The organism is Bacillus sp. 11B20 (assembly GCF_056098985.1).
Window position 1 is genome coordinate 1 of sequence record NZ_JBLZWZ010000004.1, and the last position, 56,071, is coordinate 56,071.

71 protein-coding genes, 1 rRNA gene, 1 pseudogene and 2 other annotated features (1 of these 75 cut by a window edge) are annotated in these 56,071 nt (G+C 42.1%); all 73 genes and pseudogenes read left to right on the forward strand.

Annotation, left to right across the window (positions count from 1 at the left end; all coding sequences use genetic code 11):
• Window positions 1-97 (forward strand): 5S ribosomal RNA (gene rrf, locus ACN6NB_RS00430); the annotation flags it as partial.
• A gap of 177 nt (window positions 98-274) precedes the next feature.
• Complete coding sequence (locus ACN6NB_RS00435) at window positions 275-739, forward strand: CtsR family transcriptional regulator (RefSeq protein ID WP_003217184.1); 465 nt, start codon at window positions 275-277, stop codon at window positions 737-739.
• A gap of 14 nt (window positions 740-753) precedes the next feature.
• Window positions 754-1,311, forward strand: a complete 558-nt coding sequence (locus ACN6NB_RS00440) for a UvrB/UvrC motif-containing protein (RefSeq protein WP_024425862.1) — start codon at window positions 754-756, stop codon at window positions 1,309-1,311.
• 4 nt (window positions 1,312-1,315) lie between these two features.
• Complete coding sequence (locus tag ACN6NB_RS00445) at window positions 1,316-2,407, forward strand: protein arginine kinase (RefSeq protein ID WP_058838237.1); 1,092 nt, start codon at window positions 1,316-1,318, stop codon at window positions 2,405-2,407.
• Complete coding sequence (gene clpC, locus ACN6NB_RS00450; protein ID WP_007496263.1) at window positions 2,404-4,839, forward strand: ATP-dependent protease ATP-binding subunit ClpC; 2,436 nt, start codon at window positions 2,404-2,406, stop codon at window positions 4,837-4,839. The genes ACN6NB_RS00445 and clpC overlap by 4 nt, the downstream gene beginning before the upstream one ends.
• 93 nt (window positions 4,840-4,932) lie before the next feature.
• Window positions 4,933-6,312 (forward strand): DNA repair protein RadA, encoded by a 1,380-nt coding sequence (radA, locus tag ACN6NB_RS00455; RefSeq protein ID WP_025092231.1) that lies wholly within the window; start codon window positions 4,933-4,935, stop codon window positions 6,310-6,312.
• Between the two features lie 2 nt (window positions 6,313-6,314).
• Entirely contained in the window at window positions 6,315-7,394 is a 1,080-nt protein-coding gene (gene disA / locus ACN6NB_RS00460; protein ID WP_024425581.1) for a DNA integrity scanning diadenylate cyclase DisA, read from the forward strand.
• A gap of 153 nt (window positions 7,395-7,547) precedes the next feature.
• Window positions 7,548-8,648, forward strand: coding sequence for a PIN/TRAM domain-containing protein (locus ACN6NB_RS00465; protein ID WP_047203808.1), 1,101 nt, complete (start codon window positions 7,548-7,550; stop codon window positions 8,646-8,648).
• 13 nt (window positions 8,649-8,661) lie between these two features.
• Window positions 8,662-9,351 carry a 2-C-methyl-D-erythritol 4-phosphate cytidylyltransferase gene (gene ispD / locus ACN6NB_RS00470; RefSeq protein ID WP_039175965.1) on the forward strand — a complete coding sequence of 230 codons (690 nt, stop codon included), beginning with the start codon at window positions 8,662-8,664 and terminating at the stop codon, window positions 9,349-9,351.
• A 3-nt stretch (window positions 9,352-9,354) separates the two neighbouring features.
• Window positions 9,355-9,831 carry a 2-C-methyl-D-erythritol 2,4-cyclodiphosphate synthase gene (ispF, locus tag ACN6NB_RS00475; RefSeq protein ID WP_003216928.1) on the forward strand — a complete coding sequence of 159 codons (477 nt, stop codon included), beginning with the start codon at window positions 9,355-9,357 and terminating at the stop codon, window positions 9,829-9,831.
• Between the two features lie 94 nt (window positions 9,832-9,925).
• Window positions 9,926-11,377 carry a glutamate--tRNA ligase gene (gene gltX, locus ACN6NB_RS00480; protein ID WP_039175968.1) on the forward strand — a complete coding sequence of 484 codons (1,452 nt, stop codon included), beginning with the start codon at window positions 9,926-9,928 and terminating at the stop codon, window positions 11,375-11,377.
• Window positions 11,377-11,603: a binding site (T-box leader), on the forward strand. It overlaps the preceding gene by 1 nt.
• A gap of 82 nt (window positions 11,604-11,685) precedes the next feature.
• The gene (gene cysE, locus ACN6NB_RS00485) at window positions 11,686-12,339 is read left to right on the forward strand and encodes a serine O-acetyltransferase (protein ID WP_034283914.1); all 654 of its coding nucleotides are present in this window, start codon (window positions 11,686-11,688) and stop codon (window positions 12,337-12,339) included.
• Window positions 12,336-13,736, forward strand: coding sequence for a cysteine--tRNA ligase (gene cysS, locus ACN6NB_RS00490; RefSeq protein ID WP_034283904.1), 1,401 nt, complete (start codon window positions 12,336-12,338; stop codon window positions 13,734-13,736). The genes cysE and cysS overlap by 4 nt, the downstream gene beginning before the upstream one ends.
• Before the next feature lie 3 nt (window positions 13,737-13,739).
• The gene (locus ACN6NB_RS00495) at window positions 13,740-14,171 is read left to right on the forward strand and encodes a Mini-ribonuclease 3 (protein ID WP_024425587.1); all 432 of its coding nucleotides are present in this window, start codon (window positions 13,740-13,742) and stop codon (window positions 14,169-14,171) included.
• Window positions 14,155-14,904 carry a 23S rRNA (guanosine(2251)-2'-O)-methyltransferase RlmB gene (gene rlmB, locus ACN6NB_RS00500; protein WP_024425588.1) on the forward strand — a complete coding sequence of 250 codons (750 nt, stop codon included), beginning with the start codon at window positions 14,155-14,157 and terminating at the stop codon, window positions 14,902-14,904. Before ACN6NB_RS00495 ends, rlmB begins: the two co-directional genes overlap by 17 nt.
• Window positions 14,905-14,906: 2 nt before the next feature.
• On the forward strand, window positions 14,907-15,419 hold the full coding sequence (rae1, locus tag ACN6NB_RS00505; protein ID WP_024425589.1) for a ribosome-dependent mRNA decay endonuclease Rae1/YacP: 513 nt from the start codon (window positions 14,907-14,909) through the stop codon (window positions 15,417-15,419).
• 63 nt (window positions 15,420-15,482) lie between these two features.
• Entirely contained in the window at window positions 15,483-16,139 is a 657-nt protein-coding gene (gene sigH, locus ACN6NB_RS00510) for an RNA polymerase sporulation sigma factor SigH (RefSeq protein ID WP_008345424.1), read from the forward strand.
• Window positions 16,140-16,215: 76 nt separating this feature from the next.
• Complete coding sequence (gene rpmG, locus ACN6NB_RS00515; protein ID WP_008356502.1) at window positions 16,216-16,365, forward strand: 50S ribosomal protein L33; 150 nt, start codon at window positions 16,216-16,218, stop codon at window positions 16,363-16,365.
• Window positions 16,366-16,399: 34 nt separating this feature from the next.
• Entirely contained in the window at window positions 16,400-16,576 is a 177-nt protein-coding gene (gene secE, locus ACN6NB_RS00520; protein WP_008345422.1) for a preprotein translocase subunit SecE, read from the forward strand.
• 171 nt (window positions 16,577-16,747) lie between these two features.
• Window positions 16,748-17,281, forward strand: coding sequence for a transcription termination/antitermination protein NusG (nusG, locus tag ACN6NB_RS00525; protein WP_003217197.1), 534 nt, complete (start codon window positions 16,748-16,750; stop codon window positions 17,279-17,281).
• A 171-nt stretch (window positions 17,282-17,452) separates the two neighbouring features.
• Window positions 17,453-17,878, forward strand: a complete 426-nt coding sequence (gene rplK / locus ACN6NB_RS00530) for a 50S ribosomal protein L11 (RefSeq protein ID WP_003216956.1) — start codon at window positions 17,453-17,455, stop codon at window positions 17,876-17,878.
• 99 nt (window positions 17,879-17,977) lie between these two features.
• Window positions 17,978-18,676 (forward strand): 50S ribosomal protein L1, encoded by a 699-nt coding sequence (rplA, locus tag ACN6NB_RS00535; protein ID WP_007496292.1) that lies wholly within the window; start codon window positions 17,978-17,980, stop codon window positions 18,674-18,676.
• A 49-nt stretch (window positions 18,677-18,725) separates the two neighbouring features.
• Window positions 18,726-18,866: a sequence feature (ribosomal protein L10 leader region), on the forward strand.
• Window positions 18,867-18,935: 69 nt separating this feature from the next.
• A complete protein-coding gene (rplJ, locus tag ACN6NB_RS00540; protein WP_024425590.1) occupies window positions 18,936-19,436 on the forward strand; it encodes a 50S ribosomal protein L10 in 501 nt (166 codons plus the stop codon).
• A 48-nt stretch (window positions 19,437-19,484) separates the two neighbouring features.
• On the forward strand, window positions 19,485-19,850 hold the full coding sequence (rplL, locus tag ACN6NB_RS00545; protein WP_008345418.1) for a 50S ribosomal protein L7/L12: 366 nt from the start codon (window positions 19,485-19,487) through the stop codon (window positions 19,848-19,850).
• A 96-nt stretch (window positions 19,851-19,946) separates the two neighbouring features.
• On the forward strand, window positions 19,947-20,552 hold the full coding sequence (locus tag ACN6NB_RS00550; RefSeq protein ID WP_039175972.1) for a class I SAM-dependent methyltransferase: 606 nt from the start codon (window positions 19,947-19,949) through the stop codon (window positions 20,550-20,552).
• Between the two features lie 255 nt (window positions 20,553-20,807).
• A complete protein-coding gene (rpoB, locus tag ACN6NB_RS00555; protein WP_003217223.1) occupies window positions 20,808-24,389 on the forward strand; it encodes a DNA-directed RNA polymerase subunit beta in 3,582 nt (1,193 codons plus the stop codon).
• A 61-nt stretch (window positions 24,390-24,450) separates the two neighbouring features.
• Window positions 24,451-28,050: a DNA-directed RNA polymerase subunit beta' gene (gene rpoC / locus ACN6NB_RS00560; RefSeq protein WP_039175975.1), complete on the forward strand. Its 3,600-nt coding sequence runs from the start codon at window positions 24,451-24,453 to the stop codon at window positions 28,048-28,050.
• Window positions 28,051-28,192: 142 nt separating this feature from the next.
• Window positions 28,193-28,441, forward strand: coding sequence for a 50S ribosomal protein L7ae-like protein (locus ACN6NB_RS00565; protein ID WP_024425593.1), 249 nt, complete (start codon window positions 28,193-28,195; stop codon window positions 28,439-28,441).
• A 113-nt stretch (window positions 28,442-28,554) separates the two neighbouring features.
• Window positions 28,555-28,974 carry a 30S ribosomal protein S12 gene (gene rpsL, locus ACN6NB_RS00570; RefSeq protein ID WP_003216962.1) on the forward strand — a complete coding sequence of 140 codons (420 nt, stop codon included), beginning with the start codon at window positions 28,555-28,557 and terminating at the stop codon, window positions 28,972-28,974.
• Between the two features lie 121 nt (window positions 28,975-29,095).
• Window positions 29,096-29,566 carry a 30S ribosomal protein S7 gene (gene rpsG, locus ACN6NB_RS00575; protein WP_003216884.1) on the forward strand — a complete coding sequence of 157 codons (471 nt, stop codon included), beginning with the start codon at window positions 29,096-29,098 and terminating at the stop codon, window positions 29,564-29,566.
• A gap of 54 nt (window positions 29,567-29,620) precedes the next feature.
• Entirely contained in the window at window positions 29,621-31,699 is a 2,079-nt protein-coding gene (gene fusA / locus ACN6NB_RS00580) for an elongation factor G (RefSeq protein WP_048240166.1), read from the forward strand.
• A 118-nt stretch (window positions 31,700-31,817) separates the two neighbouring features.
• Window positions 31,818-33,008, forward strand: a complete 1,191-nt coding sequence (gene tuf / locus ACN6NB_RS00585; protein WP_034283892.1) for an elongation factor Tu — start codon at window positions 31,818-31,820, stop codon at window positions 33,006-33,008.
• A 110-nt stretch (window positions 33,009-33,118) separates the two neighbouring features.
• Complete coding sequence (locus ACN6NB_RS00590; RefSeq protein ID WP_126682102.1) at window positions 33,119-34,078, forward strand: alpha/beta fold hydrolase; 960 nt, start codon at window positions 33,119-33,121, stop codon at window positions 34,076-34,078.
• Between the two features lie 218 nt (window positions 34,079-34,296).
• Window positions 34,297-34,605 (forward strand): 30S ribosomal protein S10, encoded by a 309-nt coding sequence (gene rpsJ, locus ACN6NB_RS00595; RefSeq protein ID WP_003156464.1) that lies wholly within the window; start codon window positions 34,297-34,299, stop codon window positions 34,603-34,605.
• Window positions 34,606-34,642: 37 nt separating this feature from the next.
• Window positions 34,643-35,272 carry a 50S ribosomal protein L3 gene (gene rplC / locus ACN6NB_RS00600; protein WP_024425597.1) on the forward strand — a complete coding sequence of 210 codons (630 nt, stop codon included), beginning with the start codon at window positions 34,643-34,645 and terminating at the stop codon, window positions 35,270-35,272.
• Between the two features lie 27 nt (window positions 35,273-35,299).
• Window positions 35,300-35,923, forward strand: coding sequence for a 50S ribosomal protein L4 (gene rplD, locus ACN6NB_RS00605; protein WP_007496312.1), 624 nt, complete (start codon window positions 35,300-35,302; stop codon window positions 35,921-35,923).
• Window positions 35,923-36,210, forward strand: a complete 288-nt coding sequence (rplW, locus tag ACN6NB_RS00610) for a 50S ribosomal protein L23 (RefSeq protein WP_003217016.1) — start codon at window positions 35,923-35,925, stop codon at window positions 36,208-36,210. The genes rplD and rplW overlap by 1 nt, the downstream gene beginning before the upstream one ends.
• A 28-nt stretch (window positions 36,211-36,238) precedes the next feature.
• Window positions 36,239-37,072 (forward strand): 50S ribosomal protein L2, encoded by an 834-nt coding sequence (rplB, locus tag ACN6NB_RS00615; RefSeq protein ID WP_024425599.1) that lies wholly within the window; start codon window positions 36,239-36,241, stop codon window positions 37,070-37,072.
• 57 nt (window positions 37,073-37,129) lie between these two features.
• Window positions 37,130-37,408: a 30S ribosomal protein S19 gene (gene rpsS, locus ACN6NB_RS00620; RefSeq protein WP_003216920.1), complete on the forward strand. Its 279-nt coding sequence runs from the start codon at window positions 37,130-37,132 to the stop codon at window positions 37,406-37,408.
• A gap of 17 nt (window positions 37,409-37,425) precedes the next feature.
• Window positions 37,426-37,767: a 50S ribosomal protein L22 gene (rplV, locus tag ACN6NB_RS00625; protein WP_007496316.1), complete on the forward strand. Its 342-nt coding sequence runs from the start codon at window positions 37,426-37,428 to the stop codon at window positions 37,765-37,767.
• 3 nt (window positions 37,768-37,770) lie between these two features.
• Window positions 37,771-38,427: a 30S ribosomal protein S3 gene (rpsC, locus tag ACN6NB_RS00630; protein WP_003217241.1), complete on the forward strand. Its 657-nt coding sequence runs from the start codon at window positions 37,771-37,773 to the stop codon at window positions 38,425-38,427.
• A gap of 1 nt (window position 38,428) precedes the next feature.
• A complete protein-coding gene (gene rplP / locus ACN6NB_RS00635) occupies window positions 38,429-38,863 on the forward strand; it encodes a 50S ribosomal protein L16 (RefSeq protein ID WP_003156478.1) in 435 nt (144 codons plus the stop codon).
• The gene (rpmC, locus tag ACN6NB_RS00640; protein ID WP_003217155.1) at window positions 38,853-39,053 is read left to right on the forward strand and encodes a 50S ribosomal protein L29; all 201 of its coding nucleotides are present in this window, start codon (window positions 38,853-38,855) and stop codon (window positions 39,051-39,053) included. Before rplP ends, rpmC begins: the two co-directional genes overlap by 11 nt.
• Window positions 39,054-39,078: 25 nt before the next feature.
• The gene (rpsQ, locus tag ACN6NB_RS00645; RefSeq protein ID WP_003216906.1) at window positions 39,079-39,342 is read left to right on the forward strand and encodes a 30S ribosomal protein S17; all 264 of its coding nucleotides are present in this window, start codon (window positions 39,079-39,081) and stop codon (window positions 39,340-39,342) included.
• 39 nt (window positions 39,343-39,381) lie between these two features.
• A complete protein-coding gene (rplN, locus tag ACN6NB_RS00650; protein WP_003216882.1) occupies window positions 39,382-39,750 on the forward strand; it encodes a 50S ribosomal protein L14 in 369 nt (122 codons plus the stop codon).
• 35 nt (window positions 39,751-39,785) lie between these two features.
• Entirely contained in the window at window positions 39,786-40,097 is a 312-nt protein-coding gene (rplX, locus tag ACN6NB_RS00655; RefSeq protein WP_008356538.1) for a 50S ribosomal protein L24, read from the forward strand.
• Window positions 40,098-40,122: 25 nt separating this feature from the next.
• The gene (rplE, locus tag ACN6NB_RS00660; RefSeq protein WP_024425600.1) at window positions 40,123-40,662 is read left to right on the forward strand and encodes a 50S ribosomal protein L5; all 540 of its coding nucleotides are present in this window, start codon (window positions 40,123-40,125) and stop codon (window positions 40,660-40,662) included.
• A 22-nt stretch (window positions 40,663-40,684) separates the two neighbouring features.
• Window positions 40,685-40,870 (forward strand): 30S ribosomal protein S14, encoded by a 186-nt coding sequence (gene rpsN / locus ACN6NB_RS00665; RefSeq protein ID WP_008356542.1) that lies wholly within the window; start codon window positions 40,685-40,687, stop codon window positions 40,868-40,870.
• Window positions 40,871-40,901: 31 nt separating this feature from the next.
• The gene (rpsH, locus tag ACN6NB_RS00670) at window positions 40,902-41,300 is read left to right on the forward strand and encodes a 30S ribosomal protein S8 (protein WP_007496327.1); all 399 of its coding nucleotides are present in this window, start codon (window positions 40,902-40,904) and stop codon (window positions 41,298-41,300) included.
• 31 nt (window positions 41,301-41,331) lie between these two features.
• Window positions 41,332-41,868 (forward strand): 50S ribosomal protein L6, encoded by a 537-nt coding sequence (gene rplF, locus ACN6NB_RS00675; protein WP_008345395.1) that lies wholly within the window; start codon window positions 41,332-41,334, stop codon window positions 41,866-41,868.
• A 32-nt stretch (window positions 41,869-41,900) separates the two neighbouring features.
• On the forward strand, window positions 41,901-42,263 hold the full coding sequence (rplR, locus tag ACN6NB_RS00680; protein ID WP_008356544.1) for a 50S ribosomal protein L18: 363 nt from the start codon (window positions 41,901-41,903) through the stop codon (window positions 42,261-42,263).
• A 24-nt stretch (window positions 42,264-42,287) separates the two neighbouring features.
• The gene (gene rpsE / locus ACN6NB_RS00685) at window positions 42,288-42,788 is read left to right on the forward strand and encodes a 30S ribosomal protein S5 (protein WP_007496332.1); all 501 of its coding nucleotides are present in this window, start codon (window positions 42,288-42,290) and stop codon (window positions 42,786-42,788) included.
• A 13-nt stretch (window positions 42,789-42,801) separates the two neighbouring features.
• Window positions 42,802-42,984 carry a 50S ribosomal protein L30 gene (gene rpmD, locus ACN6NB_RS00690; RefSeq protein ID WP_003217067.1) on the forward strand — a complete coding sequence of 61 codons (183 nt, stop codon included), beginning with the start codon at window positions 42,802-42,804 and terminating at the stop codon, window positions 42,982-42,984.
• A gap of 30 nt (window positions 42,985-43,014) precedes the next feature.
• A complete protein-coding gene (rplO, locus tag ACN6NB_RS00695; protein WP_003216888.1) occupies window positions 43,015-43,455 on the forward strand; it encodes a 50S ribosomal protein L15 in 441 nt (146 codons plus the stop codon).
• A gap of 1 nt (window position 43,456) precedes the next feature.
• Entirely contained in the window at window positions 43,457-44,749 is a 1,293-nt protein-coding gene (secY, locus tag ACN6NB_RS00700; protein ID WP_007496334.1) for a preprotein translocase subunit SecY, read from the forward strand.
• A gap of 55 nt (window positions 44,750-44,804) precedes the next feature.
• Window positions 44,805-45,458 carry an adenylate kinase gene (locus ACN6NB_RS00705; protein WP_474253176.1) on the forward strand — a complete coding sequence of 218 codons (654 nt, stop codon included), beginning with the start codon at window positions 44,805-44,807 and terminating at the stop codon, window positions 45,456-45,458.
• Entirely contained in the window at window positions 45,455-46,201 is a 747-nt protein-coding gene (gene map, locus ACN6NB_RS00710; protein WP_003217210.1) for a type I methionyl aminopeptidase, read from the forward strand. Before ACN6NB_RS00705 ends, map begins: the two co-directional genes overlap by 4 nt.
• A gap of 27 nt (window positions 46,202-46,228) precedes the next feature.
• A pseudogene (locus ACN6NB_RS00715) lies at window positions 46,229-46,535 on the forward strand (KOW domain-containing RNA-binding protein).
• Window positions 46,513-46,731, forward strand: coding sequence for a translation initiation factor IF-1 (gene infA / locus ACN6NB_RS00720; RefSeq protein ID WP_003217190.1), 219 nt, complete (start codon window positions 46,513-46,515; stop codon window positions 46,729-46,731). Before ACN6NB_RS00715 ends, infA begins: the two are co-directional and overlap by 23 nt.
• Window positions 46,732-46,762: 31 nt before the next feature.
• A complete protein-coding gene (gene rpmJ / locus ACN6NB_RS00725) occupies window positions 46,763-46,876 on the forward strand; it encodes a 50S ribosomal protein L36 (protein ID WP_003156543.1) in 114 nt (37 codons plus the stop codon).
• A 21-nt stretch (window positions 46,877-46,897) separates the two neighbouring features.
• Entirely contained in the window at window positions 46,898-47,263 is a 366-nt protein-coding gene (gene rpsM, locus ACN6NB_RS00730) for a 30S ribosomal protein S13 (RefSeq protein ID WP_003217023.1), read from the forward strand.
• Between the two features lie 20 nt (window positions 47,264-47,283).
• Window positions 47,284-47,679 carry a 30S ribosomal protein S11 gene (gene rpsK, locus ACN6NB_RS00735; protein ID WP_003217231.1) on the forward strand — a complete coding sequence of 132 codons (396 nt, stop codon included), beginning with the start codon at window positions 47,284-47,286 and terminating at the stop codon, window positions 47,677-47,679.
• A 175-nt stretch (window positions 47,680-47,854) separates the two neighbouring features.
• Window positions 47,855-48,799 (forward strand): DNA-directed RNA polymerase subunit alpha, encoded by a 945-nt coding sequence (locus ACN6NB_RS00740; protein ID WP_003217009.1) that lies wholly within the window; start codon window positions 47,855-47,857, stop codon window positions 48,797-48,799.
• A 75-nt stretch (window positions 48,800-48,874) separates the two neighbouring features.
• Window positions 48,875-49,237: a 50S ribosomal protein L17 gene (gene rplQ / locus ACN6NB_RS00745; protein ID WP_003216944.1), complete on the forward strand. Its 363-nt coding sequence runs from the start codon at window positions 48,875-48,877 to the stop codon at window positions 49,235-49,237.
• A 126-nt stretch (window positions 49,238-49,363) separates the two neighbouring features.
• Complete coding sequence (locus tag ACN6NB_RS00750; RefSeq protein ID WP_008356549.1) at window positions 49,364-50,206, forward strand: energy-coupling factor ABC transporter ATP-binding protein; 843 nt, start codon at window positions 49,364-49,366, stop codon at window positions 50,204-50,206.
• Window positions 50,182-51,051 (forward strand): energy-coupling factor ABC transporter ATP-binding protein, encoded by an 870-nt coding sequence (locus tag ACN6NB_RS00755; RefSeq protein ID WP_039175989.1) that lies wholly within the window; start codon window positions 50,182-50,184, stop codon window positions 51,049-51,051. The genes ACN6NB_RS00750 and ACN6NB_RS00755 overlap by 25 nt, the downstream gene beginning before the upstream one ends.
• Window positions 51,048-51,845: an energy-coupling factor transporter transmembrane component T family protein gene (locus ACN6NB_RS00760; RefSeq protein ID WP_034283880.1), complete on the forward strand. Its 798-nt coding sequence runs from the start codon at window positions 51,048-51,050 to the stop codon at window positions 51,843-51,845. Before ACN6NB_RS00755 ends, ACN6NB_RS00760 begins: the two co-directional genes overlap by 4 nt.
• 11 nt (window positions 51,846-51,856) lie before the next feature.
• Window positions 51,857-52,600 (forward strand): tRNA pseudouridine(38-40) synthase TruA, encoded by a 744-nt coding sequence (gene truA, locus ACN6NB_RS00765; RefSeq protein ID WP_047203795.1) that lies wholly within the window; start codon window positions 51,857-51,859, stop codon window positions 52,598-52,600.
• A 165-nt stretch (window positions 52,601-52,765) separates the two neighbouring features.
• On the forward strand, window positions 52,766-53,203 hold the full coding sequence (rplM, locus tag ACN6NB_RS00770; protein ID WP_003217042.1) for a 50S ribosomal protein L13: 438 nt from the start codon (window positions 52,766-52,768) through the stop codon (window positions 53,201-53,203).
• A 20-nt stretch (window positions 53,204-53,223) separates the two neighbouring features.
• Entirely contained in the window at window positions 53,224-53,616 is a 393-nt protein-coding gene (gene rpsI, locus ACN6NB_RS00775) for a 30S ribosomal protein S9 (protein WP_039175996.1), read from the forward strand.
• A 175-nt stretch (window positions 53,617-53,791) separates the two neighbouring features.
• Window positions 53,792-54,316, forward strand: coding sequence for a GNAT family N-acetyltransferase (locus tag ACN6NB_RS00780; RefSeq protein ID WP_064498595.1), 525 nt, complete (start codon window positions 53,792-53,794; stop codon window positions 54,314-54,316).
• Window positions 54,317-54,430: 114 nt separating this feature from the next.
• Entirely contained in the window at window positions 54,431-54,904 is a 474-nt protein-coding gene (locus ACN6NB_RS00785) for a GNAT family N-acetyltransferase (RefSeq protein ID WP_081258467.1), read from the forward strand.
• Window positions 54,905-55,012: 108 nt separating this feature from the next.
• Window positions 55,013-56,071: the 5' portion of a serine hydrolase gene (locus ACN6NB_RS00790; RefSeq protein WP_239690735.1), read on the forward strand. 21 nt of this gene lie beyond the right edge of the window; the window shows 1,059 of its 1,080 coding nt (coding positions 1-1,059); the start codon lies at window positions 55,013-55,015; its stop codon lies beyond the right edge, outside the window.

Here is a 56,071-nt window from a genome sequence, read left to right on the forward strand (position 1 = left end):
AGGTCACACCCGTTCCCATACCGAACACGGAAGTTAAGCTCTTCAGCGCCGATGGTAGTTGGGGGTTTCCCCCTGTGAGAGTAGGACGCCGCCAAGCTTCTATCAGGATCAGTTCCATTTGGAACTGGTCTTTTTTGTTTTTTTTGGAGGTTTGGCACCATATAAATGTGGAAATAATATTGTTAGTTGAGCGATTATCTTGAAAAATCGACCGAAAAAATTTATAGTAAGATTAAAGTCAAATATAGTCAAAGTCAATGGAGGAGGAGGCGGAGTGGCACAAAATATTTCTGATATCATCGAGCAGTATTTGAAGGAAGTCTTGGATCAGAACGGTCGAGAAATATTAGAAATTAAACGCAATGAAATTGCAGATAAATTTCAATGCGTACCTTCACAAATTAACTATGTTATCAATACACGCTTTACGAGCGAGAGAGGCTATATCGTTGAAAGTAAGCGTGGCGGCGGTGGCTATATCCGCATCATTAAAGTCAAAATGAATGATGAAGTGGACTTATTGAACAACATTATTTCCCAAATATATCATCGTTTATCACAGGCTGCATCTGATCACATCATCATGCGTCTTGTTGAAAATAACATTTTATCTGAAAGAGAAGCTAAGATGATGATTAGTGTCATGGACCGTTCTGTATTGCATATTGATTTACCTGAACGTGATGAACTGCGAGCTCGGATGATGAAAGCGATGTTAAATGCTCTGAAATTAAAGTAAAGCGGGTGGAAAGATTGATTTGTCAAGAATGTAATGAGAGACCAGCCACTTTTCACTTTACGAAAGTTATAAATGGAGAAAAACAAGAAATGCACATATGTGAACAATGTGCAAAAGAAAACAGTGACTCATATGCTATGAGTGGAAACCAAGGTTTCTCGATTCACAACTTATTATCAGGCTTATTAAATATTGATCCTAGCTTCACCACAAGTGCTAACAAGGGCTCATCTATTTTTCAAGAAGCGAAAGAAGTGGATCAATGTCCTAAGTGTGGCTTAACCTTTCAGCAGTTCAGAAAAACAGGCCGATTTGGCTGTGCAGAATGCTATCGCACATTTGATCAGTATCTGAACCCTGTTTTACGGAAAGTCCATAGTGGAAATACAGTCCATAATGGGAAAGTCCCAAAACGAATTGCCGGCAGCCTGCATGTCCGCCGGAAACTTGAGTTAATGCAGCAAGAGCTGAAGCAGCTGATTGAACAGGAAGAGTTCGAAAAAGCAGCGGAAGTTCGAGATCAAATTCGTGCATTAGAGCATGAGCAATCTCAGCAGAGGGAGGGAGATTAACGACATGTCGCTCCAGCATTTTATTCAAGACGCTCTAAGTCAGTGGATGAAACAAAAAGGACCAGAAAGTGACATTGTTCTAAGCAGTCGAATCCGGCTAGCGCGCAATCTAGAGCATGTTCGTTTCCCAACTCAGTTTTCTCAAGAAGAAGCTGAAGCTGTTCTCCAGCAATTCGAGCAAAAGTTTGCTAGCCAGGAAGTGAAGGACATTGGAAACTTTGTTCTGATTCGAATGAATGAAACGCAGCCTTTAGCAAAGAGAGTACTTGTTGAAAAACATTTGATCAGCCCCAATTTAGCTGAATCAAGATTTGGCGGCTGTTTGCTTTCTGAGAATGAAGAAATTAGTGTGATGTTGAATGAAGAAGACCATATTCGAATCCAATGCTTATTCCCAGGTTTTCAGCTAGCCAATGCACTAAAAGCGGCTAATCAGGTAGATGACTGGATTGAAGAGCAAGTGGATTATGCATTTTCTGAAAAGCGAGGATACTTAACAAGCTGTCCGACTAATGTAGGTACAGGTATTAGGGCTTCGGTCATGATGCATTTACCGGCATTAGCGCTCACGAGACAAATGAATCGTATTATTCCCGCCATTAATCAATTAGGACTTGTGGTCAGAGGAATTTATGGTGAGGGCAGCGAAGCAATAGGGAACATCTTTCAAATTTCAAATCAAATGACACTTGGTCAATCAGAAGAAGACATTGTAGATGACTTGAATAGTGTGACCGCTCAGCTCATTGAACAAGAGCGATCTGCACGAAAAGCTTTATATCAAACATCTAAAATTGAACTTGAGGACAGAGTGTACCGGTCCTTGGGAATTTTGGCCAATTGTCGTATGATTGAATCAAAAGAAACAGCAAAGTGTTTGTCAGATGTGCGGCTTGGAATTGATTTAGGTATCATTAAGGGGCTTTCAAGTAATATACTGAATGAACTCATGATTTTGACCCAGCCTGGCTTCCTTCAACAATATTCAGGAGGAGCCTTGGAGCCAAATGAACGAGATATAAAACGAGCAGCGATTATTAGAGAAAGGCTGCGCTTAGAAATGCATAGGAATGGACAGGAGGATGAAACGATATGATGTTTGGAAGATTCACTGAAAGAGCTCAAAAGGTATTAGCACTTGCACAAGAAGAAGCCATTCGCCTAGGCCATAAGAATATTGGTACTGAGCACATTTTACTTGGCCTTGTACGTGAAGGGGAGGGCATCGCTGCCAAAGCGTTAGAAGCACTGGGCCTTGTTTCAGATAAAATCCAAAAAGAAGTCGAAAGCTTGATTGGAAGAGGGCAAGAGGTGTCTCAAGCTATTCCTCATTATACGCCTAGAGCGAAGAAGGTCACTGAGCTTTCAATGGATGAAGCAAGAAAGCTAGGTCATTCCTATGTAGGGACAGAACATATTCTATTAGGTCTTATTCGTGAGGGAGAGGGTGTCGCTGCCCGTGTCTTAAATAACCTCGGAGTGAGCTTAAATAAAGCACGTCAGCAAGTCCTGCAGCTGCTTGGAAGCAATGAAACAGGTGCATCTGCGGCAGGCTCTAATAGCAATGCAAATACACCAACACTTGATAGCTTGGCAAGAGATTTGACTGCTATTGCAAAAGAGGACAGCTTGGACCCAGTCATTGGCCGAAGCAAAGAAATTCAACGTGTCATTGAGGTTCTAAGTAGAAGAACAAAAAATAACCCTGTGCTGATTGGTGAGCCTGGTGTTGGTAAAACAGCCATCGCAGAAGGTCTTGCACAGCAAATTATTCATAACGAAGTGCCTGAAATCCTGCGTGATAAACGAGTGATGACACTGGATATGGGAACCGTTGTAGCTGGAACGAAATATCGTGGTGAATTCGAGGATCGTTTGAAAAAAGTCATGGACGAAATTCGTCAGGCAGGAAATATCATTCTCTTTATCGATGAGCTTCATACACTCATTGGTGCTGGTGGAGCAGAGGGTGCAATTGATGCGTCTAATATTCTAAAACCATCTTTAGCACGTGGTGAGCTTCAATGTATTGGAGCGACAACATTAGATGAGTACCGTAAATACATTGAAAAGGATGCTGCGCTTGAACGACGTTTCCAGCCAATTCAAGTAGATCAGCCTTCTGTTGATGAGAGTATTCAAATCTTAAGAGGACTTAGAGACCGGTATGAAGCACATCACCGTGTGTCTATTACAGATGAAGCGATTGAGGCGGCAGTGAAGCTGTCTGACCGTTATATCTCTGACAGATTCCTTCCAGATAAGGCGATTGATTTAATTGATGAGGCAGGTTCGAAAGTCCGTTTGCGTTCGTTCACAACACCGCCTAACCTAAAAGAACTAGAGCAAAAGCTGGATGAAGTACGCAAGGAAAAGGATGCGGCAGTTCAAAGTCAAGAATTTGAAAAAGCAGCTTCTCTTCGCGATACAGAGCAGCGTTTGCGTGAAAAAGTAGAAGTGACAAAGAAATCATGGAAAGAAAAGCAGGGACAAGAGAATTCAGAGGTATCTGTAGATGATATCGCAATGGTCGTTTCCAGCTGGACGGGAGTGCCTGTTTCAAAAATTGCTCAAACGGAGACAGATAAGCTTCTGAATATGGAACAATTACTCCACTCTCGTGTGATCGGGCAGGATGAAGCAGTTGTTGCTGTAGCGAAAGCTGTGAGACGTGCGCGTGCAGGCCTAAAAGATCCAAAACGTCCAATCGGTTCCTTTATCTTCTTAGGACCAACAGGGGTTGGTAAAACAGAGCTTGCAAGAGCACTCGCCGAGTCTATTTTCGGTGATGAAGAAGCAATGATCCGTATTGATATGTCTGAATACATGGAGAAACACTCTACATCCAGACTTGTTGGGTCACCTCCAGGATATGTCGGTTATGATGAAGGTGGACAGCTGACTGAAAAAGTGAGAAGAAAACCTTATTCTGTCGTTCTATTAGACGAGATTGAAAAGGCTCATCCAGATGTATTTAATATCTTACTGCAAGTATTAGAAGATGGTCGTCTGACGGATTCTAAAGGGCGTACCGTTGACTTTAGAAATACGATTTTGATTATGACATCAAACGTTGGAGCTAGTGAGCTGAAGCGCAATAAATACGTTGGCTTTAACGTGCAGGACGAAAGTCAAAATTACAAGGATATGAAAGGCAAAGTGATGGGCGAGTTGAAACGTGCGTTTAGACCTGAGTTTATCAACCGTATTGATGAAATCATTGTCTTCCACTCGCTTGAGAAGAAACATCTCAAAGAGATCGTGTCTCTCATGTCTGATCAATTGACAAAACGATTAAAAGAACAAGACCTATCAATTGAATTGACGGAAGCAGCAAAAGCGAAGATTGCCGACGAAGGAGTAGATCTTGAGTACGGTGCGCGTCCGTTAAGAAGAGCGATTCAAAAGCATGTAGAAGATCGACTTTCTGAGGAGCTTCTGAAGGGCAATATTGAAAAAGGTCAACATATCGTATTAGATGTGGAAGATGGAGAAATTGTCGTAAAAGCGACGGCTGCTACGAACTAATATAGTAAGAAAAAAGTGTGAGGCATACCAGCAAGGTGTATGCCTCCCTTTACTTATTTTCTGACCAGTATAAGGAGTTGTATTCTTCAATCTATGGCTAAGACAAAATCAAAATTTATATGCCAATCGTGCGGTTATGAGTCAGCCAAATGGATGGGGAAATGTCCAGGCTGCGGCACGTGGAACAGTATGACAGAAGAGGTCGTTCGCAAAGAGCCGGCAAACCGTCGTAGTGCTTTTAATCATTCTGTTCAAACCATTCAAAAACCTTCACCTATATCTGCAATTGAAACATCCGAAGAACCCCGAATTAAAACGAATTTAGAAGAATTTAACCGAGTATTAGGAAGTGGAATTGTCAAAGGCTCTCTTGTTCTCATTGGCGGAGACCCTGGGATTGGGAAGTCCACTTTATTATTACAAGTATCAGCACAGCTCTCAGATAAAAATCAGAATGTGTTGTACATATCTGGTGAGGAGTCCATTAAACAAACGAAGCTAAGAGCGGACCGCCTTGGTATTGAAAGCGCCTCTTTACATGTTTTGGCTGAAACCGATATGGAGTATATAACGTCTGCTATACAGGAGATGAAACCTGCTTTTGTTGTGGTGGATTCGATTCAAACCGTTTATCAAAGCGATATCACGTCAGCTCCCGGCTCTGTATCTCAAGTAAGAGAATGTACAGCACAGCTGATGAAAATTGCCAAGACAAATGGGATTCCTATTTTTATCGTTGGTCACGTGACCAAAGAAGGCTCGATCGCAGGTCCACGCCTTTTAGAGCATATGGTGGATACAGTTCTTTATTTTGAAGGCGAGCGTCATCATACGTTTCGTATCTTACGGGCGGTTAAAAACCGATTTGGTTCAACGAATGAATTGGGGATCTTTGAAATGAGAGAGGAAGGACTCACGGAAGTATTAAACCCATCAGAAATCTTTTTAGAAGAGCGGTCGGCAGGTGTATCTGGTTCGTGTGTTGTTGCCTCAATGGAAGGAACAAGACCCGTACTTGTCGAGATACAGGCATTAATTTCCCCGACAAGCTTTGGGAATCCGCGAAGAATGGCCACTGGCCTTGATCATAATCGAGTATCGCTGCTCATGGCAGTTTTAGAAAAACGCGTGGGGCTGCTGCTGCAAAACCAAGATGCGTATTTAAAGGTCGCAGGCGGTGTGAAGCTTGACGAACCGGCGATTGACTTAGCTATTGCCGTCAGTATTGCATCAAGCTTTAAAGACGCAGCGCCGCATCAAGCGGATTGCTTTATAGGAGAGGTCGGTCTGACGGGAGAAGTCAGAAGAGTATCAAGAATTGAACAGCGAGTGCAGGAAGCTGCGAAACTAGGATTTAAGCGAATGTTTATTCCTCAGGCGAATATAGACGGATGGAAAAAGCCGAGAGGGATTGAGTTAGTTGGTGTAGAAAATGTAGCGGAGGCACTTCGAATTTCACTAGGGGGATCATAGAAATGGAAAAAGAGAAAAAAGGAGCGAGAGAACTCGATCTCTTAGATATTGTACAGTTTGTGGCACCAGGAACACCTCTGCGGGCAGGGATTGAAAACGTCTTGCGAGCCAATACTGGCGGGCTCATTGTTGTTGGTTATAATGACAAAGTAAAGAGTGTGGTAGATGGAGGATTTCACATTAATTCTGCCTTCTCTCCAGCACATTTATATGAATTGGCGAAGATGGACGGGGCTATTATTCTTAGCGATTCTGGTCAAAAAATCTTGTATGCGAATACACAGCTGATGCCAGATGCCACCATCCATTCATCGGAAACAGGCATGAGGCACCGGACGGCTGAACGTGTAGCGAAGCAGACAGGCTGCTTAATCATTGCCATTTCTGAACGGAGGAACGTCATTACCTTATACCAAGGGAATCGTCGTTATACGCTGAAAGATATTGGTTTTATTTTAACAAAGGCGAATCAAGCCATTCAAACACTTGAGAAATATAAAACCATTTTAGATCACGCCATTTCTGCGTTAAGCGCCCTAGAATTTGAAGAGCTTGTGACCTTTGGTGATGTATTATCCGTGCTGCACCGCTACGAAATGGTTCTTAGAATCAAAAATGAAATCAATATGTATATCAAAGAGCTTGGAACAGAAGGACACTTGATCCGTCTACAGGTCAATGAGCTGATTACAGATATGGAGCAGGAAGCGGCTTTATTTATTAAAGATTACGTGAAAGAAAAGATTAAAGATCCGTATGTGCTGCTTAAACAACTTCAAGATATGTCGAGCTTTGAGCTTTTAGATGATTCCATTCTGTACAAGTTACTTGGATATCCAGCTTCTACAAATATTGACGAATATGTGTACACAAGAGGATACAGGTTGCTCCATAAAATCCCTAGACTGCCAATGCCGATCGTTGAAAATGTGGTTGAAGCATTCGGTGTGCTAGATCGAATTATGGAAGCGGATGTACAAGAATTGGATGAAGTAGAAGGAATTGGAGAAGTAAGAGCGAAAAAGATAAAAAAAGGATTAAAAAGGTTACAAGAAAAACATTATATCGACCGTCAGCTTTAAGAAGAGAAATTTTTCTCTATTACGGTTAAAAATGGATGAATATGGGTATATTAATGATGGTTTTGTTTTCTGTTGCTCATGATAGGAAACTTAAACATATATCAATGTCAGATGAAGGTGGATTGACAGATGAAAAATAAAGGAGGTGAAGGTATGTTAAAAAGAATCGTTCAGGCGTTTTTTATCATTTTTGGTGCAGTTGTGGGGATTTTTATCATTCCAGAGTTATTTCTGCTTTTAAATGTAAAGGACATACCTTTCATAACAAATGCTTACTCTTCAGCACTAATAGGAGCCGCTGTATTCTTGATCATCGGCAAATGGTGCACAGGTTATGTGGTAAATTGGGTGAAATGGATCGAGGATTCTCTATTGAAGGCGCCTCTTCCTGATCTTATATCTGGAAGTTTCGGATTAGTATTTGGACTTATTCTAGCATATCTTATTGTAAACGTGATCCCGCTAAACAATATCCCATATCATATTTTTGGTACCATTATTCCGATTTTCCTGGCTTTCTTTTTAGGATACCTTGGGTTTCAGGTAGGCTTTAAGAAGAAGGATGAAATGATGGGGCTGTTCTCCCGTTCTGCAAAGGTCAGCAAGAAAAAAGGAGCAGCTGATGATGAACCTGAAATAGAAGATAAAAAGCTGAAAATTTTAGACACAAGTGTTATCATTGATGGAAGAATCGCAGATATTTGCCAAACTGGATTCTTAGAAGGTGTCATGGTCATTCCTCAATTTGTACTCGAGGAATTACAGCATATTGCAGACTCCTCAGATGTATTAAAGAGAAATAGAGGCCGAAGAGGTCTTGATATTTTAAATCGTATTCAAAAAGAATTGGATATCAAAGTTGAAATTTACGAAGGTGACTTCGAAGACATTCAAGAGGTTGATAGCAAGCTTGTGAAGCTCGCGAAATTAACTTCAGGTGTTGTTGTGACCAATGATTTTAATTTAAATAAAGTATGCGAACTTCAAAAAGTAGCAGTGTTAAACATCAATGATCTAGCCAATGCGGTTAAACCGGTTGTACTGCCTGGGGAAGAAATGAAGGTACAAGTCATCAAAGATGGGAAAGAGCATAACCAAGGTGTTGCTTATTTAGATGACGGTACGATGATTGTGGTCGAAGAAGGACGCAATTACATTGGAAAAGACATCGATGTACTCGTCACAAGTGTGCTGCAGACTGCTGCTGGAAGAATGATTTTTGCGAAGCCAAAACTTCTGGAGAAGGCGCTCTAAAGGGAGAACGAACATGTATTATGAAGTAGTTATTCCGGCTGCGGGGCAGGGGAAACGAATGAAGGCCGGCCGCAATAAGCTTTTTATCGAGCTGAAAAGAATGCCGGTCATCATTCATACATTAAAGGTGTTTGACGCTCATTCACAATGCAAACGCATGATCCTAGCGATCAATGAGGAGGAGCGTCAAGACTTTGAAAGGCTACTCAAGGTACACGCTTTTCAAACGCCTGTTTCACTTGTCACTGGCGGTGAAGAACGTCAGCAAAGTGTATACGAAGGATTAAAGGCTGTGAAAGATGCGGACATCGTGCTTGTTCATGATGGAGCAAGGCCTTTTATTAAGCATACACAGATTGACTTGCTCGTTAAAGCAGCGATTGAAAAAGGCTCCGCAGTTGTAGCGGTACCAGTGAAAGACACAATCAAACGCGTTCAAGAAGGCAAAGTGGAACAAACCATTGAACGTCAGAGCTTGTGGGCGGTCCAGACCCCACAAGCTTTTCGTCATTCTATTTTAAAAGAGGCGCATGAACATGCGGAGCGGACAGGCTTCCTTGGAACAGATGACGCCAGTCTTGTTGAACAATTACATGGCGAGAATGTGTATATTGTCCAAGGAGACTATACCAATATTAAGCTGACAACACCGGATGATTTACTGGTTGCCAAGGCAATTATGGATGCGGAAAGAGGGTACTAGATCATGTTGAGAATAGGACAAGGCTTTGATGTACATCAATTAACAGAGGGGAGACCTCTGATTATCGGGGGGGTCACCATCCCTTATGAAAAGGGACTGCTAGGGCATTCAGACGCTGACGTACTGCTTCACACAGTGGCAGATGCCTGCCTGGGTGCGATTGCTGAAGGAGATATCGGCAGACATTTCCCAGACACAGATCCTGAGTTTAAGGATGCAGATTCTTTTAAATTATTGCAGCATGTGTGGGCACTTGTGAAAGAAAAAGGTTACACACTTGTGAATATTGACTGCACCATCATGGCGCAAAAACCAAAAATGGCACCTTACATTCAACCAATGTGTGAGAAAATCGCAGAAGCACTTGAGGCAGATGTCACACAGGTGAACGTCAAAGCAACAACGACAGAGAAACTCGGATTTACAGGAAGAGGCGAAGGAATTGCCTCTCAGGCAACAGTGCTTCTTCAGAAAAAGTAAAATCCATTTTGATGAGAATGGGTTTTGATGATAAAATACGTTTATAAAAAATTGGTGTCAGACAACATGATGCAGATGAAAGGAAGTTAAACTCATGGGAAATGAAGTGCGTGTTCGTTATGCACCGAGTCCAACTGGTCATTTACATATTGGGAATGCTAGAACGGCTCTTTTCAACTATTTGTTCGCACGCAGCCAAGGCGGCAAATTTATTATTCGAATCGAGGATACGGATCAAAAGCGTAATGTAGAAGGCGGGGAGGAAAGCCAGCTTCGCCACCTGCAATGGCTCGGTATTGATTGGGATGAGAGCATTGATAAAGATGGCGGTTACGGTCCTTACAGACAATCAGAGCGAAATGATATTTACAAAAAATATTATGACGAGCTCTTAGAGAAGGACTTGGCGTATAAGTGCTATTGTACGGCTGAAGAGCTAGAGGCAGAGCGTGAAGCACAAATCGCCCGCAGTGAAATGCCTCGATATTCTGGTAAATGCAGTCATTTATCAAAAGAAGAAGAGGACAAGCTAATTGCTGAAGGAAGAGAGCCAAGCATCCGCTTCCGAGTGCCAAAAGGAGAAATCATCAAATTTGACGACATGGTTAAAGGCGATATTTCGTTTGAAACAGATGGCATCGGTGATTTTGTTATTGTGAAGAAAGATGGCACGCCAACTTATAACTTTGCCGTAGCCGTGGATGATCATTTGATGAAAATGACTCACGTTCTTCGCGGAGAGGATCATATTTCAAATACGCCTAAACAAATTATGGTTTTTAATGCATTTGGCTGGGATGTTCCGCTATTTGGACATATGACGTTGATTGTGAACGAAAACCGCAAGAAATTAAGTAAACGTGATGAATCAATTATTCAATTCATCGAGCAATATAAGAATTTAGGATATTTACCTGAAGCTCTGTTTAACTTCATTGCATTACTTGGATGGTCTCCAGTGGGCGAAGAAGAACTGTTTACAAAAGAGCAATTCATCGACATTTTCGATGTGAATCGACTTTCTAAGTCACCAGCTCTATTTGATATGCATAAACTAAAATGGGTGAACAACCAATACGTGAAAGCACTTGATCTTGATCAGGTTGTGGCACTAACACTTCCGCATCTTCAAAAAGCAGGCAAGGTAAGTGAGCAGCTGACAGAAGAAGAAAACACATGGGTACGCAAGCTTATTTCTCTGTATCACGAACAATTAAGCTACGGAGCAGAAATTGTTGAGTTAACAGAGTTGTTCTTTAAGGAGCAAATTGAGTATAATCAAGAGGCAAAGGAAGTTCTAGCAGAGGAGCAAGTACCAGAAGTGATGGCATCTTTTGCAGGTCAGCTTGAACAGCTTGAGTCTTTCACACCTGATGAAATCAAGGCTGCCATTAAAGCGGTACAAAAAGAAACAGGGCATAAAGGCAAGAAACTATTCATGCCGATTCGTGTGGCTGTCACAGGACAAACGCATGGCCCAGAACTTCCGCAAAGTATTGAATTACTAGGTAAAGAAACGGTATTAAACCGCATTAAACAAATATAAGGAAATCGTTGCGAGGGAGAAGTACAATGTACTCGTCCATCACAGAAAGAGTCTCCACCGGCTGAAAGAGACTTATGGGCAGACGTTGGAAATGCACCCTCAAGACCCTTGAGGAACACGTACGTTAGTATGCAAGGGCGGTATCCTCCGTTATGGGATTAAGTTGAGAAGGCTGAAAAGTGGCTTTCTAAACAGAGTGGAACCGCGTTTTCAAAACGTCTCTGTCATTTGGCAGAGGCGTTTTTTATTTGTCCAAAAAAAGAGAGCAAGTCCTAAGAGAGATTGATGGGGAAGAACGGGGGGAGCATGTGTTTTTCAAAATGCTGAAAGAAGATATTGATACTGTGTTTGATCAAGATCCTGCTGCTAGAAGCTATATTGAAGTAGTGCTAACCTATTCAGGGCTTCATGCGATTTGGGCTCACCGTATTGCGCACGCATTTTATAAGCGGAAGCTGTATTTTATTGCGCGGATCATTTCTCAGGTCAGCCGTTTTTTCACAGGGGTGGAAATTCACCCAGCGGCAACCATTGGCAGGCGGTTCTTCATTGATCACGGCATGGGCGTTGTGATCGGGGAAACATGTGAAATTGGAGACAACGTCACTGTTTTCCAAGGCGTGACATTAGGGGGAACAGGGAAAGAAAAGGGAAAGCGGCATCCGACCATTTTAGACGATGCCCTCATTGCGACAGGTGCCAAGGTGCTTGGTTCCATTACAGTTGGAAAAGGAGCCAAGATTGGAGCGGGGTCGGTCGTGTTAAAGGACGTACCCGACCATTCCACCGTTGTCGGTATACCTGGGCGAGTCGTCGTTCAAAATGGAAAGAAAATCAATCGTGATCTCAATCATCAAGATTTGCCAGATCCAATTTCCGATCGTTTTAAAGAATTGGAACGAGAAATGGAAAAGCTAAAAGGTGAGCTGGCTTCATTGAGCAGAAAGGAAGAACAATCATGACAATCAATATTTATAATACATTGACACGTAAGAAAGAAGAATTTGTCCCGCTTGAGCCAGGAAAGGTCAAGATGTATGTGTGCGGACCAACCGTTTATAACTACATTCATATCGGGAATGCTAGACCTGCTATTGTTTATGACACTGTACGTAAGTATTTAGAATACAGCGGTTACGATGTGAACTTTGTATCAAACTTTACAGATGTGGATGATAAACTCATCAAAGCAGCCAATGAACTCGGAGAAGATGTGCCGACAATTGCTGACCGGTTTATCCAAGCTTACTTCGAAGACGTCAGTGCACTAGGCTGCAAAAAAGCAGACCTTCACCCGCGAGTAACGGAAAACATGGATGATATCATTGCGTTTATTGCGACATTGATTGAAAAAGGCTACGCCTATGAAGCAGATGGTGACGTGTATTACAGCACACGCTCATTTGAAGGCTATGGAAAGCTTTCACATCAATCGATTGATGAACTGAAGACAGGTGCCCGTATTCGTGTAGGTGAAAAGAAACGAGATGCACTGGACTTTGCTCTTTGGAAGGCTGCAAAGGATCAGGAAATCTCATGGGATAGCCCATGGGGCGAAGGACGCCCAGGCTGGCACATCGAATGCTCGGCAATGGTCAAAAAATATTTAGGTGATACGATTGACATTCATGCTGGCGGACAAGATCTAACATTCCCGCACCATGAGAATGAAATTGCCCAATCTGAGGCTTTGACAGGGAAGCCTTTTGCGAAGTATTGGATGCATAACGGGTATATTAATATTGATAATGAAAAAATGTCAAAATCACTTGGCAACTTTGTGCTGGTGCATGACATTGTGAAAGAACAAGATCCTGATGTGCTCCGCTTCTTTATGTTGTCGGTTCACTATCGTCACCCAATTAACTACTCAATGGATTTATTAGAAAGTACAAAGAGTGCATTTAACCGACTCAAAACATCGTATGCGAATTTACATCACCGTCTCGAGAGCAGCACGAATATCACGGAAGACAATGCTGAATGGCTGGCAAAAATTGAAGAACAGCGTGCGACATTTATTTCTGAAATGAATGATGACTTCAATACAGCAAATGCGATCTCTGTTTTATTCGAATTAGCGAAACAGGCGAATTATTATATGGAAAATGATCATACTTCGGAGGAAGTGATCAAGGCATTTATCGGCTTGTTCCAAGAAATTACGTCTGTTCTTGGCTTCTCATTAGAAGAAAAGCACACGCTTGACGAAGAGGTAGAAGCGTTAATTGAAAAACGTAATGAAGCTAGAAGAAATCGTGACTTTGCCCTATCTGATCAAATTCGTGACCAATTAAAGAACATGAATATTGTGTTGGAGGACACTCCTCAAGGTACTCGCTGGAAAAGAGGAGAATAGGCAATGTTGAATTTTGAAAAGCTGAAAGACGGTAAACAGCTGAATGGACTTGCGCTGGCTTATATGGGTGATGCCATTTTTGAAGTATATGTGAGGCATCACCTCCTCCAAACGGGGGCAACAAAACCAAATGAGCTGCACAAACGAGCAAGCAAAATTGTTTCAGCTAAATCACAGGCTGCTATTTTATTTACGCTTCAGCAGCAAGGCTTTTTCACTGAAGCAGAAGAAGCGGTGCTGAAAAGAGGAAGAAATGCAAAATCAGGCACAGTGCCTAAAAACACAGACGTTCAAACGTATCGTTATAGTACAGCGTTTGAAGCGCTCATGGGTTATTTATTTATCGAAAAGCAGGACGAACGCTTAGAAGAGCTGATTGGTCAGGCGATTGAAATCGGAACGTCAGGGAGGAAGACAAATGAGTCAGCAACATGATTATGTCATTGGGAAAAATGCAGTGATTGAGACACTGAAGTCAGATCGGGAGTTATACAAGCTCTGGATGGCAGAAAACACTGTAAAAGGACAAGCCCAGCAGGTCATTGAACTCGCTAAAAAGCAAAATATCACCATTCAGTATGTTCCGAGGAAAAAGCTTGATCAAATGGTGACAGGTCAGCACCAGGGAATCGTTGCGCAAGTAGCAGCATATGAATATGCAGAATTGGACGATCTGTATCAAATCGCTGAAAAGCGGAATGAGCAGCCTTTCTTTCTGATTTTAGATGAAATTGAAGATCCGCATAATTTAGGATCGATTATGCGTACGGCAGATGCTGTAGGGGCACACGGGATTGTCATTCCAAAAAGGAGAGCGGTCGGTCTAACAACAACAGTTGCTAAGGCATCCACTGGAGCAATTGAGCATATTCCTGTTGCAAAAGTGACCAATCTTTCAAGAGCCCTTGATGAAATGAAAGAAAGAGGAATCTGGGTTGCGGGAACAGATGCGTCTGCTAAACAGGATTACAGACAATTTGATGGTACAATGCCGCTGGCTCTTGTGATTGGCAGTGAAGGTAAAGGAATTGGCCGATTGATTAAGGAAAAGTGTGATTTTCTAATTAAACTGCCTATGGCCGGGAAGGTTACTTCTTTGAATGCATCAGTTGCCGCTGGTCTATTGATGTATGAAGTGTATCGAAAACGTTATCCGTTAGGAGAATAGAGATGGATATCCTCTTAGTCGATGGATACAACATGATAGGTGCATGGCCTCAGCTGCAGCACTTAAAGGAAAACAGCTTTGAAGAAGCCAGAGACGTTCTGATTCAACATTTAGCAGAATATCAAGCATACACAGGGTATCGAGTCATTGTCGTATTCGATGCCCATATGGTTAAAGGAATTGAAAAGAAGCGGACCAATCACCGAGTAGAGGTCATCTTTACGAGAGAGAATGAAACGGCGGATGAGCGGATTGAAAAGCTGGCGCAGGATTTGAATAATATTCGGACGCAAATTCATGTGGCAACCTCAGATTTTACGGAACAATGGGCTATTTTTGGACAAGGAGCTCTTCGGAAGTCGGCTCGTGAGCTTTTAAGAGAGATTGAAGTGATAGAACGAAAGATTGAAACGAGAGTCAAAAAGATTACTTCTGATAAACCAGCATCTAAGATTGAATTGTCAGAAGATGTATTGAAAACGTTTGAAAAATGGCGGCGCGGGAATCTGGAATAGCTTGACGATATTTCAACCATTAATGTATAATATTTCTATCTAGGTGCGGTCGGGGGGATCGAAGTGAATCTAAACAACAGCAAGGGTAAGTCCATCAGAGAGCAATTTTGCCAGTTGGAAGATGAACAAGTCATTGAAAGGGTTCATGTCGGAGATAGTGATGCGCTAGATTATTTAATAACGAAATACCGCAATTTTGTACGTGCGAAAGCAAGATCTTATTTCTTGATAGGAGCGGATCGAGAGGACATTGTCCAAGAGGGAATGATCGGACTTTATAAGTCTATCCGCGATTTCAGAGAGGACAAGCTTACTTCATTTAAGGCTTTTGCAGAATTATGTATTACCCGCCAAATTATCACCGCAATTAAAACAGCTACTCGCCAAAAACATATCCCGTTAAATTCCTATGTATCATTAGACAAGCCGATCTACGATGAAGAATCGGACAGAACATTATTAGATGTCATTTCCGGTGCTAAAGCGCTTAACCCAGAAGACTTAATCATTAGCAAAGAAGAATTTGATGATATCGAAATGAAGATGGGTGAACTGCTTAGCGAGCTGGAAAGAAAGGTACTTGTGCTTTATCTTGATGGCAGATCCTATCAAGAGATTTCTGAAGATTTAAACCGTCATGTGAAATCAATTGATAACGCACTCCAAAGAGTAAAGAGAAAATTAGAGAAATATTTAGAGCTTCGCGAGATTAGTCTCTAATCAAACCTATATTGACAGCTTTTTCGACACTGTGATAAGGTACTAATGAAATGATGTCGAGAAAATAGGTGTAAATATGAGGAAAAAGATTACTCTAGCCTGTAAAGACTGCGGAAGCCGCAATTATACGACAATGAAAAGTGTTGCTTCAGCAGCTGAAAGATTAGAAGTTAAGAAATATTGCAAGACTTGTAATTCACATAAAACACATTTAGAAACGAAGTAAGATTTGCGTTCTTTATTCTGTGGAGGTCTTTTACATGCGTATTATCAGTTTCTTAAAAAGTGTCGGAAAAGAAATGAAAAAGGTCAGCTGGCCAAAGAAGAACGAAATGGTCCGCTACACAATCACTGTTATTTTAACAGTCGTATTCTTTGCAATCTTTTTCTCTTTTCTTGATATAGGAATCTCACAATTAATCGAATTAATTCATTAATACTTGAATAATGGTCTGCTGAACGTGCTATAATAGATCATAATATGACTTGCCAAAAAACCCGTTTTACGGGTTTTTTCAATTGCTTGAAAATATTTACCGGTACTCGAGATTCGTCAAATAGACATTATGAAATGTGGGGAGGGAAGGACTAAATAGTCCTGAACGAAAATGGAAAAGAATTGGTATGTTGTGCATACGTACTCTGGCTATGAAAACAAAGTAAAAGCGAACTTGGAAAAGCGTGTTGAATCAATGGGCATGCAGGATAAAATCTTCCGCGTCGTCGTACCAGAAGAAGAAGAAACGGATATTAAAAATGGTAAGAAAAAAGTCGTCAAAAAGAAAGTGTTCCCTGGCTATGTCCTAGTGGAAATCGTGATGACTGACGACTCTTGGTATGTTGTTCGTAATACACCGGGTGTCACTGGATTCGTTGGATCAGCTGGGTCAGGCTCAAAGCCAACTGCGCTGCTGCCAGGCGAAGCTGAAACCATTCTGAAGAGAATGGGTCTTGAAGAACGCAAAACAGAAATCGACTTTGAGCTCAAAGAAACAGTTAAGGTTATCGATGGACCGTTTGCTAACTTCACTGGCTCTATTGAAGAAATTGATTACGATAAAAGCAAAGTCAAAGTATTCGTTAATATGTTTGGTAGAGAAACACCTGTTGAACTTGAGTTCACGCAGATCGATAAATTGTAATTCAAAAGAGCTTGAAATGAGTGTATAGAAGTGGTAATATAGCAAAGGTACGTCTTGAGTTCACTCAAGATCGCTAGCTAGTTATTTCGTCATTCATATAAAGAATGAAGTTGTTGAGTGGGAGGGGGATTCCCCTATTACCACATCACGGACTTTAAGGAGGTGTGTCTCGTGGCTAAAAAAGTAGTTAAAGTTGTTAAATTGCAAATTCCTGCTGGAAAAGCTAACCCAGCTCCACCAGTTGGACCTGCACTAGGTCAAGCCGGTGTTAATATCATGGGATTCTGTAAGGAGTTTAACGCTCGTACAGCTGACCAAGCTGGTCTTATCATTCCTGTTGAAATTTCGGTTTTTGAAGACCGTTCATTTACATTTATTACTAAAACTCCACCTGCTGCAGTTTTACTTAAAAAAGCAGCTGGTATTGAGTCTGGTTCTGGTGAACCTAACCGTAATAAAGTGGCAACTGTTAAGCGTGATAAAGTACGCGAAATCGCGGAAACAAAAATGCCTGACTTAAACGCTGCTAGCGTTGAATCAGCTATGCGCATGGTTGAAGGTACTGCACGCAGTATGGGTATTGTCATCGAAGATTAATTTTTTGTCTTGTTGGGTTGCGAGTTTGGTTTTGACAAGTTCGCAACCCTTATTCGTGGGAGGTTATTCCGCTAAAACCACATAAGGAGGATTTTTATAATGGCTAAAAAAGGTAAAAAGTATGTAGAAGCTGCTAAGCTGATCGAACGTACTAAAGCGTATGATGTAGCTGAAGCTGTTTCTCTTACAAAAAAAGCAAATACAGCGAAATTTGATGCGACTGTAGAAGTTGCTTTTCGTTTGGGCGTAGACCCTCGTAAAAACGATCAACAAATCCGCGGTGCAGTTGTACTTCCTAACGGAACTGGTAAAACTCAACGCGTTCTTGTGTTCGCTAAAGGCGAAAAAGCAAAAGAAGCAGAAGCTGCTGGAGCAGACTACGTTGGAGATTCTGATTACATCACTAAAATCCAACAAGGTTGGTTCGAATTCGATGTAATCGTTGCGACACCTGACATGATGGGTGAAGTTGGTAAGATCGGTCGTGTACTTGGACCAAAAGGTCTTATGCCAAACCCTAAAACAGGAACTGTAACGTTTGAAGTTGAAAAAGCAATCAATGAAATCAAAGCTGGTAAAGTAGAATACCGCGTTGATAAAGCTGGTAACATCCACGCGCCAATCGGAAAGGTTTCTTTCGAGGACGAAAAGCTTGTTGAGAACTTTGCAACAATCTATGACACAATCCTTAAAGCAAAACCTGCAGCGGCTAAAGGTGTATACGTGAAAAACGTTTCTGTTACATCTACTATGGGCCCTGGCGTGAAAGTGGATCCATCTTCTTTCTCTGCAAAATAATTCTTGACTTATGACAACCATTTTGATAATATCAAAATGTTGTAAAATAGAATAATGTCCATTTATACCGTAGACAGCAGGGGCCTTATGGCTTAATTAACCCGCCGAGGTGTATATGTCACAGTCTTACGTTAACGTATGCTTGTATATACAGCCTCCATGTCTTAATGGAGGCTTTTTATATGGAGAACCGTTCGTTAGGAACGTGATTGCCTGATCGGTATAAGTGTTACACAAAGAATGTACAGGAGGTGTAACCATGAGCAATGCAATCGATACTAAAAAAGTTGTCGTTGATGAAATTACTTCTAAATTTAAAGATAGTATGTCTACTGTCATTGTAGATTACCGCGGTCTTTCAGTTTCTGAAGTGACTGAACTTCGTAAACAGCTTCGTGAAGCTGGCGTAGAATTCAAAGTTTACAAAAACACTTTGACTCGCCGTGCAGTTGAACAAGTTGAACTAACGGGTTTAAACGATTTCTTAACAGGTCCAAACGCTATCGCATTCAGTAACGAAGATGTTATCGCACCTGCGAAAATCATCAACGAATTTGCGAAAAGCCACGAAGCTTTAGAAATCAAAGCTGGTGTCATCGAAGGAAACGTAGCGACTGTAGAAGAAGTGAAGGCTCTTGCGGAACTTCCGTCTCGCGAAGGCTTACTTTCTATGTTGCTTAGCGTTCTTCAAGCTCCAGTTCGTAATCTTGCTCTTGCTACTAAAGCAGTTGCAGATCAAAAAGAAGAACAAGGCGCTTAATGCGTACTTTACGTTTACGTAAAAAAACTTAAAATGGAGGAATTACAAATGGCTTTAAATATCGAAGAAATCATTGCTTCAGTTAAAGAAGCAACTGTACTTGAGTTAAACGACTTAGTAAAAGCAATCGAAGAAGAATTTGGCGTAACTGCTGCTGCTCCTGTAGCTGTAGCTGCTGGTGGCGGTGCTGCTGCTGAAGAAAAAACTGATTTTGATCTAGTACTTGCTGGTGCTGGAGACCAAAAAATCAAAGTTATCAAAGTGGTTCGTGAAATCACTGGTCTTGGCTTGAAAGAAGCTAAAGAACTTGTTGACAACACTCCAAAACCACTTAAAGAAGGTATTGCTAAAGAAGAAGCTGAAGAACTTAAAGCTAAGCTTGAAGAAGTTGGCGCTTCTGTAGAAGTTAAGTAATCTTCGCCTAATCTTTTGGGAAAGCTCGCTTTTACTGGCGGGCTTTTTCTTTTCTAATCTCCTGAAACGATTGAATCCAGAGGAGGTCCATTCACCATGAGTGACCACTATTATACGGAAAAGCCATCAGTGAAAAGCAATAAACAGACATGGGACTTCACCTTGAGAAACCGTACCTTTACTTTTACAAGTGACAGTGGAGTGTTTTCTAAGAAAGAAGTCGACTTTGGTTCAAGGCTTTTAATTGAAGCTTTCGAAGAACCTGACTTGGATGGCGATGTCTTAGATGTCGGTTGCGGTTATGGACCGATCGGCTTATCGTTAGCAAACGAAATGACTAGCCGTACCATTCATATGATTGATGTGAACGAAAGAGCAGTCGAACTTTCAAAGGAAAACGCTAAACATAATCGCATTGATAATGTTCACATCTATCAAAGTGATTTGTTCTCGAATGTTCATTCCTCAGCTGCTTTTGCCTCTATACTGACCAATCCCCCAATACGGGCAGGGAAGAAAGTTGTACATGCGATCTTTGAAAAAAGTGCTGATCATTTATTGCCGGAAGGTGAGTTGTGGGTGGTTATTCAGAAAAAGCAAGGTGGACCATCTGCGATTGAAAAATTAGAGCAGCTCTTTGGAGAAGTCGAGGTTGTATTGAAAAAAAAGGGCTACTATATAATCAAAGCTAAAAAAGTTTGACGCAGTTTCCTAGCTGTGTTAACATTATAAAATGCCAATGTGTATATTTTGCTTGATAGGCTTAAAAAACAACTATTTTGTATAAATTATGCATACTTGGGAAAACTAATAAAATCGGTATTTGTTTTTGGATGTGGTTTTCTTATTTTAGAAACCCTTTTTTCTTTTGTCTTGTAAAAGTATTTCTTTACTGACATTTGAAAGACAGAAATACTTTTTACACATATAATACGCATGATTTGAGGGGTGAATCAGTTGACAGGTCAACTAGTTCAGTATGGACGACACCGCCAGCGCAGAAGCTACGCACGCATAAGCGAAGTGTTAGAATTACCAAATCTCATTGAAATTCAAACCTCTTCTTATCAGTGGTTTCTTGATGAGGGTCTTAGAGAGATGTTTCAAGATATATCCCCAATTGAGGATTTTACTGGTAACCTTTCTCTTGAATTCATTGATTACAGCCTAGGGGATCCTAAGTATCCTGTAGCAGAATCAAAAGAACGTGATGTAACTTACTCTGCTCCACTAAGAGTAAAAGTTCGTTTAATTAACAAAGAAACTGGAGAAGTAAAAGACCAAGACGTGTTCATGGGTGATTTCCCAATCATGACAGACACAGGTACTTTTATCATTAATGGTGCGGAACGTGTAATCGTTTCTCAGTTAGTGCGTTCTCCAAGTGTATATTTCAGTGGTAAAGTAGACAAAAACGGTAAAAAAGGTTTTACTGCGACTGTCATTCCAAACCGTGGCGCATGGTTAGAATACGAAACTGATGCGAAGGATGTAGTCTATGTACGCATCGATCGCACACGTAAGTTGCCGGTTACGGTTCTTTTGCGTGCTCTCGGCTTCAGCTCTGATCAAGAGATTCTTGACCTCATTGGCGAGAATGAATACTTACGCAACACGCTGGAAAAAGACAATACAGAGAATGCGGATAAAGCACTTCTCGAAATCTACGAGCGCCTCCGCCCTGGAGAGCCGCCAACTGTTGAAAATGCGAAAAGCTTGCTAGACTCTCGCTTCTTCGATCCGAAGAGATATGACCTAGCAAATGTTGGACGCTACAAGATTAATAAGAAGCTTCATATTAAAAATAGACTGTTCAATCAAAAATTGGCTGAAACGTTAGTTGACCCTGAAACAGGTGAAATTCTAGCAGAAAAAGGTCAAATTTTAGACAGAAGAGTTCTTGATAAAGTTCTTCCATACTTAGAAAACGGCATCGGATTTAGAAAGCTTTATCCTAATGGTGGCGTAGTAGAAGATGAAGTAGAACTTCAATCTATTAAGATTTATGCACCGTCTGATCAAGAAGGCGAGCAAGTGATTAACGTGATTGGAAATGCATATGTAGAGGAAGCTGTGAAAAACATCACGCCTTCTGACATCATTGCATCAATCAGTTACTTCTTCAACCTTCTTCATGGTGTAGGTGACACAGATGATATCGACCACCTTGGTAACCGTCGTCTGCGTTCCGTAGGTGAACTTCTGCAAAACCAATTCCGTATTGGTTTAAGCAGAATGGAGCGTGTTGTTCGTGAAAGAATGTCAATTCAAGACACAAACACAATCACACCTCAGCAGCTGATCAACATTCGTCCTGTGATCGCTTCTATCAAAGAGTTCTTTGGTAGTTCTCAGCTATCTCAGTTCATGGATCAAACAAACCCGCTTGCTGAATTGACGCACAAACGTCGTCTGTCAGCGCTTGGACCGGGTGGTTTGACACGTGAGCGTGCAGGAATGGAAGTTCGTGACGTTCACTACTCTCACTATGGACGTATGTGTCCGATTGAAACACCAGAGGGTCCAAACATTGGTTTGATCAACTCTCTATCTTCATTCGCAAAAGTGAATCGCTTCGGATTTATCGAAACACCTTACCGCCGGGTTGATCCTGAAACTGGTAAAGTGACACCGAGAATCGATTACTTAACTGCTGATGAAGAGGATAACTACGTAGTAGCACAAGCGAACGCTATATTAGGTGAAGATGGTTCGTTTATTGATGATAATATCATTGCTCGTTTCAGAGGGGAAAACACCGTTGTTCCTCGAAACCGCGTTGACTACATGGACGTTTCGCCAAAGCAGGTTGTTTCTGCAGCGACAGCATGTATCCCATTCTTAGAAAACGATGACTCTAACCGTGCTCTAATGGGAGCGAACATGCAGCGTCAGGCTGTGCCTTTGATGCAGCCAGAATCACCGATTGTTGGTACAGGTATGGAGTACGTATCAGGTAAAGACTCTGGTGCTGCTGTCATCTGCCGTTACCCAGGTGTTGTAGAACGCGTAGAAGCAAAAAATATTTGGGTTCGCCGTTATGAAGACGTTGACGGACAACAAGTCAAAGGAAACCTAGACAAATACAGCTTGCTGAAATTTGTCCGCTCTAACCAAGGGACTTGCTACAACCAGCGTCCTATCGTAAGTGTTGGAGATGAAGTCGTTAAAGGAGAAATCCTTGCAGACGGACCTTCTATGGAAAAAGGTGAATTGGCTCTAGGACGTAACGTCATGGTCGGCTTCATGACTTGGGACGGTTACAACTACGAGGATGCGATCATCATGAGTGAGCGCCTTGTAAAAGATGACGTCTACACGTCTATTCATATTGAAGAATATGAATCAGAAGCTCGTGATACAAAGCTTGGACCAGAAGAAATCACTCGTGATATTCCAAACGTTGGGGAAGATGCTTTACGCAACCTTGACGAGCGCGGAATCATCCGTATTGGTGCAGAAGTAAAAGACGGAGACCTTCTTGTAGGAAAAGTAACGCCTAAAGGTGTAACTGAACTAACAGCTGAAGAACGTCTATTACATGCAATCTTCGGTGAAAAGGCTCGTGAAGTGCGTGATACGTCTCTACGTGTTCCACACGGCGGCGGCGGAATTATCCACGATGTAAAAGTCTTTAACCGTGAAGATGGAGATGAATTACCTCCAGGTGTAAACCAGTTAGTCCGCGTATACATCGTTCAGAAACGTAAGATTTCTGAAGGTGACAAAATGGCCGGACGACATGGTAACAAAGGGGTTATCTCTAAAATCCTTCCAGAAGAAGATATGCCGTATCTTCCAGACGGAACACCGATCGATATCATGTTGAACCCTCTAGGGGTACCATCTCGTATGAACATCGGTCAGGTACTTGAGCTTCATATGGGTATGGCTGCACGTTACCTTGGCATCCACATTGCGTCACCAGTATTTGATGGTGCGCGCGAGGAAGATGTTTGGGAAACGCTTGAAGAAGCAGGTATGTCTCGTGATGCGAAAACAGTCCTTTATGACGGTCGAACTGGTGAACCATTCGACAACCGTGTATCTGTCGGAATCATGTACATGATCAAACTGGCTCACATGGTTGACGATAAACTTCACGCTCGTTCAACTGGACCATACTCACTTGTTACGCAGCAGCCACTTGGCGGTAAAGCACAGTTTGGTGGTCAGCGTTTCGGAGAGATGGAAGTATGGGCACTTGAAGCTTACGGTGCAGCATATACACTTCAAGAGATCTTAACAGTTAAATCGGATGACGTTGTGGGTCGTGTGAAAACATACGAAGCCATCGTCAAAGGGGATAACGTACCTGAACCAGGTGTCCCTGAATCATTCAAAGTGTTAATCAAAGAACTTCAAAGTTTAGGTATGGATGTGAAAATCCTATCTGGCGATGAAGAAGAGATAGAAATGAGAGATTTAGAAGACGATGAGGAAACGAAGAAAGCAGACGGATTAGCGTTATCTAATGACGAAGATGCTGCAGACCTCGCACCTGTCGATCTTGAACGTGACGCAGTCACAAAAGAATAGCAGAAACGATTAGAGCAAGTGACTAGGGTATAACCCGAAGATTAAAAGGGAGGTAGGCCCCTTGCTAGATGTGAACAATTTTGAGTATATGAACATCGGTCTCGCATCACCTGATAAAATCCGTTCTTGGTCTTTTGGTGAAGTGAAAAAGCCTGAAACGATTAACTATCGTACACTGAAACCTGAAAAAGATGGTCTCTTTTGTGAACGTATCTTCGGACCACAAAAAGACTGGGAATGTCATTGTGGGAAGTATAAACGCGTTCGGTATAAGGGTGTTGTATGTGACCGTTGTGGTGTAGAAGTAACACGGGCAAAAGTCCGTCGTGAGAGAATGGGGCATATCGAACTGGCTGCCCCAGTTTCCCACATTTGGTATTTCAAAGGTATCCCAAGCCGTATGGGTCTTGTTCTTGATATGTCACCACGTGCGTTAGAAGAAGTGATCTACTTCGCTTCTTACGTCGTGACAGATCCGGGCAACACACCGCTTGAGAAGAAACAACTTCTTTCTGAGAAAGAATTCCGTGCTTATTTAGATAAATACGGTAATACATTCCAAGCAGCTATGGGTGCAGAAGCAATCAACAAACTTCTTCAAGATATCGATCTTGTAAAAGAAGTAGATACACTGAAAGAAGAGCTGAAAACTGCTCAAGGACAGCGTCGTACACGTGCGATCAAACGCCTTGAAGTATTAGAAGCCTTCCGTAACTCAGGAAACAAACCATCTTGGATGATTCTTGATGTACTTCCGGTGATTCCGCCTGAATTACGTCCAATGGTTCAGCTTGATGGTGGACGTTTTGCTACTTCTGACTTGAACGACCTTTATCGTCGTGTCATCAACCGTAACAATCGTCTGAAGCGTTTATTAGATCTTGGCGCGCCAAGCATCATCGTTCAGAACGAGAAGCGTATGCTTCAAGAAGCTGTCGATGCATTGATTGATAATGGACGTAGAGGCCGACCAGTAACAGGACCAGGAAATAGACCATTGAAATCTCTTTCTCACATGCTGAAAGGGAAACAAGGACGTTTCCGTCAAAACTTGCTTGGTAAACGTGTTGACTATTCTGGACGTTCCGTTATCGTCGTAGGACCACATTTGAAAATGTATCAGTGTGGACTTCCGAAAGAAATGGCTCTTGAATTATTCAAACCATTCGTGATGAAGGAGCTTGTTGAAAAAGGATTAGCTCACAACATCAAGAGTGCGAAGCGTAAAATTGAGCGCGTGCAGCCAGAAGTATGGGATGTTTTAGAATCAGTTATTCGTGAGCATCCAGTCTTACTAAACCGCGCACCGACTCTTCACAGACTTGGTATTCAAGCGTTTGAACCTACACTTGTGGAAGGACGCGCAATTCGTCTGCATCCACTTGTATGTACAGCCTACAACGCTGACTTTGACGGTGACCAAATGGCGGTTCACGTACCATTATCTGCTGAAGCTCAAGCTGAAGCTCGTATCTTAATGCTTGCTGCTCAAAACATTTTGAACCCGAAAGATGGAAAACCAGTTGTTACGCCATCTCAGGATATGGTGCTTGGTAACTACTACCTTACACTTGAGCGCAAAGGTGCTATCGGAGAAGGTATGGTCTTCAAAGATACTGACGAAGCCCTTCTTGCTTATCAAAATGGTTATGTGCATCTTCATACACGTGTAGCTGTTGCAGCTAGCTCGTTGAAGAATGTGACATTCACTGATGAACAGCGTTCTAAATTGTTGATTACAACAGTTGGAAAACTGATCTTTAACGAAATCTTACCGGAATCATTCCCATACATGAATGAGCCGACAAAGAGCAATATTGAAGAAAAAACGCCTGATCGTTTCTTCCTTGAAAAAGGTGAGGATGTAAAAGCTGCGATCGAGAAACAAGAAATCAATGCGCCGTTCAAAAAAGGTATTTTAGGTAAAATCATTGCAGAAATCTTTAAGAGATTCCATATCACTGAGACATCTAAAATGCTTGACCGCATGAAAAATCTTGGTTTCAGATACTCTACTAAAGCCGGTATTACGGTTGGTGTGTCTGATATCGTCGTATTAGATGATAAGCAGCAAATTCTTGAAGAAGCACAAGCAAAAGTAGATAACGTCATGAAGCAATTCAGACGTGGTTTGATTACTGAAGAAGAGCGTTATGAGAGAGTGATTTCAATCTGGAGTTCTTCTAAAGATGTCATCCAAGGTAAACTGATGAAGTCCCTTGATGAAGTCAACCCAATCTACATGATGAGTGACTCTGGAGCGCGTGGTAACGCATCTAACTTCACTCAGCTGGCTGGTATGCGTGGTCTGATGGCCAACCCGGCTGGACGTATCATTGAACTTCCGATTAAATCTAGTTTCCGTGAAGGATTAACTGTATTGGAATACTTTATTTCCACTCACGGTGCGCGTAAAGGTCTTGCCGATACAGCCCTTAAAACAGCTGACTCAGGTTACCTCACGCGTCGTCTCGTTGACGTTGCACAGGATGTCATCATCCGTGAAACAGATTGCGGTACAGACCGTGGAATCTTGGCGAAGTCCATTAAAGAAGGAAATGAAATTATTGAGAAGCTTGAAGAACGTCTAATCGGACGTTTTGCAAGAAAACCAATTGTTCATCCTGAAACAGGCGAAGTCATTGTAGCCGAAAACGAACTAATTGATGAAGATAAAGCACTTGAAGTAGTTGAAGCAGGAATTGAGGAAGTATGGATCCGTTCTGCATTTACATGTAACACGCCTCATGGTGTATGTAAACGATGCTACGGCCGTAACCTTGCAACTGGTACTGACGTTGAAGTCGGTGAAGCAGTTGGAATCATCGCTGCACAATCAATCGGTGAGCCAGGAACTCAGCTTACAATGCGTACGTTCCACACCGGTGGGGTAGCAGGAGACGATATCACTCAAGGTCTACCTCGTATCCAAGAGCTGTTTGAAGCGCGTAATCCGAAAGGGCAAGCGACAATTTCTGAAATTGATGGTGTCGTTGCTGAAATTAACGATGTTCGTGACAAGCAGCAGGAAATTGTGGTTCAAGGCGAAGTTGAAACTCGCTCTTACACAGCTCCTTACAATGCACGTCTAAAAGTTGTTGAAGGTGACAAAGTCACTCGTGGTCAAGTGCTTACAGAAGGTTCAATCGATCCGAAAGAACTTCTTAAAGTGACTGACATGACAGCTGTTCAAGAATATCTGCTTCATGAAGTACAAAAAGTATACCGTATGCAAGGGGTAGAAATCGGAGATAAGCACGTAGAGGTAATGGTTCGCCAAATGCTTCGCAAAGTGCGTGTCGCTGATGCAGGGGATACAGACGTATTACCAGGCACACTTCTTGATGTACATCAATTCACTGAAGCAAACAAAAAAGTACTATTCGAAGGCAAACGTCCTGCAACAGGCCGTCCAGTTCTTCTTGGTATTACAAAAGCTTCGCTTGAAACAGACTCATTCTTGTCTGCGGCATCCTTCCAAGAAACGACTCGTGTCCTAACAGATGCAGCGATCAAAGGAAAACGTGATGAACTGCTTGGCTTGAAAGAGAATGTTATCATTGGTAAACTTGTTCCTGCTGGAACGGGAATGCCGAACTACCGTAAAGTTAAGCCGGTTTCGCAAGTGCAGCCGTCTGACGACATGGTTCCTGTAGAGTAATCTTTCTCAGATTCCTATAAAATCATCAAAAAATGGTGAAGGATGTCAAGATAATCTGTCATATCATATTGACATCCTTCTGCCATGATGATAATATAACCAAGGTGCTCAAAATAAAACCTGTTACTTTGGAGGATATTCGATGTCTTATGATAAAGTATCACAGGCTCAATCCATTATTATTGGTACGAAGCAAACAGTAAAAGCTCTGAAACGAGATTCAGTAAAGGAAGTCGTCGTAGCGAAAGATGCTGATCCTGCTTTAACTGCTAGTGTATTGAAACTAGCGCAAGAGAAGGGTGTAGACATTTTAGTGGTAGATTCCATGAAAAAGCTCGGCAAGGCCTGCGGAATTGAAGTTGGGGCAGCAGCTGTTGCCATTATGTTATAGCGTACTTGTTTTGTTTTTGCATGCTTAAAATGCAAAAGCATTGTTTTTTGCCTTTTGATGAACCACCTGGGTATGTGGGTTATAAAAAAAGTAATGAAGGGAGGAATAACAACATGCCTACAATTAATCAGCTAATACGCAAAGGACGCGTGAGTAAAGTTGAAAACTCAAAGTCTCCTGCACTTAACAAAGGATACAACAGTTTCAAAAAAGAGCACACTAACGTAACATCTCCACAGAAGCGCGGGGTTTGTACTCGTGTCGGTACAATGACACCGAAAAAACCAAACTCAGCACTACGTAAATATGCTCGTGTACGTTTGTCTAACCTGATTGAGGTAACAGCTTACATTCCTGGTATCGGACATAACCTACAAGAGCACAGTGTAGTACTTATCCGTGGCGGACGTGTAAAAGACTTACCGGGTGTACGTTACCACATCGTTCGTGGTGCGCTTGATACTGCCGGAGTTGACGGTCGTATGCAAGGACGTTCTAAATACGGAACAAAACGCCCTAAACAAAGCAAATAATATAAACAAACATAAGGGTTTTTAGAAGTTGATAACAGATCAGTGGAGTCAGGAAGCTGACAATGATATTGAGATGAGAGACAGATAGAAATCCTTTTAAAAGAGAAGGGAGGCTATTCAGATGCCACGTAAAGGTCCTGTAGCAAAAAGAGACGTATTGCCAGATCCAATTTACAATTCTAAACTTGTATCTCGTTTGATCAACAAAATGATGATCGACGGTAAAAGAGGAAAGTCACAAACTATTCTCTACAAGTCATTTGATATCATCAAAGAACGTACTGGTAATGAAGCGATGGAGGTTTTCGAACAAGCCTTGAAAAACATCATGCCAGTTCTTGAAGTTAAAGCACGTCGTGTAGGTGGAGCTAACTACCAAGTTCCTGTAGAAGTTCGCCCAGACCGTCGTACTACTTTAGGTCTTCGCTGGTTAGTAAACTACGCTCGTCTTCGTGGAGAAAAAACGATGGAAGAGCGTCTTGCTAACGAAATCCTTGACGCAGCTAACAACACTGGTGCTGCTGTTAAGAAACGTGAAGACACACACAAAATGGCAGAAGCGAACAAAGCATTCGCTCACTACCGCTGGTAGGATTTATACCAAACTAAAAAAACTATTCCCTAATGAGGAAGGAGAAATTACCCAATGGCAAGAGAGTTCTCCTTAGACAAAACTCGTAATATTGGTATCATGGCTCACATCGATGCCGGTAAAACGACAACGACTGAGCGTATCTTGTACTACACTGGTCGTATCCATAAAATTGGTGAAACTCACGAAGGAGCTTCACAAATGGACTGGATGGAGCAGGAGCAAGAACGTGGTATTACAATCACTTCTGCTGCTACTACAGCACAATGGAAAGGTTACCGTGTAAACATCATCGATACACCAGGACACGTAGACTTCACTGTTGAAGTTGAACGTTCTTTACGTGTACTTGATGGTGCGGTTGCTGTCCTTGATGCACAATCAGGTGTAGAGCCACAAACTGAAACAGTTTGGCGCCAAGCAACAACTTACGGAGTACCTCGTATCGTATTCGTTAACAAAATGGATAAAACCGGTGCGGACTTCCTTTACTCTGTAAGCACATTAAGAGATCGTCTTCAAGCGAACGCTCATGCAATTCAATTGCCGATCGGCGCTGAAGATCAATTCGAAGGAATCATCGACCTTGTAGAAAACGTAGCATACTTCTACGAAGATGACCTTGGAACTCGCTCTGATGCACAAGAAATCCCTGCAGAGTATAAAGACAAAGCTGAAGAGCTTCGCAGCAGCCTAATTGAAGCTGTCGCTGAGCTTGATGAAGAGCTTATGGAAAAATACCTTGAGGGTGAAGAAATCACAATTCCTGAATTGAAAGCTGCAATCCGTAAAGGAACATTGAATGTTGAATTCTACCCAGTTCTTGTTGGATCTGCTTTCAAAAACAAAGGTGTTCAGCTTGTACTTGACGCTGTGCTTGACTACCTTCCTGCACCAACTGATGTTGCTGCAATCAAAGGTATCCTGCCAGATTCAAATGAAGAGGTTGTTCGTGAGTCTACTGATGACGCACCATTCGCAGCTCTTGCATTTAAAGTTATGACTGACCCTTATGTTGGGAAACTAACTTTCTTCCGCGTATACTCTGGAACACTTGATTCTGGTTCATACGTGAAGAACTCTTCTAAGAACAAGCGTGAACGTGTTGGACGTATCCTTCAAATGCACGCAAACAGCCGTGAAGAAATCTCTACTGTATATGCAGGGGATATCGCAGCAGCAGTAGGTCTTAAAGATACATCTACTGGTGACACTCTTTGTGACGAGAAAGATCTTGTTATCCTTGAGTCTATGGAATTCCCAGAGCCAGTTATCGATGTAGCTATCGAGCCTAAATCAAAGGCTGACCAAGATAAAATGGGTATCGCTTTAGCTAAACTAGCTGAAGAGGATCCAACATTCCGTACACAAACAAACCCTGAAACTGGTCAAACGATCATCTCTGGTATGGGTGAGCTTCACCTTGATATCATTGTTGACCGTATGAAGCGTGAGTTCAAGGTTGAAGCTAACGTAGGTGCTCCTCAAGTTGCGTACCGTGAAACATTCCGTTCTGGTGCAAAAGTTGAAGGTAAATTCGTACGTCAGTCTGGTGGACGCGGTCAGTTCGGACACGTTTGGATCGAATTCGAACCAAACGAAGAAGGCGCAGGCTTTGAATTTGAAAATGCAATCGTCGGTGGGGTTGTTCCACGTGAATACATCCCAGCAATTCAAGCAGGTCTTGAAGATTCACTTGAAAATGGTGTATTAGCTGGATTCCCATTAATCGACATCAAAGCAAAATTATTTGATGGATCTTACCACGATGTTGACTCGAACGAAATGGCGTTCAAAATTGCTGCATCTATGGCATTGAAAAATGCTGTCAGCAAATGTAACCCAGTTCTACTTGAGCCAATGATGAAAGTGGAAGTTGTTATCCCTGAAGAATACATGGGAGACATCATGGGTGATATCACATCTCGTCGTGGACGTGTAGAAGGTATGGAAGCTCGCGGTAACGCTCAAGTTGTTCGCGCTATGGTTCCACTTTCTGAAATGTTCGGATATGCAACTGCACTCCGGTCTAACACACAAGGACGCGGTACTTTCACTATGCACATGGATCACTACGAAGAAGTGCCTAAGAGCATCAGTGAAGAAATCATCAAAAAAAATAAAGGTGAATAATTGATTTTGCCTTTAAACTAAAGTATAACTACTATTGAAGATCAGAAAGTGAGAGGTAACTCTTCACTTTCTATCACTCTATACCAAATACAATGAACCTTTAAGGAGGATTTTTAGAATGGCTAAAGAAAAATTCGACCGTTCCAAATCGCATGCTAACATTGGTACAATTGGACACGTTGACCATGGTAAAACAACTCTAACTGCTGCTATCTCAACAGTTCTTCATAAGAAATCTGGTAAAGGTACAGCTATGGCTTATGACCAAATCGATGGTGCTCCAGAAGAGCGCGAGCGTGGAATCACAATCTCAACTGCACACGTTGAGTATGAAACTGAAACTCGTCACTATGCACACGTAGACTGCCCAGGACACGCTGACTATGTTAAAAACATGATCACTGGTGCTGCTCAAATGGACGGCGCGATCTTAGTAGTATCTGCTGCTGACGGTCCAATGCCACAAACACGTGAGCACATCCTACTTTCTCGTAACGTAGGTGTACCTTACATCGTAGTATTCCTTAACAAATGTGACATGGTTGACGATGAAGAGTTACTTGAACTTGTTGAAATGGAAGTTCGTGACCTTCTTTCTGACTATGACTTCCCTGGTGACGATGTACCAGTTATCAAAGGTTCTGCTCTTAAAGCTCTTGAAGGAGATGCTGATTACGAAGCAAAAATCTTTGAACTTATGGATGCGGTTGATGAGTACATCCCAACTCCAGAGCGTGACACTGAGAAGCCATTCATGATGCCAGTTGAGGACGTATTCTCAATCACTGGTCGTGGAACAGTTGCTACTGGTCGTGTTGAGCGTGGACAAGTTAAAGTCGGTGACGAAGTTGAAATCATCGGTCTTCAAGAAGAAAACGGTAAAACAACTGTTACAGGTGTTGAAATGTTCCGTAAACTTCTTGACTATGCTGAAGCTGGTGACAACATCGGTGCACTACTTCGTGGTGTATCTCGTGAAGATATCCAACGTGGTCAAGTACTTGCTAAACCAGGTACAATCACTCCACACAGCCGTTTCAAAGCTGAAGTTTATGTACTTTCTAAAGAAGAGGGTGGACGTCATACTCCATTCTTCGCTAACTACCGTCCGCAGTTCTACTTCCGTACAACTGACGTAACTGGTATCGTACATCTTCCAGAAGGTACTGAAATGGTAATGCCTGGCGATAACACTGAGATGGAAGTTGAACTTATCTCTACTATCGCTATCGAAGAAGGAACTCGTTTCTCTATCCGTGAGGGTGGACGTACTGTAGGTTCTGGCGTCGTTTCAACTATCATTAAGTAATTAAACATACAAAAGAGACTCCTTGCAAAAGGGTCTCTTTTTTTGCTTTTCCAGATGAGAACGGCTACTATAAGCTATAGAATCTAAATGGAACCGAGAGGATCGCTGGAATGGCAAAGACATATTTAAAAAAATGGTTGATCGGCGGGATTGACCAATGGATTATGATGAAAGAAGATGAGATGAGTGAAAAAAAGCCCGTACTCTTATTTTTACACGGCGGGCCCGGCTCAGCTCAAATCAGTTATATTGATTCCTTTCACGAGGAACTTGATCAGGACTTTACAGTTGTCCATTGGGATCAGCGAGGCGCAGGACTTTCCTATCAAGAGAATCTTCCTGATGAATCGATGACCATTCAGCAATTTATAGAAGACACGATTGAACTGACTGAGAAGCTCCTATCACATCTAGGTCACTCAAAATTGTATATCGCAGGATACTCGTGGGGATCGTTAATTGCCATACAAGCAGTACATAAGCGTCCAGATCTTTATCATGCTTATTACGGGATTAGTCAGGTAGTAGATGTGTTTAAGGAAGATATCGTTTCGTATGAGCTTCTTATGAAGAAATACCATCGCAATCGGCTGTTTACTAGCTGTCTGCGATTACTGACGCCGCCTCCTTGGAAACGGACATCAGCTCATGCCTTGTTCTCTCTATATAAAGAGTTTGCAAGCGTAGGTCTCACACATAGATGGAAGCCGGTTTTTCAAATGCTAAAAGGGTTTCTTTTTAGTAAGCAATATCGGCTGAAAGATAAATGGAAGTTCGTGAAAGGGCAGAAATTTAGTCAAGACAAGCTATGGGATCAGTTAATGAATGAGAGTATTCAATACCGAGTTTCTACTATATTAATACCGTGCTACTTTCTCATTGGCGATCACGACATGATTACCCCAGCTGCTGTATCAAAACCATATGTTGATCAATTAAAAGCACCCATCAAAGAATGGTTTACCTTTAAAGACTCTGCCCATTCCCCGCACATCGAGGAGCCAGATGAATTTATACGTATCATCAGAAAGACTGCTATACATCATCTTCAGGGAAAGCTTGATTTATAGGCTGAATCCCTGTATAATATGAAAAGTGTGCAAATCATAAATTTATCCGATTTATTATTGCAACACGCAGGCCAATTTGGTACAATAGTGCATGTTGGTCTTTGACTGCGATGAAGTGAGAGGTTGCTGACACACCCGGCCGCTTTGCCATGGCGAGGTGATCAGGTTTTTCTCACGGAGAACTGTCTAACGTAAGTAGGCGAAAAGGAGGGAAAATAATGGCAAAACAAAAAATTCGTATTCGTTTAAAAGCATATGATCATAGAATTCTTGATCAATCTGCTGAGAAGATTGTTGAAACGGCTAAGCGTTCTGGTGCTAGTGTATCTGGTCCAATCCCGCTTCCAACTGAAAAATCAGTTTACACAATCCTTCGTGCGGTGCATAAGTACAAAGATTCTCGTGAGCAATTTGAGATGCGTACTCACAAACGTCTAATCGACATCGTGAATCCAACTCCACAAACAGTTGATGCACTTATGCGTTTAGATTTACCATCTGGTGTAGATATCGAAATCAAACTTTAATTCAAATAGAAAACACATATTATAGGAGGTGTGACTAATGACCAAAGGAATCTTAGGTAGAAAAATTGGTATGACGCAAGTATTCGCAGAAAACGGTGATCTTATCCCTGTAACTGTTGTTGAGGCTGCTGCTAACGTTGTTCTTCAAAAGAAGACTGTTGACACGGATGGCTATGAAGCAATCCAAATCGGTTTTGATGACAAACGTGAAAAGCTTTCTAACAAACCAGAGAAAGGCCACGTTGCTAAAGCGGAAACTGCTCCTAAGCGCTTCGTAAAAGAATTACGCGGTGCGGAGTTAGATGCGTATGAAGTTGGTCAGGAAGTCAAAGTTGATATTTTCGCAAATGGAGATATCGTAGATGTAACAGGAACATCAAAAGGTAAAGGATTCCAAGGGGCTATCAAACGCCACGGACAATCACGCGGACCAATGACTCACGGTTCACGTTACCACCGTCGTCCTGGTTCAATGGGACCTGTTGATCCAAACCGTGTATTCAAAGGTAAACTTCTTCCAGGTCGTATGGGCGGAGAGCAAATCACTGTCCAAAACCTTGAGATCGTTAAAGTTGATGCAGAACGCAATCTTCTATTGATCAAAGGAAACGTACCAGGAGCTAAAAAATCTCTAGTAACTGTAAAGAGTGCAGTTAAATCTAAATAACTCTCTTAGGAAAGGAGGAAACAAGTCATGCCAAAAGTAGCATTATTTAACCAAAACGGTTCTACTAACGGTGAAATCGAATTAAACGCTTCTGTGTTTGGAATTGAGCCAAACGAAAGCGTAGTATTCGATGCTATTCTTATGCAAAGAGCTTCCTTACGTCAAGGAACTCACAAAGTAAAAACTCGTTCTGAAGTACGTGGCGGAGGTCGTAAGCCTTGGAGACAGAAGGGTACAGGTCGTGCTCGTCAAGGTTCTATCCGTTCACCACAATGGCGCGGAGGCGGTATCGTATTCGGTCCAACACCACGCAGCTATTCTTATAAATTACCTAAAAAAGTTCGCCGCTTGGCTATCAAGTCAGTATTGTCTTCTAAAGTAATCGACAACAACATCATCGTTCTTGAAGATCTGACTCTTGATGCAGTGAAAACGAAAGAATTCGCAGGCATCCTTAAAGGATTATCTGTTGAGAAGAAAGCGTTGATCGTCACTGCGGATGCAAACGAAACAGTTGCTTTATCTGCTCGTAACATCCCTGGAGTAACAGTTGTTGAAGCTAACGGTATCAACGTTCTTGACGTTGTCAACCACGACAAACTTCTGATCACTAAAGCAGCGGTTGAAAAAGTAGAGGAGGGACTTGCATAATGAAAGATCCTCGTGATGTTCTAAAGCGCCCTATCATTACTGAACGTTCTGCTGATCTAATGACAGAGAAGAAGTACACGTTCGAAGTTGATGTCAGAGCTAACAAAACAGAAGTGAAAGACGCTGTTGAAGAAATCTTTGGAGTGAAAGTTGAGAAAGTCAACGTTCAAAACTACAAAGGAAAATCAAAACGCGTTGGACGCTACACTGGTATGACTAGCCGTCGCAGAAAAGCGATCGTGAAATTAACTGCTGACAGCAAAGAAATCGAAATTTTTGAAGCGTAAATCTTAAAAAGAAGGAGGGAAATTCAAAATGGCGATTAAAAAGTATAAACCAACCAGTAATGGTCGTCGTGGCATGACTACTTCAGATTTTGCTGAAATCACGACTGACAAACCAGAAAAATCGTTGCTTGCACCGCTACACAAAAAAGGCGGACGTAACAACCAAGGTAGATTGACTGTTCGTCATCAAGGTGGCGGTCACAAACGTCAATACCGTATCATCGACTTTAAGCGTGATAAAGACGGTATACCTGGACGCGTTGCTACAATCGAGTATGATCCAAACCGTTCAGCGAACATCGCTCTTGTAAACTATGCAGATGGTGAGAAACGTTACATTCTTGCTCCGAAAGGAATCCAAGTTGGTACTGAAGTTACTTCTGGACCAGAAGCTGACATCAAACCAGGTAATGCTCTTCCACTTATCAACATCCCAGTTGGTACAGTTGTGCATAACATTGAATTAAAACCAGGTAAAGGTGGACAATTAGTTCGTTCTGCTGGTACTTCTGCTCAAGTTCTAGGTAAAGAAGGTAAATACGTTCTTGTACGTTTGAACTCAGGAGAAGTTCGCATGATTCTTTCTGCTTGCCGTGCGACTATCGGTCAAGTTGGAAACGAGCAACACGAATTAATTAACATCGGTAAAGCTGGACGTTCTCGCTGGAAAGGCGTACGCCCAACAGTTCGTGGTTCTGTAATGAACCCTAACGATCACCCACACGGTGGTGGTGAAGGACGCGCTCCAATCGGACGTAAATCACCAATGTCTCCATGGGGTAAACCGACTCTTGGATTCAAGACTCGTAAGAAAACCAACAAGTCTGATAAATTCATTGTACGTCGTCGTAAAAACAAGTAACGGGGTTGTCTACGGTTCATTTAGGACCGTAGTTCAATCACGAAGGGAGGTTCCACAATGGCTCGCAGCTTAAAAAAAGGACCATTTGTTGATGATCATTTGATGGCTAAAGTCGAGAAATTGAATGAAACTGACAAAAAGCAAGTCGTAAAAACTTGGTCTCGTCGTTCTACAATTTTCCCACAATTCATCGGTCACACAATCGCTGTCTATGACGGACGCAAACATGTACCTGTTTTCATTTCTGAAGATATGGTAGGTCACAAATTGGGCGAATTCGCACCAAGCCGTACTTACAAAGGTCATGCTAGTGACGATAAAAAAACAAGACGCTAATGAGAGGAGGCTTTTAAATGCAAGCTAAAGCTGTCGCAAGAACAGTCCGTATTGCTCCTCGTAAAGCACGTCTAGTAATGGACCTGATCCGAGGTAAGCAAGTAGGAGAAGCAGTTTCTATCTTAAACCTTACACCTAAGGCTGCTTCACCAATTATTGAAAAAGTATTAAAATCTGCTATCGCAAACGCTGAGCACAACTACGAGTTGGACGCTAACAGCCTAGTGATTACTCAAGCATTCGTTGACGAAGGTCCAACACTTAAGAGATTCCGTCCACGTGCTATGGGTCGTGCGAGCGCAATTAACAAACGTACTAGCCACATTACAATCGTTGTATCAGAAAAGAAGGAGGGATAATCCGTGGGTCAAAAGGTAAATCCAGTAGGTCTTCGTATTGGCGTCATTCGTGATTGGGAATCTAAATGGTTCGCAGGAAAAGATTACGCTGACTTCTTACATGAAGACTTGAAAATCCGTGAATTCATCAGCAAGCGTTTGTCTGACGCGTCTGTTTCTAAAGTAGAAATCGAACGTGCTGCAAACCGCGTAAATATCACAATCCACACGGCTAAACCAGGTATGGTAATTGGTAAAGGCGGATCTGAAGTTGAAGCACTTCGTAAAGCTCTTAACAGCCTAACTGGCAAACGTGTACACATCAACATTCTTGAAATCAAGAGAGCAGATCTTGATGCTCAGCTAGTTGCTGAAAACATCGCTCGTCAACTTGAAAACCGTATTTCATTCCGTCGTGCACAAAAACAAACAATCCAACGCACAATGCGTGCTGGAGCACAAGGAATCAAAACAATGGTTTCTGGTCGTCTTGGCGGTGCAGATATTGCTCGTTCTGAATATTACAGTGAAGGTACTGTTCCATTGCACACACTTCGTGCTGACATCGACTATGCTACTGCTGAAGCTGATACTACTTATGGTAAGCTTGGCGTAAAAGTATGGATCTATCGTGGAGAAGTCCTTCCAACTAAGAAGAATACTGCGGAAGGAGGAAAATAATATGTTATTGCCAAAACGCGTGAAGTATCGCAGAGAACATCGTGGAAAAATGCGTGGTCGTGCAAAAGGCGGTACTGAAGTACATTTCGGTGAGTACGGTATCCAAGCTCTTGAAGCTTCTTGGATCACAAACCGTCAAATCGAAGCTGCTCGTATTGCTATGACTCGTTACATGAAACGTGGCGGTAAAGTTTGGATTAAAATTTTCCCTTCTAAGCCATACACAGCTAAACCTCTAGAGGTCCGCATGGGTTCCGGTAAAGGTGCTCCAGAAGGATGGGTAGCTGTAGTAAAACCGGGCAAAGTTTTATTTGAAATTTCTGGTGTGTCTGAAGAAGTGGCTCGTGAAGCTCTTCGTCTTGCATCTCACAAATTGCCAATTAAAACGAAGTTCGTAAAACGTGAAGAAATTGGTGGTGAATCAAATGAAAGCTAATGAAATTCGTGACCTTACCACTGCTGAAATTGAACAAAAAGTAAAGTCTCTTAAAGAAGAACTTTTCAATCTTCGTTTCCAATTAGCGACTGGGCAGCTTGAAAATACTGCTCGCATTCGTGAAGTGCGTAAATCAATCGCACGCATGAAAACTGTGATTCGTCAAAGAGAAATCGCTGCTAATAAATAATAATTAGAGGGGAGGCCCCGCAAACATGAGCGAACGTAACCAACGTAAAGTGTATCAAGGTCGTGTTGTTTCTGACAAAATGGATAAAACCATCACTGTTGTAGTTGAAACATACAAAAAGCATTCACTTTATGGCAAACGTGTAAGATACTCTAAAAAGTTCAAAGCACATGATGAAAACAACCAAGCAAAAATCGGAGACATCGTAAAGGTCATGGAAACTCGTCCTTTATCTGCGACTAAACGCTTTCGTCTAGTTGAAGTTGTCGAAGAAGCCGTTATTATCTAATAAAGTTCGGATTTCTTTTTCCGAAAGGAGGTAACATTAATGATTCAACAGGAGACTCGTTTAAAAGTAGCTGACAACTCTGGCGCACGCGAAGTACTAACGATTAAAGTTCTTGGTGGCTCTGGACGTAAAACGGCTAACATCGGTGATGTCATTGTTTGTACGGTTAAACAAGCAACACCTGGAGGCGTTGTCAAAAAAGGTGAAGTTGTGAAAGCAGTTATCGTTCGTACTAAGAGCGGAGCTCGCAGAAACGATGGATCTTACATCAGTTTCGACGAAAATGCTTGTGTCATCATCCGTGACGACAAGAGCCCGCGTGGAACTCGTATCTTCGGACCAGTAGCACGTGAACTTCGTGAAAACAACTATATGAAAATTGTTTCTCTAGCACCAGAAGTACTTTAATGAATACAATCCGCGACTCAAGGAGGTGCGATTAAATGCATGTTAAAAAGGGCGATAAAGTAGTGGTTATCTCTGGTAAAGATAAAGGTAAACAAGGTGTCATCCTTGCTGCTTTCCCTAAAAAGGAACGTGTTTTAGTAGAAGGTATTAACCTTGTGAAAAAACACTCTAAACCAACCCAAGCTAACCCTCAAGGCGGGATTTCTGAACAAGAAGCGCCGATCCACGTATCAAACGTAATGCCGCTTGATCCTAAAACGGGTGAAGTGACACGTGTTGGGTATAAAGTTGAGGACGGAAAGAAAGTCCGTGTAGCGAAAAAATCTGGGCAAGTTCTAGATAAATAGTAAATAAGGAAGGGAGGTCTTTCTCATGAACCGCCTTAAAGAAAAGTATGTAAAAGAAATTACACCTGCATTAGTTTCTAAGTTTGAATACACTTCAGTAATGCAAGTGCCAAAAATCGAAAAAATCGTGATCAACATGGGTGTTGGTGACGCCGTTCAAAACGCTAAAGCAATCGATACTGCTGTTGAAGAATTAACGTTTATCGCTGGTCAAAAACCTGTCGTTACTCGTGCGAAGAAGTCTATTGCTGGATTCCGTCTACGTGAAGGAATGCCAATCGGTGCGAAAGTAACACTTCGCGGAGAGCGCATGTATGATTTCCTTGATAAACTTATTTCTGTGTCTTTACCACGTGTACGTGACTTCCGCGGGATTTCTAAGAAATCTTTCGACGGTCGTGGAAACTACACGCTTGGTATTAAAGAACAGTTAATCTTCCCAGAAATTGATTACGATAAAGTAACAAAGGTCCGCGGTATGGATATCGTTATCGTTACTACTGCCAATACGGACGAAGAAGCACGTGAGTTATTAACTCAAGTAGGTATGCCGTTCCAGAAATAATCAATGAAAGGGAGGCGAAATCGTGGCTAAAAAGTCTATGATTGCGAAACAACAACGCAAACAAAAGTTTAAAGTTCAAGAGTATACGCGCTGCGAACGTTGTGGACGTCCACATTCAGTTATTCGTAAGTTTAAACTTTGCCGTATTTGTTTCCGCGAACTTGCATATAAAGGACAAATTCCTGGCGTTAAAAAAGCCAGCTGGTAATCCCCATAAATGGGAAGGAGGTTATTAAATAATGGTTATGACAGATCCGATTGCAGATTTGCTGACTCGTATTCGCAATGCGAACATGGTACGTCATGAGAAGCTAGAAGTACCGGCTTCAAAAATCAAAAGAGAAATTGCTGAAATCTTAAAGCGTGAAGGTTTTATCCGTGACGTTGAGTACGTCGAAGACAGCAAACAAGGAATTATCCGTTTGTTCCTTAAATACGGCCAAAACAACGAACGTGTTATCACTGGTCTTAAAAGAATCAGTAAACCTGGTTTACGCGTATATGCGAAATCAAATGAAGTACCACGTGTACTTAACGGACTTGGAATCGCAATTATTTCAACATCACAAGGTGTTTTATCGGACAAAGAAGCCCGTGCTAAACAAGCTGGTGGAGAAGTACTTGCTTACGTATGGTAAAAAAAGTTTAAGATGAATGGAGGTGCTTGGTATGTCTCGTATAGGTAAAAAACTAATCGAGATCCCTTCAGGAGTAACTGTGACAAACAACGATAACACAGTGACAGTAAAGGGACCAAAAGGTGAACTAACTCGTGCATTTCACCCTGATATGGAAATTAAAATTGAGGACAACGTCTTAACTGTAAGCCGTCCGTCTGAAAATAAAGAACACCGTGCATTACATGGTACAACACGTAGCTTGATTGCTAACATGGTTGAAGGTGTATCTAAAGGTTTCGAAAGAGGTTTAGAACTTATCGGTGTCGGTTACCGTGCAGCTAAATCTGGAAACAAACTTGTTCTTAACGTTGGATACTCTCACCCAGTTGAAATCGTTCCTGAGGCTGGAGTTGAAGTAGAAGTTCCATCTCAAACGAAAGTAATCGTTAAAGGTATCGATAAAGAGCGTGTAGGAGCTCTAGCTTCTAACATCCGCGCTGTCCGTGCTCCAGAGCCTTACAAAGGTAAAGGAATTCGTTACGAAGGTGAATTCGTTCGCCGTAAAGAAGGAAAAACTGGTAAGTAAGATCGCTTAAAGTGAAGAAAGGAGTGACTCGGATGATTACGAAAACTAGCAAAAACGCTACTCGTCTTAAAAGACATGCTCGTGTTCGTGCGAAACTTTCAGGTACTGCTGAAAGACCTCGCCTTAACGTTTTCCGTTCTAACAAGAATATCTACGCTCAAGTAATTGATGATGTTAACGGTGTAACACTTGTAAGTGCTTCTACTCTTGATAAAGAGTTAAAGATCGAGAATAGTTCTGACACTGCAGCTGCTACGAAAGTTGGCGAACTTGTTGCAAAACGTGCTGTTGAAAAAGGAATCTCTAACGTGGTATTTGACCGCGGAGGATACCTATATCATGGACGTGTAAAAGCTCTAGCTGAAGCTGCTCGTGAGGCTGGACTTAAATTTTAATAAAAGAAGGAGGGACACATCCGAATGAGTCGTATTGACCCAAGCAAATTAGAGTTAGAAGAACGCTTAGTTACGGTTAACCGCGTAGCGAAAGTTGTTAAAGGTGGACGTCGTTTCCGTTTTGCAGCTTTAGTTGTTGTCGGTGACAAAAACGGTCATGTAGGTTTCGGTACTGGTAAAGCACAAGAAGTACCAGAAGCGATCCGCAAAGCTGTTGAAGATGCGAAAAAGAATTTAATTGAAGTACCAATGGTTGGAACTACAATTCCACATGAAATCATCGGTCGATTCGGTGCAGGAAACGTTCTATTGAAGCCTGCTTCAGAAGGTACAGGAGTTATCGCTGGAGGCCCAGTGCGTGCGGTACTTGAGCTTGCTGGTCTAGCTGATATCCTTTCTAAATCTCTAGGTTCTAATACACCGATCAACATGATCCGCGCAACACTTCAAGGTTTAAGTGAGCTTAAACGTGCTGAAGATGTAGCGAAGCTTCGTGGAAAATCTGTAGAAGACCTGTTAGGATAAGGAGGGAACAATAATGGCAAATAAATTAGAAATTACCCTCAAACGCAGTGTAATCGGTCGCCCAGAAGATCAGCGTGTCACTGTTCGTACTCTTGGTCTTAAGAAAACAAACCAAACAGTCGTACATGAAGACAATGCAGCGATCCGCGGCATGATTAACAAGGTGTCTCATTTAGTTTCTGTTAAAGAACAATAAAACATTTTTAATCGATAAGGAGGTGCCCAAATGAAACTTCATGAATTGAAGCCTTCAGAAGGTTCACGTAAAGTACGCAACCGTGTTGGTCGTGGTATCGGATCAGGTAACGGTAAAACTTCTGGTAAAGGTCATAAAGGTCAAAACGCTCGTTCTGGCGGCGGTGTACGCCCTGGTTTCGAAGGTGGTCAGATGCCTTTATTCCAACGCCTTCCAAAACGTGGTTTTACAAACATCAACCGTAAAGATTACGCGGTAATCAACTTAGACAGATTAAACAGTTTTGACGAAGGAACGGAAGTAACTCCTGAACTTCTTCTAGAGACTGGTGCAATAAGCAAGTTAAAAGCAGGAGTAAAAATTCTTGGCAACGGTAAATTAGAAAAAAAATTAACTGTAAAAGCCAATAAATTCTCTGCTTCTGCGAAAGAAGCGATTGAAGCTGCTGGCGGTACAGCCGAGGTGATCTAACTTGTTTAAGACAATCTCCAATTTTATGCGCGTGAAAGATATACGGAATAAGATTATATTCACACTTTTAATGTTAGTCGTCTTTCGTATAGGTGCTTTCATCCCTGTGCCTAATGTGAACGCCGAAGTTCTCCAGGCACAGGATCAAATGAGTGTTTTCGGAATCCTCAACACGTTTGGGGGCGGGGCACTTTTCCAATTCTCCATTCTTGCAATGGGGATTATGCCGTATATCACTGCTTCGATCATTATTCAGCTCTTGCAGATGGATGTTGTTCCGAAGTTTACTGAGTGGTCAAAGCAAGGAGAGGTTGGCCGCCGAAAATTAGCACAATTCACAAGGTATTTTACAATTGTTCTAGGATTTATCCAGGCGTTAGGAATGTCATATGGATTCAACAATATGGCAGGAGGCATGCTGATTGAAAACCCTGGTGTATCAACGTATCTCTTAATTGCGGTCGTACTCACTGCGGGAACAGCATTTTTAATGTGGCTGGGCGAGCAGATTACTGCTCACGGTGTTGGTAACGGTATTTCGATTATTATCTTTGCCGGTATCATCGCTGGTATCCCTCAAACATTAAAACAAGTGTACGCTCAACAATTTGTAGGTGGAGATGGACAGCTGTTCATGCAAATCCTTAAAATTGCCCTTATTGTAATTGCCATTCTTGTCATTGTTATCGGTGTTATTTACATTCAAATGGCAGTGAGAAAGATTGCAATTCAATATTCAAAAGGTACTGGTCGTGCACAAATGTCTGCTAGTCAAGCAACGCACCTTCCATTGAAAGTGAATCCAGCAGGGGTGATTCCAGTCATCTTTGCCGTTTCTTTCATTATTACTCCGCAGACGATCGCATCGTTCTTCGGAACCAATAATGTGACAACTTGGATAACCAACAACTTTGACTATACTAAGCCAATCGGTATGACGATTTATGTAGCACTGATTGTTGCTTTCACATATTTTTATGCCTTTGTCCAAGTCAATCCTGAACAAATGGCTGAAAATCTGCAAAAGCAGGGTGGCTATATCCCGGGAGTTCGTCCAGGGAAAATGACTCAAGATAGAATTACGAGCATTTTGTACCGACTCACGTTTGTGGGCGCCATTTTCTTAGCCGTGATTTCAATACTTCCTATCTTTTTCATTCAATTCGCTGGATTACCTTCCGCTGCACAAATTGGCGGCACAAGTCTTCTCATTGTTGTAGGTGTTGCACTTGAAACAATGAAACAGCTTGAAAGCCAATTAGTGAAACGAAATTACCGTGGATTTATGAAATAAAACAGAGGGCTGGGCAGCTGCCCAACCTCTCTAAGTAAGGAAGGGGAAATCCGAAATGAACTTAGTCTTAATGGGGCTTCCGGGTGCTGGTAAAGGCACTCAGGCAGAACGAATTGTTGATGATTATGGGATCCCTCATATCTCAACAGGAGATATGTTCCGCGCTGCTATGAAAGAGAAGACACAACTTGGGCTCGAAGCAAAATCCTTTATCGATAAAGGAGAGCTTGTTCCTGATGAGGTCACAATCGGTATTGTTAGAGAAAGACTTGGCAAAAATGATTGTGAACAAGGTTTTCTTCTGGACGGATTTCCGCGAACAGTCGCTCAGGCTGAAGCTTTAGAAGAAATTCTAAAGGACCTTGGCAGAACGATTGATTATGTCATTAATATTAAAGTCGATAAAGATGCTTTGATGGAGCGTCTGACTGGCCGAAGAATTTGCAAAAATTGCGGAGCAACATATCATTTAGTATTTAATCCGCCTGCGAAAGAAAATGTTTGTGACAAGTGTGGAGGCGAGCTTTATCAACGTGCAGATGATAATGCAGAAACCGTTTCGACTAGACTTGAAGTGAACTTAAAGCAGACTGAACCTTTACTGAACTTCTATTCAGAAAAAGGATATCTTGCAAACATTGATGGTGCGAAGCACATTAACGATGTATATGCAGATATCAAGGACCTGCTTGGAGGATTAAATAAATGATTATCTGTAAAACTCCTCGCGAGCTTGAGATTATGAGAGAAGCTGGACGTATTGTCGCACTGACTCATGAAGAGCTGAAGAAACACATAAAACCAGGTATTTCGACAAAAGAATTGGATCAAATTGCCGAACGTTTTATTACAAAGCAGGGTGCAATCCCATCTTTTAAAGGGTATAATGGTTTTCGCGGGAGCATTTGCGTTTCGGTGAATGAAGAACTCGTTCACGGTATTCCTGGTAAACGGGTTTTACGTGATGGTGACATCATTAGTATCGATATTGGCGCAAAGTTAAATGGCTATCATGGTGACTCTGCTTGGACTTATCCAGTTGGGGTAATCAGTGATGAAGACCGCAAACTACTGGAAGTCACAGAGGAATCTCTATATAAAGGCTTACAGGAAGCAAAGCCAGGCGAACGTCTGTCGAACATTTCCCATGCCATACAAACGTATGTTGAAAATGAGAATTTTTCAGTTGTTAGAGAATATGTTGGACATGGGGTCGGACAGGATCTTCATGAGGACCCTCAAATTCCTCATTATGGTCCGCCCAACAAAGGCCCACGGCTAAAACCTGGGATGGTGTTGGCCATCGAACCGATGGTGAACGCAGGCAGCCGATATGTGAAAACATTGGCTGATAACTGGACGGTTGTAACGGTTGATGGGAAAAAGTGTGCTCACTTTGAGCATACGATTGCGATTACAGATACAGGTTTTGATATACTGACTAAGATTTAGGTCTTCACTGAAGCCTTTCAGGCCCAAATCGGGCAGGTTGTCTGTATAGTCCAAAGAAAGAACAAGATCAGTATACAGGTGTCATCGGCATGTTCGTTGGCTGCCATGTACTAATCGCAGACGGAGAAAAGCGTAAATTTCATTCTCCTAAGAAAAAATATCAATCATATAACCTTTTATGATTGCGTATCTCCGGAAGTTCAGAACAGTATATTCAAAACAGGTCGGGTGATAGATGAACAATTGAGAGATTCTCATTTGGACATTTGTCAGAGAGCAAGTTACTGATTTGAAGAAGGGAGAACACTTGAATGGCGAAAGACGATGTAATTGAAGTGGAAGGTACTGTAGCAGAAACTTTGCCAAACGCAATGTTCAAAGTTGAACTAGAGAATGGTCATACAGTTTTGGCTCATGTATCAGGAAAAATCCGTATGCACTTCATTCGCATTTTACCTGGAGACAAAGTTACGGTAGAATTATCTCCATATGACTTAACTCGTGGTAGAATTACGTACCGTTACAAATAAAGCAACTCCGGAAGAAGGAGGTTGGAAACACATGAAAGTGAGACCATCTGTTAAACCTATCTGTGAAAAATGTAAAGTGATTCGCAGAAAAGGAAAAGTAATGGTGATCTGTGAAAACCCAAAACATAAACAAAAACAAGGCTAATAACAAGGAGGTGCCCAAATCATGGCTCGTATTGCTGGTGTAGATATTCCACGTGATAAGCGTGTTGTCATTTCTTTAACATATGTTTTTGGAATTGGTCGTACGACTGCGCAACAAGTCCTTAAAGAAGCAGGTGTTTCTGAAGACACTCGCGTTCGCGATCTAACTGAAGACGAACTTGGTAAAATCCGTGATATCATTGACAAACTTAAAGTAGAAGGTGACCTTCGTCGTGAAGTTTCACTTAACATTAAGCGTCTAATTGAAATCGGAAGCTACCGCGGAATCCGTCATCGTAGAGGACTTCCTGTTCGTGGACAAAACACAAAAAACAACGCGCGTACTCGTAAAGGTCCGCGTCGTACTGTAGCTAACAAGAAAAAATAAGTAAAGGAGGTAGTTAAAGAATGGCTGCTGCTCGTAAACAAAATACGCGTAAACGTCGCGTGAAAAAGAATATTGAAGCTGGAATTGCTCATATTCGTTCCACTTTCAACAACACGATTGTAACGATTACTGATGTTCATGGAAACGCAATTTCTTGGTCAAGTGCTGGTGCATTAGGATTCAGAGGTTCTCGTAAATCTACTCCTTTCGCTGCACAAATGGCTGCTGAAACTGCTGCTAAAGGTTCTATCGAACATGGTCTTAAAACACTTGAAGTAACTGTTAAAGGTCCTGGTTCTGGTCGTGAAGCTGCAATTCGTGCGCTTCAAGCTGCTGGTCTTGAAGTTACTGCAATTAGAGACGTAACTCCAGTTCCTCATAACGGATGCCGTCCACCAAAACGTCGCCGCGTGTAATTTGTTTGTATAGATTTTGTGTCCCTGTCAATAATGGGTTATGATACAGTTATTTATGAGACGAATACACGACTCGTTGCCTGAGCACATACGGGACTAAACAATGAGGAATTTCGGATGGAATCTCATATGATTCTATTCGAGGTTTCGACGTTTTGAAGGAGGGTTTTATTAGATGATCGAAATTGAAAAACCAAAAATCGAAACGGTTGAAATCAGCGACGATGCCAAGTATGGCAAGTTTGTCGTAGAGCCACTTGAGCGTGGATATGGTACCACTTTAGGGAACTCCCTTCGTCGTATCCTTTTATCCTCACTTCCTGGTGCAGCTGTAACATCGATCCAGATAGATGGTGTCTTACACGAATTCTCAACGATCGAAGGCGTGGTTGAAGATGTTACAACGATTATCTTAAACATTAAAAAGCTTGCACTCAAAATCTACTCTGAAGAAGAGAAGACGCTTGAAATTGATGTACAAGATGAAGGTACTGTAACAGCTGCTGATATTACACACGACAGCGATATTGAAATCTTAAATCCAGATCTTCACATCGCAACTCTTGGCAAGAATGCGAGCTTCCGTGTTCGCTTAACTGCACAAAGAGGTCGCGGGTATAATCCTGCTGATGCAAACAAAAGAGACGATCAGCCAATCGGTGTGATTCCGATCGACTCAATCTATACACCTGTATCTCGTGTGACTTATCAAGTGGAGAACACCCGTGTTGGGCAAATCACAAACTATGATAAATTAACACTAGATGTATGGACTGATGGAAGCACAGGACCGAAAGAAGCGATCGCTCTAGGTTCTAAGATTTTAACTGAACACCTGAATATTTTCGTTGGGTTAACTGACGAAGCTCAGCATGCTGAAATCATGGTTGAGAAAGAAGAAGACCAAAAAGAAAAAGTGCTTGAAATGACAATTGAAGAGCTTGATCTTTCTGTTCGTTCTTACAACTGTTTGAAGCGTGCGGGTATTAACACTGTTCAAGAGCTTGCTAACAAGACAGAAGAGGATATGATGAAAGTTCGTAACCTTGGACGTAAATCTCTTGAAGAAGTGAAAGCGAAACTAGAAGAACTTGGACTGGGTCTTCGTAAAGACGATTGACTAGTTTCATTGTGAACTAGGATTTTCGTGTGTTTTTTATTCATACAGCATCTCTAATTAAGGAGGGGACATCACATGGCATACAGAAAGCTAGGACGCACTAGTGCACAACGTAAAGCAATGCTTCGTGACCTAACGACTGATTTGATCATCAACGAACGCATCGAAACAACTGAAACACGTGCGAAAGAACTTCGCTCTGTAGTTGAAAAAATGATCACTCTTGGCAAACGCGGAGATCTTCATGCTCGCCGTCAAGCTGCAGCTTACATTCGTAATGAAGTAGCTAACGCTGAAACAAACCAAGATGCACTTCAAAAATTATTCGCTGACGTTGCAACTCGCTACGAAGATCGCCAAGGTGGATACACTCGTATCATGAAGCTTGGACCTCGTCGCGGCGATGGCGCACCAATGGCTGTCATTGAATTAGTTTAATCACATATCGTGTATCTAAGAAAGGGCGGGACAGTTCATAACTGGATCTATGCCCTTTTTTAGGTACTACGGCTTTTTTTAGGAATAAGCAAAGAAGAGGTTGAGCTGAGAGGAGGTCCGGTAGAGATGGGGAAGACATTAATTGACGTAAAGGACATTGTATTTCGTTATCACAAGGATGCGGACAAGCCCGCTTTAGATCAAGTGTCACTGCATGTGAATCAAAATGAATGGCTCGCCATTGTTGGTCATAACGGTTCAGGTAAATCCACACTTGCCCGTGTGCTGAATGGGCTCATTTTACCGGATGCTGGTACGGTCAAGGTTGGAGAGATTGAGCTCAAAGAAGAAAGTGTTTGGGATATTCGCAAAAAGGTCGGAATGGTCTTTCAAAACCCAGATAACCAATTTGTGGGCTCAACGGTTCGTGATGATGTGGCTTTTGGTTTAGAAAATAACGGGGTTGAGCGGGAATTGATGATAGAACGTGTAGATTGGGCTGTCAAACAGGTCAATATGCAGGAGTTTCTTGATCAAGAGCCGCACCATCTATCAGGCGGGCAGAAGCAGAGAGTTGCTATTGCAGGTGTGCTTGCCGCAAGCCCTGACATCATGATCTTGGATGAAGCAACATCAATGCTTGATCCGATTGGCCGTGAAGAAGTGTTAGAGACTGTTAGACTACTGAAGGAACAAGGAACAGTCACAGTCATTTCCATCACACATGATTTAGACGAGGCTGCCAAGGCAGACCGAGTCATTGTGATGAATGGCGGGAAGAAATTTGCCGAGGGAACGCCAGAGGAAGTATTTGAACTAGATGAACAGCTGGTTCAGATTGGACTTGATCTGCCATTCTCCTATCGATTGAGCAAGCAATTGAAGCAGCAAGGTGTGCCGCTTGCAAATGCCCATTTGACACAAGAAGGATTGGTGAAAGAGCTATGGACATTACGATCAAAGAATTAGAGCATCGTTATCAAATGAAAACGCCGTTTGAGCGTCTCGCTTTGTATGATGTCAATGCTTCCATCAAAGAGGGCAGCTATGTCGCTGTCATTGGTCATACGGGCTCTGGCAAGTCTACATTGCTGCAACATTTAAATGGATTGCTCAAACCAACGAAGGGGAGCATTGCGCTTGGAGAGACAGTTTTACAAGCCAATAAAAAGCAGAAGGATATGAAACCCCTCCGGAAAAAGGTAGGCATCGTGTTTCAGTTTCCTGAGCATCAGCTCTTTGAGGAAACCATCCTCAAGGATATCTGCTTCGGCCCGATGAACTTCGGTGTTCCTCAAGAGAAAGCAGAAGCGAAGGCGAAGGAGATGCTGAAACTGGTGGGTCTTCCTGAATCCCTATTATCTCGATCTCCCTTTGAACTAAGCGGTGGTCAAATGAGACGTGTGGCGATTGCTGGCGTTTTAGCGATGGAGCCAGAAGTGCTTGTGCTTGATGAGCCGACTGCTGGACTGGATCCACGCGGGCGGAAGGAAATTATGGACATGTTCTATGACCTTCATCAAAAGGCAAACCTCACCACGATCCTAGTCACACACAGTATGGAGGACGCCGCTCATTATGCGGATCAAATGATTGTGATGCATAAAGGGACAGTGAAGGCGACAGGCACACCGAGAGAGTTGTTTGCCAATCGTACAGACATGTCTTCGTTTGGTCTCGACCTCCCGGAAACGATTAAATTCCAGCAGACTGTAGAAGAAAAGCTAGGTATTACGTTTCCTAGGCCGCTTCTGACCATGGATGAAATGGCAGAAGCCTTAACAGCTCTTTATCAGGAGGACACGACATCATGATGGATAGTATGATTATCGGCAAATATGTGCCAGGTTCATCCTTTGTCCATCGTCTTGATCCAAGGACAAAGCTGTTATCAATTTTCTTTTTTGTCTTTATCGTCTTTTTTGCTAATAATTACATCACTTACGGGCTGTTAGGTGTCTTTACCATTCTTGTGGTGATGGTTTCTCAGGTGCCGCTATACTTTATTCTCAAGGGAATGAAGCCGATCCTATGGATTGTCCTGTTTACCTTTATTCTGCATATTTTCATGACAAAGGATGGCGCCTTGCTATTCCACTTTGGTTTTCTGAATATTTATGAAGAAGGTTTAAAGCAGGGGATCTTCATTTCACTCCGTTTTGTCTATCTCATTATGATGACGACACTTCTTACGTTAACCACAACGCCTATAGAAGTGACAGACGGAATGGAGAAGCTGCTGCACCCATTCCGTAAAATCAAACTGCCTGTTCATGAGCTTGCTCTCATGATGTCCATCTCACTTCGGTTTATTCCGACTTTACTAGAAGAGACGGACAAAATCATGAAGGCACAAATGGCTCGAGGCGTTGATTTTACAAGCGGACCTTTAAAGGATCGCATGAAAGCCATCGTTCCTTTGCTTGTTCCCCTTTTCGTCAGTGCGTTTAAGCGTGCAGAGGAACTGGCGACAGCGATGGAAGCGAGAGGCTACCGCGGGGGAGAAGGACGGACGAAATACCGTCAGCTTGTCTGGGGTATGAAGGACACGTTCACGCTGCTTCTATTCATCCTGTTAACAGCGCTCCTTGTGCTGCTTAGAAATTAGGTGATTCCTAGATGAAGGTCAAATGTACTGTATCCTACGATGGGACACATTTTAAAGGCTATCAGGTGCAGCCAGGGCAGCGAACCGTACAGACGGAGATCGAGTCTGCCCTTGCAAGAATGCACAAACAGGATGAACTGATTCCGATTGTGGCTTCCGGCCGGACAGACAGCGGTGTTCATGCAAAGGGACAGGTCATCCATTTTGACACCCCGCTCTCGATTCCGATGGAGAGATGGCCTTTTGCTCTCAACAGCCTGCTGCCGGATGATATCCGTGTTTTAAAGGCTGAGGAGGTCGATGACTCGTTTCATGCCAGATTTGGTGTTGTTTCGAAGGAGTACCGTTATAAGGTCTCAACAGAAACACACCAAAATGTGTTCACGAGACAGTATGCCTGCCACTATCCTTACCGGCTGGATATCGATAAAATGAGAGAAGCCGCTGAGCACTTAATTGGGACACATGATTTTACAAGCTTTTGTGCGGCCAATACAGAGGTTCAGGACAAGGTGAGGGATATTTATGCCCTTGAGTGGAAAAACGTCTCAGACGGGCTTGAAATGCGTGTGAGAGGGAATGGTTTTTTATACAACATGGTAAGGATTATCGCTGGAACGTTGCTTGAAATCGGTTCTGGTAAATTTCACCCTGAGGAGATAAAAGCCATGCTTGCCGCCCGAAATCGCGAAGCGGCAGGCAAGACTGCGCCTAGTCACGGACTGTATTTATGGGAAGTTTTCTATGACAACTAAACCAGGTGTAACATGTTCTTGACACAGGAAGCAGAAAGTTATAAGATATCATATGGTATGTATTTCAACCCCACAAATAAGCCCCGGAAGACTTATCTGTGTTTTGAAATAGAACGTAGCATTTGATTCAAGGAAAATTCATTGATTTATTTAGGAGGGAAACTCATGCGTACAACACCAATGGCGAACGCAAGCACAATTGAGCGCAAATGGCTAGTTGTTGATGCGGCAGGCAAGACTCTAGGTCGTCTTTCTACTGAAGTAGCATCACTTTTGCGCGGTAAGCACAAACCAACTTATACACCACACGTTGATACAGGTGATCATGTCATCATCATCAATGCTGAGAAAATCGAATTAACTGGTAAGAAATTGACGGACAAAATTTACTACCGTCACACTATGCACCCAGGTGGTTTGAAACAAAGAACTGCTCTTGAGATGCGTACAAACTACCCTGAAAAAATGTTGGAGCTTGCTATCAAAGGTATGCTTCCAAAGGGTCCACTAGGTCGTCAAATGTTCAAAAAATTAAATGTGTACCGTGGTTCTGAGCATCCACATCAAGCACAACAACCTGAAGTTTACGAACTTCGCGGTTAATTATAAGGGAGGTTAATAATTTGGCACAGGTTCAATATTACGGTACAGGTCGTCGTAAAAGTTCTGTAGCGCGCGTTCGCTTAGTTCCAGGTGAAGGCCGTATCGTCGTTAATAATCGTGAAATTACTGAATACATTCCATTCGCTGCTTTAATCGAAGACGTGAAACAGCCTTTGAACATCACAGAAACAGCTAACAGCTACGATGTTCTTGTAAATGTTCACGGTGGTGGATTCTCTGGTCAAGCTGGAGCAATTCGTCACGGTATCTCTCGTGCTCTTCTAGAAGTAGATCCTGAGTACCGTACATCACTTAAACGTGCTGGACTTCTTACTCGTGACCCACGTATGAAAGAGCGTAAGAAATACGGTCTTAAAGGCGCACGTCGCGCACCTCAGTTCTCAAAACGTTAATCAATTTTATATTGTATGGACGTTTTACAAAGGTTTGTTACAGACAAACCTTATAAAAAAAGCATCAGCATCCTGCTGGTGCTTTTTTATTTGTGTTTTTTTCTGTTTGGAAACATATAAAATAGGATCATAGCAAGGTTTCTGTTTAAAAAACGAAGTCTATGGAGGGTGTCATATGAATCTAACAACAGAAAGGTGTATCATTCGATCATTTTCTGAGGATGATTGGCATGATGTTTATGCATATACATCTGATCCGGCGGTAATGAAGTATATTCCGGAAGGTGTTTTTTCTAAAGAAAATGCGCAGGAATTTGTTAAAAATAATCGTCTTAAAACAGCTAAGAATTTTGCTGTTCTATTAAAAGTAGATCAGATATGCATCGGGCATATCGTGTTCCATCCAACCTTTGGTGAGCACACATATGAAATTGGGTGGGTCTTCAATTCTGCCTATCAAAACAAAGGCTATGCATCAGAAGCGGCTTATGCCGTTCTGCATCATGGTTTTCACACAATGAATTTACATCGAATCATTGCCACTTGTCAGCCTGAAAATGTGCCATCTTGGAGAGTGATGGAGAAAATGGGGATGAGGAGAGAGGGGGATTTTAAAAAATGTATACCACAAGGAAATGAGTGGTGGGATGAGTTTTACTATGCCATCTTACAAGAGGAATGGTTCGTGAAGAGGGCTTGATCAGTTTTCATGATATGAAGTATTTTGATGAAAAAGCAGCTGAACAAATCTTATATGAGAATGGTATTTTGGTAAGTGAAAACAGTCTTCCATCCATCATAGGAGGTGCTTTCATTGAATTTAAATCAATTGACATTGAGAGAAGCCGTGCAAGAAGACCTCGACAAAATCGTCTTCATGCTTTCAGATGATAAGTTAGGTCAAAAGAGAGAGCGTTACACTCGCCCATTATTAGAAAGCTATATCAAAGCCTTTCATTCAATCGATGCTGATCCAAATATTGAACTCATTGTTGCGTGTGACCAGGAAGAAGCAGTTGGTGTTCTTCAGTTAACCATGACGCCATTTCTTACACATCAAGGGGGATGGAGAGCATCCATTGAAGGAGTTCGTACGGCTTCGAGTCATAGAGGAAAAGGAGTCGGTTCGCTGCTTATCAAGTGGGCCATTCAACGCGCAAGCGACCGCGGCTGTCATATGATTCAGCTGACAACAGATAAACAGAGGCCAGAAGCACGCCATTTTTATGAGAAATTAGGGTTTGAAGCCACTCATGAAGGAATGAAGCTGCATTTGCCCCATGAATAAGGATATCAAGAAGCGGAGGATTTAAGAGCCTCTGCCTTTTTTGTGCCTTTATTTGAAATATTTGTTATATTTAATATATAAATCCTCTGTTATTTGGAAAGGAGAAACATGTTACTCAAAGTCGGTCTAGTTGTCATAGGTGTGGTCATACTTTACGTGGTGGTTCAAGTCTTGTTGTATAAAAGAGATATGAAGAAAACGAAGGAAGATCTTTTGACATTTGTCGCAAAAAACAAAAAGGACGTTTCAGTGACAATCATTGAAAATGATGATGTGGTGTTAGAATGGAATGCTGATCAAAAAACACCACTTGCAAGTACGGTGAAATTAGTGGTTTTATTTCATTTTGTTAAAGCTGTATCGAGCGGCGCCATTAAGCTAGAGGAAAAAGTGGCATTGTCTGATATAGAGCGGTTTTATATTGATAGAACAGACGGTGGTGCGCACGCGTACTGGCTGGAGGTCAATGATTTTTCTGAGCATGCGGCTTTATTAGATGTTGCCAAAGGGATGATGCAATTCAGTTCGAATGCTTGTACGGATTATTTGATTGACCGGCTGGGCTTAGAAAAGATCAATGATCAGATGAAACAAGCAGGTCTTACAGAACATGGTGAACTCATGCCGCTGACGCCGATGATTTTGTGGTCCGCTTATGTATCTAATCGTCGGCGGGATGCATTCAAGAAAATGAGCGGTGTATCCGAAGAACAATACAAATCTCTAATGAATGAGATTTTTAATATCATGAAAAATGACCCAGAGCATAAAAAGGCGTTAGAAGAAAAAATGAAAAAAAAGAACTTATTAGGGTGGCGTATACAATCATTACTGACGCAAAAAATGACAAAGTCTACAACCAATGAATATACATATTTTATGAAACGTCTTCATGACGAGCTGTTAACACCAGAAGAAAAGAGTCTTTTTAGCCAAATCGTACTGGGAGAAACATTGAAAAAGGAAACAGATCAATATTTTTGGTATAAAGGCGGAGCAACATTGTTTGTTTTCACAGGTGCTTTATATCGAAGAACAGATACATCCTCTATCTCCATCTCTCTTTTTATCAATGATCCGAAAGCGAACAATTCTCATTGGATTGGGGAAGTATTCAACGAATTTATGCTTACTGCAGCAGTGGATCAAAACTTTCGCCAACGATTG

Coding starts and splice junctions, on each gene's coding strand:
- ACN6NB_RS00445 (WP_058838237.1), top strand. CDS start 1,316: ATGTCGCTCCAGCATTTTATTCAAGACGCTCTAAGTCAGTGGATGAAA.
- clpC (WP_007496263.1), top strand. CDS start 2,404: ATGATGTTTGGAAGATTCACTGAAAGAGCTCAAAAGGTATTAGCACTT.
- radA (WP_025092231.1), top strand. CDS start 4,933: ATGGCTAAGACAAAATCAAAATTTATATGCCAATCGTGCGGTTATGAG.
- disA (WP_024425581.1), top strand. CDS start 6,315: ATGGAAAAAGAGAAAAAAGGAGCGAGAGAACTCGATCTCTTAGATATT.
- ACN6NB_RS00465 (WP_047203808.1), top strand. CDS start 7,548: ATGTTAAAAAGAATCGTTCAGGCGTTTTTTATCATTTTTGGTGCAGTT.
- ispD (WP_039175965.1), top strand. CDS start 8,662: ATGTATTATGAAGTAGTTATTCCGGCTGCGGGGCAGGGGAAACGAATG.
- ispF (WP_003216928.1), top strand. CDS start 9,355: ATGTTGAGAATAGGACAAGGCTTTGATGTACATCAATTAACAGAGGGG.
- gltX (WP_039175968.1), top strand. CDS start 9,926: ATGGGAAATGAAGTGCGTGTTCGTTATGCACCGAGTCCAACTGGTCAT.
- cysS (WP_034283904.1), top strand. CDS start 12,336: ATGACAATCAATATTTATAATACATTGACACGTAAGAAAGAAGAATTT.
- ACN6NB_RS00495 (WP_024425587.1), top strand. CDS start 13,740: ATGTTGAATTTTGAAAAGCTGAAAGACGGTAAACAGCTGAATGGACTT.
- rlmB (WP_024425588.1), top strand. CDS start 14,155: ATGAGTCAGCAACATGATTATGTCATTGGGAAAAATGCAGTGATTGAG.
- rae1 (WP_024425589.1), top strand. CDS start 14,907: ATGGATATCCTCTTAGTCGATGGATACAACATGATAGGTGCATGGCCT.
- rpmG (WP_008356502.1), top strand. CDS start 16,216: ATGAGGAAAAAGATTACTCTAGCCTGTAAAGACTGCGGAAGCCGCAAT.
- secE (WP_008345422.1), top strand. CDS start 16,400: ATGCGTATTATCAGTTTCTTAAAAAGTGTCGGAAAAGAAATGAAAAAG.
- nusG (WP_003217197.1), top strand. CDS start 16,748: ATGGAAAAGAATTGGTATGTTGTGCATACGTACTCTGGCTATGAAAAC.
- rplA (WP_007496292.1), top strand. CDS start 17,978: ATGGCTAAAAAAGGTAAAAAGTATGTAGAAGCTGCTAAGCTGATCGAA.
- rplJ (WP_024425590.1), top strand. CDS start 18,936: ATGAGCAATGCAATCGATACTAAAAAAGTTGTCGTTGATGAAATTACT.
- rplL (WP_008345418.1), top strand. CDS start 19,485: ATGGCTTTAAATATCGAAGAAATCATTGCTTCAGTTAAAGAAGCAACT.
- ACN6NB_RS00550 (WP_039175972.1), top strand. CDS start 19,947: ATGAGTGACCACTATTATACGGAAAAGCCATCAGTGAAAAGCAATAAA.
- ACN6NB_RS00565 (WP_024425593.1), top strand. CDS start 28,193: ATGTCTTATGATAAAGTATCACAGGCTCAATCCATTATTATTGGTACG.
- rpsL (WP_003216962.1), top strand. CDS start 28,555: ATGCCTACAATTAATCAGCTAATACGCAAAGGACGCGTGAGTAAAGTT.
- rpsG (WP_003216884.1), top strand. CDS start 29,096: ATGCCACGTAAAGGTCCTGTAGCAAAAAGAGACGTATTGCCAGATCCA.
- fusA (WP_048240166.1), top strand. CDS start 29,621: ATGGCAAGAGAGTTCTCCTTAGACAAAACTCGTAATATTGGTATCATG.
- tuf (WP_034283892.1), top strand. CDS start 31,818: ATGGCTAAAGAAAAATTCGACCGTTCCAAATCGCATGCTAACATTGGT.
- ACN6NB_RS00590 (WP_126682102.1), top strand. CDS start 33,119: ATGGCAAAGACATATTTAAAAAAATGGTTGATCGGCGGGATTGACCAA.
- rpsJ (WP_003156464.1), top strand. CDS start 34,297: ATGGCAAAACAAAAAATTCGTATTCGTTTAAAAGCATATGATCATAGA.
- rplC (WP_024425597.1), top strand. CDS start 34,643: ATGACCAAAGGAATCTTAGGTAGAAAAATTGGTATGACGCAAGTATTC.
- rplD (WP_007496312.1), top strand. CDS start 35,300: ATGCCAAAAGTAGCATTATTTAACCAAAACGGTTCTACTAACGGTGAA.
- rplW (WP_003217016.1), top strand. CDS start 35,923: ATGAAAGATCCTCGTGATGTTCTAAAGCGCCCTATCATTACTGAACGT.
- rplB (WP_024425599.1), top strand. CDS start 36,239: ATGGCGATTAAAAAGTATAAACCAACCAGTAATGGTCGTCGTGGCATG.
- rpsS (WP_003216920.1), top strand. CDS start 37,130: ATGGCTCGCAGCTTAAAAAAAGGACCATTTGTTGATGATCATTTGATG.
- rplV (WP_007496316.1), top strand. CDS start 37,426: ATGCAAGCTAAAGCTGTCGCAAGAACAGTCCGTATTGCTCCTCGTAAA.
- rplP (WP_003156478.1), top strand. CDS start 38,429: ATGTTATTGCCAAAACGCGTGAAGTATCGCAGAGAACATCGTGGAAAA.
- rpmC (WP_003217155.1), top strand. CDS start 38,853: ATGAAAGCTAATGAAATTCGTGACCTTACCACTGCTGAAATTGAACAA.
- rpsQ (WP_003216906.1), top strand. CDS start 39,079: ATGAGCGAACGTAACCAACGTAAAGTGTATCAAGGTCGTGTTGTTTCT.
- rplN (WP_003216882.1), top strand. CDS start 39,382: ATGATTCAACAGGAGACTCGTTTAAAAGTAGCTGACAACTCTGGCGCA.
- rplX (WP_008356538.1), top strand. CDS start 39,786: ATGCATGTTAAAAAGGGCGATAAAGTAGTGGTTATCTCTGGTAAAGAT.
- rplE (WP_024425600.1), top strand. CDS start 40,123: ATGAACCGCCTTAAAGAAAAGTATGTAAAAGAAATTACACCTGCATTA.
- rpsH (WP_007496327.1), top strand. CDS start 40,902: ATGGTTATGACAGATCCGATTGCAGATTTGCTGACTCGTATTCGCAAT.
- rplF (WP_008345395.1), top strand. CDS start 41,332: ATGTCTCGTATAGGTAAAAAACTAATCGAGATCCCTTCAGGAGTAACT.
- rplR (WP_008356544.1), top strand. CDS start 41,901: ATGATTACGAAAACTAGCAAAAACGCTACTCGTCTTAAAAGACATGCT.
- rpsE (WP_007496332.1), top strand. CDS start 42,288: ATGAGTCGTATTGACCCAAGCAAATTAGAGTTAGAAGAACGCTTAGTT.
- rpmD (WP_003217067.1), top strand. CDS start 42,802: ATGGCAAATAAATTAGAAATTACCCTCAAACGCAGTGTAATCGGTCGC.
- rplO (WP_003216888.1), top strand. CDS start 43,015: ATGAAACTTCATGAATTGAAGCCTTCAGAAGGTTCACGTAAAGTACGC.
- ACN6NB_RS00705 (WP_474253176.1), top strand. CDS start 44,805: ATGAACTTAGTCTTAATGGGGCTTCCGGGTGCTGGTAAAGGCACTCAG.
- map (WP_003217210.1), top strand. CDS start 45,455: ATGATTATCTGTAAAACTCCTCGCGAGCTTGAGATTATGAGAGAAGCT.
- infA (WP_003217190.1), top strand. CDS start 46,513: ATGGCGAAAGACGATGTAATTGAAGTGGAAGGTACTGTAGCAGAAACT.
- rpmJ (WP_003156543.1), top strand. CDS start 46,763: ATGAAAGTGAGACCATCTGTTAAACCTATCTGTGAAAAATGTAAAGTG.
- rpsM (WP_003217023.1), top strand. CDS start 46,898: ATGGCTCGTATTGCTGGTGTAGATATTCCACGTGATAAGCGTGTTGTC.
- rpsK (WP_003217231.1), top strand. CDS start 47,284: ATGGCTGCTGCTCGTAAACAAAATACGCGTAAACGTCGCGTGAAAAAG.
- ACN6NB_RS00740 (WP_003217009.1), top strand. CDS start 47,855: ATGATCGAAATTGAAAAACCAAAAATCGAAACGGTTGAAATCAGCGAC.
- rplQ (WP_003216944.1), top strand. CDS start 48,875: ATGGCATACAGAAAGCTAGGACGCACTAGTGCACAACGTAAAGCAATG.
- ACN6NB_RS00750 (WP_008356549.1), top strand. CDS start 49,364: ATGGGGAAGACATTAATTGACGTAAAGGACATTGTATTTCGTTATCAC.
- ACN6NB_RS00755 (WP_039175989.1), top strand. CDS start 50,182: ATGGACATTACGATCAAAGAATTAGAGCATCGTTATCAAATGAAAACG.
- ACN6NB_RS00760 (WP_034283880.1), top strand. CDS start 51,048: ATGATGGATAGTATGATTATCGGCAAATATGTGCCAGGTTCATCCTTT.
- truA (WP_047203795.1), top strand. CDS start 51,857: ATGAAGGTCAAATGTACTGTATCCTACGATGGGACACATTTTAAAGGC.
- rplM (WP_003217042.1), top strand. CDS start 52,766: ATGCGTACAACACCAATGGCGAACGCAAGCACAATTGAGCGCAAATGG.
- ACN6NB_RS00780 (WP_064498595.1), top strand. CDS start 53,792: ATGAATCTAACAACAGAAAGGTGTATCATTCGATCATTTTCTGAGGAT.